We start from the raw sequence: 55,886 nt of genomic DNA on the forward strand, positions 1-55,886 counted from the left end.
GTCCGCAAGCCGAAGGACCAGGTCAACGCCCGCCGTCTCAGCGAGCAGGAGTATCGCACGCTCGGCGACATTCTAAGGAAGGCGGTCGAGGACGGACAATACGAAACAACCGCAGAAATCATCCGGGTGATTGCCCTGACGGGGTGTCGGCGCAGCGAGGTCATCGGCCTGCAGTGCGGTGAAGTCGACATCGAGGGCAGTTGCCTACGCCTGACTGACAGCAAGGAGGGCGCGTCGGTGCGTCCAATCGGTCTGCCGGTCCTCGAATACCTTGAACGCCGCCGCGATAAGGAACAGGAAGCCAAGGACTATGTCTTTCCGGGATGGGAGGATGACACCCCATTCGGCGCCTTCCCCAGACAGTGGACCAAGTTATTCAAGGATACCGACCTAGCCGGCATTACCCCACATGTTCTGCGGCATAGCTTCGCCAGCATCGGAAATGACCTAGGGTTCACCGAAGCAACGATTGCCGCCCTGGTCGGGCATTCTCGAGGCACGATAACCAGCCGATACATTCACACGGTGGACACCGCGCTCATCATGGCGGCCGACAGTATTGCCGGCTACATCCAAGGCCTGCTGGACGGCGTGGCATTCACTCACACCGCATATGCGTTGGATCGGAACTCGCGGAAGTCAGCGCTTGCACATTTCCTGGGAAAGCCGTACCACTTGGGGACCTAAATCCGCACGCAATATTAGTGGCGGTCGGCCAGAAAACTTGACTGAAGGGCTGGACCCTTTCAGTCTTTGAGAGCCTTGACCTTCGGTACTATTGCCGCGGTTTTGAACCGCCCGGGTTCGATCTTGCACACCTCTCATTATTTGATGCTGTCGGCCGCGCCGTCACGGATGTCGACGTCGTGCAGTTGCACGCTTTGAGCGTTGCTCTCAAGGAGGGTGCGGGCGACGAGTTGTTCTTCGTCCAGCGTTTGCAGATAAACCCGCAGGACGACGGTCCTGCAAGGATCGGCAGTAGCTTGGTCGGTGGAAGCCGGCAGGCGTTCGAAACGGGTGATGCCGAGCGCCGCAAGCCCTAGTACCACACTTTCGACATCGCCTTGCGTGGCAAAGACACCGATGGCCATTCGTCGACGAGTCCGATCCATGGCATGATTCCGCTTAGTGTATATTGCCTTCGCACTGCGCCAGAAGGCGCAAACGATCGATGTCACGCACGACGAAACTGCCGCGATTGGGCAGGTCGATGACCCGCATGGCCTTGAGCCGTGTCATGTTGCGGCTGACCGTTTCGATGGTGAGGCCGAGATAGTCGGCGATATCGGCCCGGCACATGGGCAGCGGCAATTGCCGCCCCACAAGCGGGCCGGTGCTCTTGCCAGCCATGGTCAGAAGGAAGCTGGCAATGCGCTCGATGGCGGTCTTGCGGCAGAGCAGGATGGAGAGGTCCTGCATGTTGGCCACTTCCCCGCCGGCCACTTCGAGCAGCTTCTCGCCCAGTTCGGGCCGCTCGCGCATGGCGCGCAGCAGCGAGGCCTTGGGGATCATCCGCACGCGGGTCGTGGTCAGCGCGTCGCAATCGAAGCGATAGGTGTCGCCATGGCCGAAGCCGACAATGTCGCCGGCAAAGGCAAAGGCCACGATCTGGCGGCGCCCATCGGGGAAAATCTTGTAGGCGCGGACGGCGCCACTCAGGATTTCGTAGAAGCCGGTGGTCTCGTCGCCTTCCCGGAACAGCGGGTCATAGGCCGAGAGCAGCCGCACGCCGCCCGTGCCGATAGCGCCCATGGCGGGCGTTTGAGTCTCGACTGCCAATGCGATAGTGGAAAGCTGCATGATATCTACCCTGGACCCTCAACGTCCTGTCGTCGTTGTGGCCATATAGACACCGGTCTGTAAGCGCCGTGCGGGCGCTTCGTACTGAATTGTAACGCTTTGTAACGGGACGATTTATGCCGGAAGCGCAACATCACATTCTGGTCGTTGATGACGATGACCAGGTGCGGCGCATGCTGCGGCGCTGTTTCGAGGACGAGGGCTATCGCGTGTCCGAAGCCGTGGACCAGGCCGGGGTAACCCTGGCGCTGGGCGATGGCATCGACCTCATCACGCTCGACCTCAATCTCGGCGGCACCGACGGGCTGACCATTGCCCGCGCGGTGCGGCAGCGCTGGGACCTGCCCATCATCATGATCACGGGCAAGGGCGACATGATCGACCGCATCGTCGGCCTCGAAATCGGCGCTGACGACTATATCGCCAAACCCTTCCACCTGCGCGAAGTGCTGGCCCGCGTCCGCTCCGTGCTACGCCGCGCCGGTCCGCGCAGCCAGCCGGCAGCCGCGCCTGCCGCCTCAGGTGGTACGCAGATCCGTTTCGACGGCTTCGTGCTCGATCTCGATCGGCGCGAACTCAATGGACCGGCTGGCGACATCCGCATCACCAGCGGCGAATTCGACCTGCTGGCGCTCTTCGCCCGCCACCCGCATCGCGTCTTGAGCCGCGACCAGATCATGGACCTGCTCAAGGGCCATGACTGGGCGCCCAATGACCGCAGCATCGATAACCAGATCGCCCGGCTGCGCAAGCTGATCGAAACCGACGGCAACCAGCCGCGCCTGCTCAAGACCGTGCGCGGCGCCGGCTACAGCTTCACGCCGAAGACCCTTTCGCCTTGAGCGCATCGTCGATGGCCGACGCCAGGTCGGCCATGCGATAGGGCTTGCGCAGGATCTTGAGGTCCGCATCGGGCTTGACCTGGTTGCCCGCCAGCTCCTCGGCATAGCCCGAGGTGAGCAGCACCGGCATCTGCGGATAGAGCGCGCGTACCTGCTGGCGCAGCTCATAGCCCGACATGCCGCCCGGCATGACCACATCGGTGAACAGCAGGTCGACCGCCTTGCTCTTGAGCAGTTCCAGCGCCTCGGCGCCGCTGGCCGCCGCCAGCACCGTATAGCCGAGCTGGGTCAGGCGCGTGACCGTGAGCTTGCGCACCCGCTCGTCATCCTCCACCGCCAGGATCACCTGCCCCCCGCCGGGCAGGGCAGCATCGGCATCGACCTCGCCCAGCCGCACCGGCTCGACGCGGTGGCGCGGCAGGTAGATGGTGACCGTGGTGCCCTTGCCCTCGACGCTGTCGATCGTGGCCTGGCCTCCCGACTGCTTGGCAAAGCCATAGATCATGGAGAGGCCGAGCCCCGTGCCGCGGCCCTGCTCCTTGGTGGTGAAGAAGGGCTCGAAGGCCCGCTCGCGCACCGAAGCGGGCATGCCCGTGCCGGTATCGGACACGGCGAGCCGCACATAATCGCCGGGCGGCAGCCCATCGAGCCTTTCCGACATGTCCATGTCGATCGCGGCATTGCCCGTCTCGATCAGCAGGCGCCCGCCCTCGGGCATGGCATCGCGCGCATTGACCGCCAGGTTGACTATGGCGCTTTCCACCTGCGACGGATCGACCCGCGCCGACCACAGGTTCGGCGTCAGCGCATTGGAGAGATAGATGGTCGCTCCCAGAGTGCGATGCAGCATATCGGTGAGGCCGACGACGAAATTGTTGAGATTGACGCTTTCCGGCTCGAGATGCGAACGCCGGGCAAAGGCCAGCAGCCGCGCCGTAAGGCGCGCGCCCAGGTCGGCGGCCTCCAGCGCCTCGGTGGTCAATTCGCGCTGCAGGGGTGTCGTCAGCTTGCCCTCGAGCATTTCGAGATTGCCGATGATGACGGTCAGCAGATTGTTGAAGTCATGCGCGATGCCGCCGGTGAGCTGACCCATGGCCTCCATCTTCTGCGCCTGGCGCAGGGCCATTTCGGTCGCCTTGTGGGCCGAGAGGTCATGGATGATGCCGGTGAAATGCACCCGCCCGTCCATTTCGAATTCGCTCACCGCCAGATGCATGGGAAAGAGCGTGCCGTCGCGCCGCCTGCCGGTCACCTCGCGGCCGATGCCGATGATCTTGCGCCGGCCCGTGGTGCGGTAGTTGCGGATATAGCCGTCATGCTCGGAGTGATAGGGCTCGGGCATGAGAAAATGCACGTTGCGGCCCAGAAACTCGTGCTGCTCATAGCCGAAGAGCCGCGCCGCCGCCGGATTGACCGTGGTGATGATGCCCTGCCCGTCGATGGTGATGATGGCATCGACCGCCGATTCCAGCATGGCCTGGAGCTTGCGGGCTTGGCCGAGCAGGGAGGAATTGAGTTCGTCTGTATCTGCCACGATGCGCCCGCCGTTCTGGATCGATGCCGAATCTAGCGAGGCGCGGCGCCAGGCACAACAAAAAGCCCCGCAGGCGAACCTGCGGGGCCGGGGCGTGAGCGTTGAGTTCTCAGAGCCCCAATGCGGCGTAGATTTCGTCAAAGCGTTCGCCCACCTTCTTGGGCACCTTCACTTCCTTGACGGCATCGAGGTTGGCATTCTCGTCACCGACGAAGATCAGACCGACCATGCCCATGGCGAAATGCGGCGTGCACTTGACGCCATAGACGCCGGGGACATCGAACGTGACCGTGAAGGTCTCGTTGATCTTGCTCTTAAAGGTCTCGGCGCCCTCGGGGAGCATGTCCTTGATGGTCTCGACATTGTGCCCCTTGTCGGTGGGGATGAAGGTGACCGTATCGCCCGGCTGCACCTGCACATAGGCCGGCTCGAACACCATGGCGCCGGCAGCGCCCTTGTTGAGCATGTGGACTTCGTAGTCGGCGGCGAAGGCGGGGGCCATGGCCAGCCCGGCAAAGGCGATGGCCGCGACGATGGGGGTGAGGGCGTTGCGCATGATTGGTACTCCTTCAATGCGGGTCCATTCGCGGGCCCGTTTCGGCTCTGCTCTATGCCTGGGGTGACGCTGCTTCTTTGATACGTGTCAAACTTGTTCGAATTTTCGGTGCGGCAAAAATCGATCGATTATTTGCTTCAGATCAAAGAAAATGGACGAACTCTGCAATATTCCTGATCATACGGGCAAAGAGAAGTTCTCGCCCAAGAACAGGATAATAAAATGGCAAATCGTCAGGGACTTTCGCGCCGCGCGTTGCTTGCTGGTGCCACAGCTATTGGTGCCGCAGTACAATTGTCGGCAATATTACCGGCTGCCGCACAGGAAGCCGCTGCCACGGCCGCGGCCGTCGACCTGAGCACTTTGGAACGCGTCAAGGTCGAGCTGGTTCCCCCGCCTTTCGTCCATGCCCATGAGCAGGTGGCGACCGGCGCGCCGAAGATCGTCGAGTTCACGCTGACGATCGAGGAAAAGCTGCATGAAGTGGACAATGACGGCACGACGCTGTGGGCCATGACCTTCAACGGCTCGGTGCCCGGCCCGCTGATGGTGGTGCATGAAGGCGACTATGTTGAGCTGACCCTGGTCAATCCCGACACCAACATGATGCAGCACAATATCGACTTCCACTCGGCAACCGGCGCCCTGGGCGGCGCGGGCCTGACCATCGTCAATCCGGGTGAAAAGGCGGTGTTGCGCTTCAAGGCCACCAAGGCCGGCGTCTTCGTCTATCACTGCGCCCCCGAGGGCATGGTGCCCTGGCACGTCACCGCCGGCATGAATGGCGCCATCATGGTGCTGCCGCGCGAAGGCCTGACCGATGGCAAGGGCAATGCCCTGCCCTATGACCGGGTCTACTATGTGGGCGAGCAGGACTTCTATGTGCCCAGGGATGCCGACGGCAACTACATGACCTACGAGAGCATCGGCGACGGCTATGCCGATACGCTCGAAGTGATGCGCAAGCTGACCCCCAGCCATGTCGTGTTCAACGGCAAGGTGGGCGCGCTGACCGGCGACAACGCCATGACCGCTGCCGTAGGCGAACGCGTGCTGATCGTCCATTCGCAGGCCAACCGCGACACGCGGCCCCACCTGATCGGCGGCCATGGCGACTATGTCTGGCAGACCGGCAAGTTCCACAACGTGCCCGATGTCGACCAGGAAACCTGGTTCATCCCAGGCGGTGCGGCAGGCGCGGCGCTCTACACCTTCCTGCAGCCGGGCGTCTATGCCTATGTCAACCACAACCTGATCGAGGCCTTCGAGCTGGGTGCTGCCGCCCACTTCAAGGTGACCGGCGAGTGGAATGACGACCTGATGACCAGCGTGCTGGCCCCCAGCCCGATCTGATCGGGGTCCGGTGCGCGCGACACCCCCACCCTCATCCCCACAAGGGGGAGGGAGGCGATGAACACTGGTCTCTGAGCTAGCGCCTCCCTCCCCTCGATGGGGAGGGATCGAGGGTGGGGTGGGGCCACACGCACAGGAATAGAAACCTCCCTCCGCGGAGACTCGACATGACCGCCCTCGCCCACCCCATCGACAGATTGCGCAATTCGGTTGCCCTGCCGGCCATGCTGCTGGTGGCGGGCGCGCTGCTGATCGGCGCCCAGCTCGACCTGCCCGGCCTCATCCCGGCCCCGGCCGCCAATGCGCCCGAAACCGTGACGCTGGCCCCGGCTGGCTTCACCTATCGCGCCGAGGGGCACTTCCTGCGCAACGGCAATCCCATCGATGCGCCCATGGTCACCGCCCGGCTCGATGCGCCGCTGGTCATCATGAAATATCAGGTCAGCGCTGCCGATTATGCCGCCTGCGTGGCCGACGGCGCCTGCGCCCCGGCCGAGCCGCGCAATATCGGCGTGGGCGATGTGCCGGTGACCGGCGTCAACTATGACGACGCCACCGACTATGCCGCCTGGCTCGCGGCAGAGACCGGCCAGGACTGGGCCCTGCCGACCGACCGGCAATGGGCCTTCGCCGCCGGCAAGGGCTTTGCCGATGATGCGCTGGGTATCGACGACGACAATACCAACCCCGCCGAACGCTGGCTGGCCAATTACGAAAAGGAAGCCGCCCGCGAAAGCGATGCCGGCCGCCTGCCGCTGGCGCTGGGCAGCTTCGGCATCAACGAGAACGGTATTGCCGATATGGGCGGCAATGTGTGGGAATGGACGCAGACCTGCCACCGCCGCGTGCATGTCGATGCCGCCGGCGCTGTGCTGAGCGAAGTCCCCGCCTGCACTATCAAGGTGCTCGATGGCCAGCATCGCACGCCGATGAGCTTCTTCATCCGCGACGCCAAGAGCGGCGGCTGCTCGGTCGGCATCCCCCCGGACAATCTGGGCTTCCGCCTGGTGCGGCAGCAGGCCTGGTACGAACCGCTGCTGGCCCTGTTCGGTCGCTGAGGTCTTCGTCTGGACTGCGGCCGATTGCCGAATACCGGCGCCCCGGACTATCGTGTATGGCAAGGCCGTCAACACGATAGGACCCCGATCTTGGCAGCAATTGACCGCAGCCTCGTGCGCGCCTTGCCGATGTTCGAGAAGCTCAGTGACGCCGAACTCGATCGGATGCTGGCTCGCGCCACCTTGCGCCGCGTACCGATCGGGCAAGCCGTGTTCGAGCAGGGGCAGAAGGCCACCCAGTTTTTCCTGCTGCTGCATGGCCGGCTCAAGGTGACCCAGGTCACCGCGGACGGCCAGCAGATCATCGTGCGCGTGGTTCATCCCGGCGACATTTTCGGCTTTGCCAAGGCGCTGATGCGCGACGACTATCCCGGCACCCCCACCGCGGCGGCCGAAAGCCTCGTCCTGTGCTGGCCCACCGAAGTCTGGGGCCTCTTCGTCGAGCAGAATCCGCATCTGGCCGTCAACGCCATGCAGACCATCGGCCAGCGCCTGCAGGAGGCCCATACCCGCATCCGCGAAATGGCCACCGAGGAGGTCGAGCGCCGCGTGGCCCATGCCGTGCTGCGCCTGATCGACCAGGCCGGCCGCAAGGAGGGCGAGGGCATCCGTATCGACTTCCCCATTTCCCGGCAGGACATTGCCGAAATGACCGGCACCACGCTCCACACCGTCTCGCGTATCCTGAGCGCCTGGGAGGCCAAGGGGCTGGTGGAAGGCGGGCGGCAGAAACTGCTGGTGCGTGATGCGGCCGGGCTTGCCACATTGGCCGAGGGTGAGAGCTGACTTCTGTGGCTCCCGCCACCCCACCCTCAGTCCCTCCCCATCAAGGGGAGGGAGGCGCATGGGCGATGTCAGCGGTCCAATAGACCCCTCACCCACTGAACGGGCTTCCCTCCCCCTTGTGGGGAGGGAATGAGGGTGGGGCTGAGTCACGCATACCAGCCCTCGAGGAACCGCCAACCTGCTTGCGCGAGCGCAAAGACACTGGCGTCTGACTGACATAAAGCGCCTGCTGAACCACCCTGTTCAGCCGGAGCCACGATGAACCACACAACCAAGCGCATCCCCGTGCCGCGCGGCATTGCCCGCAGCGGCCCGGTGATCTTTTCCTATGGCTTCCGGCCCTTCTTCCTCGCCGCCGGGCTGTGGGGGATTGCCGCCATGGCGCTGTGGATCGGCGCACTGGCCGCTGGCTGGGAAATCGGCGGCAGCTATGGCGGGCCCTACTGGCATGCCCATGAAATGCTGTTCGGCTACAGCTCGGCCGCTTTGGCCGGGTTCCTGCTCACCGCCGTGCCCAACTGGACCGGCCGGCTGCCGGTTTCGGGCACGCCGCTTGTCGTGCTCTTCGCCGTCTGGTGTGCCGGGCGGCTGGCGCTGCTGGCGCCCGATGTTCTGGGCCTCGTGCCGTCCATCGTGATCGACGCCGCCTTCCTGCCACTGCTGCTGGCCACCTGTGCCCGCGAAATCATCGCCGGCCGCAAGTGGAAGGACCTCAAGATACTCGCCGGCATCCTGGCGCTGGCCATTGCCAATATCGGCTTCCACCTGCTCATCGCCTCGGGCGGCGATGCCGGTTTCGCCAACCGGCTGGGGGTGGGCGCCTTCGTCATGCTGGTTTCCATCATGGGCGGGCGCGTCGTGCCCAGCTTCACGCGCAACTGGCTGGTCAAGCGCCACGCCATCGACCTGCCCATCCCCTATAACCGCTTCGATACCGTGGCCTTGCTGGCGGGACTGGCGGCCCTGGCGCTCTGGGTCGCGCTGCCCGGCACGATTTGGACGGCTTTAGCCTGCCTCGTGGCCGGAGCCCTGCATCTGGTGCGGCTGTGGCGCTGGCGCGGCTGGCAGAGCTGGGACGAAAAGCTCGTCCTTGTGCTGCACGTGGGCTACGCCTTCGTGCCGCTGGGGTTCCTCGCCATCGCCGCTGCGCAACTGGGCTGGACCGAGCCGGTCGCATCGCTCCATGTCTTTACCGTGGGCGCCATCGGCGTCATGACCCTGGCCATCATGAGCCGGGCCACGCGCGGCCATACCGGCCTGCCGCTGGCCGCCTCGCGCGTCACCGCATCGAGCTATGCCGCGCTGATCCTCGCCGTCCTGCTGCGCCCGCTCGCCAGCGTCTGGCCGGATTACTATACCGAACTGCTCTCGGCCACGGGCCTGTGCTGGATCGTGGCCTTCACCCTCTATGTGGCCGAATATGGCCCCGTGCTGGTGCGGAAGCGCCGCGACCGGCCGGAATGATTAGCGCGCGCCGAGCAGACCCGCGATCTCAGGCGCGATGAAGCTGGGCGACCAGGGTGGATCATAGGTCAGTTCGACATCGGCGAATTCCACGCCCGGCACCGCCCAGGCCACATCCTGCACCGCCTGCTTGAGATAGCCTGTGGCCGGGCAGCCCCGCGTCGTCGTGGTCATGCTGATGCGGACCACGCAATTGTCGATCACCTCGATCTCGTAGATCAGGCCCAGGTCGACGACATTCTGCCCCAGTTCGGGATCGATCACCGCCTTGAGCGCTTCGCGGATTTCGTCGACCTTCTCCGTGCTCACTTCTGCCCTCCGGACCGGATCATCAGCCGATAGGCCTCCCCGGTCTCGTCGAAATCGCCGGCCCAGGCGTGGCCGCGACTCTTGAGCTCGGGGAAGAGGAAGATCGGCTCGCGGCCCAATAGCGCGAACAGCACCTCGCCCTCCGGCATGGTTTCGAGCTGGGCCAGGATGCGCACCATGGGCTCGGGCGGATCGAGTTCGGTGCAATCGAGATAATGCGCCGGGTCGGGCCAGCTCTCGGGCGAATCCGGGCTGGATTCGACCACGGCGACCCGCTCGCCATCCATGGGCGTGAAGATCACCATCCACTCGCCATCCGCGAGCGGGCTCGCCTCGTTGGAAAAGCCCTGGCTCGCCATGACATGGAACAGCGGCTCGGGCTTGAACGTGGCATAGAGCTTGAGGCGCTGGCCCTTGGCCAGCCGGTTCACCGCACCCATGATGGCGCCGAACGGCTCCCCGCCATGGCGCAGGATGGGGCGGACATCGAGTTCGAGATCGTTCATGGCAGTTTCCTCGCAATGGGTTGAGGCCAGAAGGGATGGGGTCGCGCGAAGCCGCGCCGCAGGTCCGCCGGCACATTGAGCAATTCGCGCGAGCGATAGAGGTGGCGGGTGATCGCCAGCGAGGCGACGAGCTGGATGAAGGCAAAGAGCCGGAAGGCCAGCGGCAGCTCCACCAGCAGGGTCAGTGTACCCATGCCCACCGCCAGGTAATAGGCGCCGAACCACGGCGCGGCATGGCGCTCATCGACCAGGTCCTGCACCCGCGGCGTCTGCCTTTTGCCCAGCACCGGCGCGAAGCATTCGAGCCAGGTGAGGAAGGCGACGATCTTGTAGAGCTTGGCCAGGCCCAGCCCGCCGAGCCAGCCGAAAGCGAAAAGATAGGTCAGCGCCCCGGCATGGTCAGGCAAGCTGCCGGAAAACAGCAGGAAAACCAGCAGCAGGCCAGCGGCCAGCAAGGCGGCAAACGCCCCGATTGCCGCCACGGCATTGAGCTCGATATTGCGCCTTTTGCGCTGCCGGTAGAGCGCCAGCATGTCGCTGCCATAGACGCCCAGCGCACAAAGCCCGGTCACCGCCGCCGCCAGCAGCATGCCGGCCAGTCCGGATTCGGCGGCGAGGGCAAAGGGTGTCGCGGCGGCGATGAGCACCAGTGTCAGGGTTCCGGTGGCAAGGACGACGCTGGTCGGGAACCGCTCGGTCTCCGGCGCCAGCATGAACATGGCGAGCAGCCGATAGCTGACCCCCATGGCGGTGAAACTCATCCACCCGCCCAGCCCCAGCAGCGCATGCAGCGGCACGCCATTGAGCAGCAATGACAGGGCCGCTTCCCCGCCCACCAGCCCGGACAGGATGAGCGCGAAACTTTCGCCGAACAGCGCCGTGGCGGCCAAAGCCGCCAGCCCCACCACGACGAAGCGGGCCGGCATGGCCAGGGGTCGCGCGGCCCAGAGGGTGCGGCCCAGCGAGACAATGACGAGCCCGAAGCCGATGATGAGCAGGGACCCACCCAGTGGCATAACCTCAAGCGGGGTCACAATAATTCCCGCCATGCCGGCAAAGCCGGACAGTAGAACCGCTAGGCCGAGAAGGATGAAAGCCAGCGCCACCGGCGGCAGTTCTTCGCCCAGCAGCGGCCGTGCCACCAGCACGGGCACGAACTGAAACAGCGCCCCGCAGAGCAACAGGCTCAACCAGCCGATGGCGACGAGGTGCACCAGGATCAGCGTTTCGGGCGCTTCGATCGCCGCGCCCGGATAGCCGAAGCCCATGACCATCAGAACTTCTGCGGCGACCAGGCAGGCCAGGGCGCAGGCGAAATAGGTGAGGGTCCAACGGCTGAGGCTTGCTCCGGGCATGGCGATCGTCCGTCAGGCTTCAGCCTGCCGGCCCAGCTCGACGCGCCAGACTTCCGGGCCGCTTTCCAGATAGGTCCAGGAGAACTGGCCGGGATATTCGGCCTGCAACTGGTAGTGCAGCGGCTTGGGGTCGTGGTCGTTGATGATGGTAAAGGATTCCCCGATCTCGAGGGCATGGGCCATGGCGAAGATGCGGGGATGGCGCTGGCCGGGCGGCACGATGCGAACATCGATGAAGGAGGGGAAAGCCTCGGTTTCGGACATGACGGTCACTACTCCATTCGGCCGCAAACAGGAGGAGCGCCGGGCAGCGGCCAGAACCCGGGCTGAACCATGGCTTAGCGCCATAAGGACCGCGCCACTTTGTCGTCGGACAAACAAAACCATTGGGACAAGGCGGCCCCGCACACACGCAGGCGCGATAAGGCGCGGTCTTTGTCCTGGATCAAAGACCGCAGCGGTTTTTCCGCTACGGCTCGGCGGGAAAGCAGGCTTCGCGCCTGACGTTGAGGCAGGGCTAGAACATGATTGCAGATCTGACGCGGGCCGAGCGGCTTTGGGCCATGCTGATCCTGGGAGCGCTGGGGCTGATCGGGCTGGCCATGGCCATTGGCGGGCGCAATGACCTGCTGGGCATCCATGGCTGGATCGTCCTGGCGGCGGGGCTGGCCGGCTTCATCGCCGTCATGCGCGGCCGGGACGCGCCCGAGCCCAGCGCGGAACGGCTCAACGAATATTACGACGCGCCCACCCGGGTCGGCCTCATCCTCACTCTGCTCTGGGCCGTTGTGGGCATGGGCGTCGGCTTCTGGGTTGCGGCCCTTTTGGCTTGGCCCGACATGACGTTCGACGTGCCCTGGCTGAGCTTCGGGCGCCTGCGCCCGGTCCATACGTCAGGCGTCATTTTCGGCTTCGGCGGCAATGCGCTGATCGCCACTTCCTTCCATGTACTTCAGCGCACCACCCGCGCCCGCCTGCCCGACCAGATCAGCCCCTGGTTCGTGCTGCTCGGCTACAACCTCTTCTGCGTTATCGCCGCCAGCGGCTACCTCATGGGCCTGACGCAATCCAAGGAATACGCCGAGCCCGAATGGTATGCCGACATCTGGCTCGTCGTGGTCTGGGTGGTCTATTTCGCCATCTACATGCGCACCCTCGCCCGCCGGAAGGAGCCGCATATCTATGTGGCCAACTGGTATTACATGGCCTTCATCCTGGTCGTGGCGATCCTCCATATCGTCAACAACCTGGCCGTGCCGATCTCGCTGGACAGCGCCAAGTCCTATTCGCTGTTCTCGGGCGTGCAGGATGCCATGACCCAGTGGTGGTATGGCCACAACGCGGTGGCCTTCTTCCTGACCGCGGGCTTCCTGGGCATGATGTATTACTACCTGCCCAAGCGTGCCGGCCGGCCGATCTTCTCCTACCGGATGTCGATCATCAGCTTCTGGGGCATCACCTTCATGTATATGTGGGCCGGCTCGCACCACCTGCATTACACCGCCCTGCCCCATTGGGTGCAGACGCTGGGCATGGCCTTCTCGGTCGTGCTGCTGGTGCCGAGCTGGGCCTCGGCGGGCAATGCCCTGCTGACGCTGAACGGCGCCTGGCACAAGGTGCGCGACGACGCGGTGCTCCGCTTCATGGCCCTGGCCGCGATCTTCTACGGCATCACCACGTTCGAAGGCTCGTTCATGGCCATTCGCGCGGTGAATTCGCTCAGCCACTATACCGACTGGACCATCGGCCACGTGCATGCCGGGGCGCTGGGCTGGGTGGCCATGATCACCTTCGGCTCGCTCTATTCGATCGTGCCATCCATGTTCAAGCGCGAGCGGATTTATTCGCAGAAGCTGGTCGAGGTCCACTTCTGGCTCGCCCTGTCCGGCACCGTCATTTACGTCTTCGCCATGTGGAATTCGGGCGTCACCCAGGGCCTGATGTGGCGCACCTATACCGAGAGCGGGGGCCTGACCTACTCGTTCATCGATAGCCTCGTGGCCATGCACCCCTATTACATCGCCCGCGCCTTCGGGGGCCTGCTGTTCCTGCTCGGCGCGCTGACCGCCCTCTACAATGTCGTGATGACCATCCGCATGCCGGCTCCGGCCTCGGACGACCCGGCGCTCGACATCCCCGCCAAGCCCGCCTTGCAAGCCGGAGAATAGATCCATGTTCGGCCTACACTACAATCTCGAACGCAGCGCGGTCGGCCTTGTCGCCTTCATCGTGATCGTCGCCTCGATCGGCGGCCTGATCGAGATCGCGCCGCTCTTCACCATCGACGAAACGGTGGAGGAGGCGCCCGACATGCGCGTCTATACCCCGCTCGAAGTGGCCGGGCGCAACATCTATATCCGCGAAGGATGCTATGCCTGCCACAGCCAGATGATCCGCACGCTGCGCGATGAAGTCGAGCGCTACGGGCCCTATTCGCTGGCGGTGGAGAGTAGCTACGACCATCCCCAGCTCTGGGGCTCCAAGCGCACCGGGCCGGACCTGGCGCGGCTGGGCAACAAATATTCCGACGCCTGGCACACCATCCACCTCAACAACCCGCGCGACGTCGTGCCCGAATCCAAGATGCCGGCCTATCGCTGGCTGCTGCGCGAGCAACTCCATACCGATGACCTGGGCGAACACCTGGCGGCCCTGCGCGCCGTTGGCGTGCCCTATACCGACGAGCAGATCGCCAATGCGCCGCTCGACGCCTATGGCCAGGCCAACCCCGACAGTGCCGCTGCCGGTGGCGTGGCCGAGCGCTATGGCGACGCCACCAATATCCGCCTGTTCGACGGCGAGGCGACGCGCCTCACCGACATGGATGCGCTGGTCGCCTATCTCCAGGTGCTCGGCAACCTGACCGACGCCGCCCATCAACCCCAGCCGGAGGCCGAATAATGCCATTCGACCACGACACCGTCGTCGGCTTTTCCAAGTCGTTCGGCCTGTTCTATCTCGTCGCGCTCAGCGTAATCGCTTTGGTGTGGACCTATTGGCCCTCCAACAAGAAGGGCTTTGACGAAGCGGCGAAGCGCCCCGTACTCGAAGAGGAGGACCGGCCATGGCGGGGTTGATCGAACGCGACAAAGTCTCGGGGCAGACCACGACCGGGCACGAATGGAACGGCATCAAGGAACTCAATACGCCGGTTCCGCGCCTGCTCTGGGCCTTCCTCATCACCGCGACCATCTTTTCCGTCACCTGGACGGTGCTCATGCCGAGCTGGCCGGGCATCAACGGCTACTTCCGCGGCCTCTTGGGCGTGGACCAGCGCGTGGCCGTGACGCAGAGCGTGGAAGAGGCGGCGGTCGAGCGGGAAAGCTGGACCAGCCGTATCGACAGCGAGGATTTCGCCGCCATCCAGGCCGATGACGCGCTGATGGCCATCGTGCGGGAAACCGGCGCGGCCCTCTTCGGCGACAATTGCGCCGCCTGCCACGGCACCAATGCCCGCGGCACGCCGGGCTTCCCCAATCTCGTCGCCGCTCCGACCATGTGGGGCGACGATCCCGAAACCGTGGCCGAGACCATCCGCGTCGGCATCAACGGCACGAGCCCGGAAACGCGCTATGCCCAGATGCTGGCCTTTGGCCGCGACCATATGCTGGAACGTGCCGATATCGACGCCGTGGTGAGCTATGTCGAAACCCTGTCTCGGCCCGAACTGGCCGCGGGCATGGACGCCGACACCCTGGCCTATGGCGCCGAAGTCTTCGCCGCCAATTGCGCCGGCTGCCATGGCGAGGATGCCAGGGGCATGACCGACACCGGCGCGCCGAACCTGACCGACCAGTACTGGACCTATGGCGGCGATCGCGCCAGCATCCGCCAGTCAGTCTATCACGGCCGGGCCGGCACCATGCCCTCCTGGGAAGGGCGGCTCTCGCCCACTCATATCAAGCTGCTGACGCTCTACGTTCTCGACCTCAGGGCCCATGAGCAATGAGCGCGCCAGCGGCCACGCATGACAATGACGACCGGCGCCGGCGCGGCACGCGCCGCATGCTGGCCATCGCCGCCATCGTGATCGTCGGCGTGCTGCTGGCCGCCAATGCCCACCTCGTCTATGTCGCCTTCTCCTCGCAGCCCGACTGCGTGGCCCATCTCAAGGGCGAGGGCGACCACGGCACTTATCGCGCCGCCAAATCGGCCTGCTGACCAAAAAAGGGACCTCGCCCATGGCCAAGACGCTGCATCCCATTCCCGCCCATGTGGCGCCCCTGCCCAAGGCGGTCGACCATAACCGGCACCTGCCCGCCAGCGCCGCTTTCCGCTGGCTGGCCCTGGGCTGGCGCGACCTGTGGACCAGGCCGCTGCCCAGCCTGCTCTATGGCCTGGGCGTGGCGCTGCTCTCGCTGCTGGTCATCGCCGCCATGGTTAATTTCGGTTGGACGCAGATCCTGTTCCCGGCTCTGTCCGGCTTCCTCGTGGTCGGGCCGCTGCTGGCGAACGGGCTCTATGAAAAGAGCCGGCGGCTGGAAGCGGGCGAGCCGGTCTCGCTCTGGCGCATGCTGTTTCCCGGCCGCGGCGCGGGTGGCCATCTGCTCTTTGTCGGGGCGATCCTCTTGACACTCATGCTGGTCTGGATGCGCGCCGCCGTACTGCTCTATGCGCTGTTCTTCGGCTGGCGGCCTTTCCCCGGCTTCGATCACATCGTCACCATGCTGTTCACCACGCCGGTCGGCATGACCATGCTGGTGACGGGCACGGCGATCGGCGGGCTCTTCGCCGCCTTCTCCTTCGCCATCAGCGCCTTTTCCATTCCCATGCTGCTCGACAGGAAGCTCGATGCCTTCTCAGCGATGGCCATGTCCATGTCGCTGGTGTGGAACAACCTGCCCGCCGCTTTGCTCTGGGGCGCCATCATCCTGCTGCTGACCCTGCTGAGCCTGGGGACGGCGCTGATCGGACTCATCATCATCTTCCCGCTGCTCGGCCACGCCACCTGGCATGCCTATGCCGCGGTGCGCGACGAGAAATGAGCTGCTGCCTGCCCCCGCCCGATTTCATCGAGGCCGCTGCCGGCCCGATCCGGCGCGGCCCGTCGGATGACGAAATCCGCCTGGCCAGCCGCGACCTCGGCAAGGGCATGCGCCAGACCGACCTGGCCGTGCCGGCAGTGCATTGCGGCGGCTGCATTCAGACCATCGAAAAGGCGTTGAATGCGCTCGAGGGCGTGGACTCGGCGCGGGTGAACCTTTCGACCAAGCGCGTCGCTATTCGCTGGCCCGACGGGAGCACGCTGCCGCCCATGGTCGAGACATTGGTCGGGCTGGGCTATGAGCCCCATCTCTACGAGACCGAGGACAGCCAGAAGGACCGCACCCTGCCCGGCCTGCTCCGCGCGCTGGCCGTGGCCGCTTTTGCCTCGATGAATATCATGATGCTTTCCGGCTCGGTCTGGTCCGGCGCCGATGGCGCGACGCGCGATATCCTCCACTGGATCTGCGCCGGGCTGACCCTGCCGGCTTTGCTCTATTCGGGCCGCGTCTTCTATCAGTCGGCCTGGAATGCCGTCCGCCATGGCCGCACCAATATGGATGTGCCGATCACCATCGGCATCGCGCTGGCCTTTGCGGTCAGCCTCTACGACACGATCCATTCGGGGCAGGAGGTCTATTACGACGCGACCGTGTCGCTGATCTTTTTTCTCTTGATCGGGCGGACGCTGGATCATGTGATGCGCGAACGCGCCCGCACCGCCGTCAAGGGACTGGCAAGGCTCGCCCCGCGAGGTGCGCTGGTGCTGGGCGACAATGGCAGCCCCGAATATCTGCCGCTGCGCGAGATCGTGCCCGGCATGACGATCCTGTTGGCGGCCGGCGAACGCGTGCCGGTGGATGCGGTGGTGCTGAGCGGCGCATCGGATCTTGACCGGAGCCTGATCAGCGGCGAAAGCCTGCCGGTGGCGGCCGAGCCCGGCACGCGGCTCGAAGCTGGGGTGTTGAACCTCACCGGGCCGCTGACCATTCGCGCCGAGGCGAGCGAGCAGAATTCGACCCTGGCGCAGATGGTGCGGCTGATGGAAGTGGCTGAAAGCGGCCGCAACCGCTATCGCCGTATCGCCGACCGAGCCGCAGAACTCTACTCGCCCGTCGTGCATCTGGCGGCCTTTGCCGCCTTTCTGGGCTGGATGGGTTTCAATGGCGACCTGCATGACGCCATCACCGTGGCCATCGCCGTCCTCATCATCACCTGCCCCTGCGCGCTGGGCCTGGCCGTACCCATGGTACAGGTCGTGGCCGCGCGGCGTCTGTTCGATGCCGGCATCATGGTCAAGGACGGTTCGGCGCTGGAGCGGCTGGCCGAAGTGGATAGCGTGGTCTTCGACAAGACGGGCACGCTGACTTTGGGCTCGCCCCAACTGCTGGACCTGGGCGATATCGCGCCTGAAGCACTGGCGCAGGCCGCGGCGCTTGCGGCCCATTCGCGCCATCCCTATTCTCGCGCCATCACCAAAGCCGGCGCGGGTCTCGGCGCCATGCCCGGTTTCACCGAGATCAGCGAATTGCCCGGCTTCGGCGTCGAGGCAAGGCGGGGCGCGGATCGCTATCGGCTCGGTCGTGCCGACTGGGCCTTGTCGGATACCGACAGCGCTGGCGGCACGGTGTTGAGCCGCAATGGCGTGGAGCTGGCCCGCTTCGCCTTTGCCGACGGCCTGCGCTCCGGCGCGCGCGGCGCCACCTCCGCCTTGCGCGATGCCGGCCTCACGGTCGAGATCATCTCGGGGGACACCAGCGCCGCCGTCGATGCGGTGGCCGACGAACTGAATATCGCGGACAGTGCCGGCGGCGTATTGCCGGGCGGGAAGGCCGACCGTATCGCCACCCTGACTGCGCAAGGCCGCAAGGTGCTCATGGTGGGCGACGGGCTCAACGACGCCCCGGCCTTGATGGCGGCCCATGTCTCCATGGCGCCGTCAGGCGCCGCCGATGTAGGGCGCAGCGCCGCCGATTTCGTCTTCCTGCATGACGACCTCGGCGCCGTGCCGCTGGCTTCGGCCGTGGCCCGTGATGCCGGGCGGCTGGTGCGGCAGAATTTTGCGCTCTCGGCACTCTACAATGCCATTGCCCTGCCCATCGCCATTGCCGGCTATGTCAACCCGTTCATCGCCGCCATCGCCATGTCGCTGTCGTCCATCGTCGTCGTGCTGAACGCGCTGCGGCTGGGTTGGGGCGGCTACCGCTTCTATCGCTGGCCACTGCACCAGCGGGCCGTGGTGGCACAGCCATGAGCGATTTTTTCTACCTGATCCCGATTTCGATCGTGCTGGGCGCCATCGGCCTCGTCGTCTTCCTCTGGACCTTGCGCGACGGGCAGTATGACGACCTCGACGGCGCCGCCGAACGCATCCTCTACGACGAAGACGAACCGCGCCGAGACAAGGACTAGACCGAGCTCATCAGCGCCCCCGCCGCCAGCCGCGACTGGACCTTGAACAGGAGCCGCTGGCGCATCACGCCATCATGGGCCAGCACATCCTTGAGCAGACGCGCCAGCGCATCGCTGACTTCGGCCACGACGGCGGCGCTGTGCAGCGGCAGCACCACCAGGGCACAATCGAGCAGGATATCGGCCAGTTGGTCGATGCTCGTGGCGTCGAGCGTACGGATGGATTTGGCCAGCCAGTCGCCATCCACGTCGGGGCGCCGTTCGAGGAACAGCGTCGCCCGCAGGAAGGCCGTTGTCGCCGCCTCCGCCTCTTCCCATTGATTGCCTACCAGCCGATCCATGGCGGGGCGCAAGGCCGGGCTGCGCCGAACCCGCTCGCTGAACTCGGCCACCAGGGCGGCAAGATCGGCTTCTTCGAAATAGACTGATGGTGCGAAGGGTGGAAAGGGCATGAAATTATGGCGTCTCCACTGGCATCCGGCATCGCATACCCTAGCCGGACAAACCACAATGAAGTTGATCCCGGTCAAACGCGGCACGGTTTGTCCTGCTATGGTGGGGCGATGATAGCGGCCGGGAGCGCTCGATCATGGTGCCGCAGAGCCGGACGGAACAACTTGAGCAGAATTATCGAACCCTGCTCGCGCTTTGCGACGCGCTGGAGGTCATTGCCGACAGCTTGCCGCATGCCGACACGCGCCTGTGCCTGTCCACTGCCGACGCGCTCGAACGGCTGGTCGAGGACACGCACGAGTTCGAGGAACGGGCGCTCTTTCCTGTGCTGCTGGCCTCGGGTCGCCTGGAGCTGGAACAGACCGTGGTTCGCCTCAGGCAGGAACACGTATCCGACAGCGATACGGCCGGTGAGGTGAGCGAAGCGCTGCATGCGCTGGTTGCCGGCCGCTCGCCACTATCGCCCGATGCCGTGGGCTATCTGCTCCGCGCCTTCTTCGACAGCATGCGCCGGCATGTGCATGGCGAAATCGAATTGCTCCGGCTGTTCCTGCCCGATGTCGGAAGGACGATCAATTGACCCAGTTCCTGCTCGCTTTGGCGCTGTTCCTGGCACTGCATATGGTGCCGGCCATTCCCGCCCTGCGGGCAAAACTGGTGGCCACGATGGGGCGCCGGGCCTATCTCGTGGTCTATTCGCTGGTCTCGCTGCTGACGCTGGCCTGGCTGTTCCACGCCGCCCTGCAGCTCGATTTCGTGCCGCTCTGGGACCCGGCACCCTGGCAGGCCTGGTTCCCGCTCGTGCTGACGCCGATCGCACTGGTCCTGCTGCTGGCGGGCCTCACCAGTCCCAACCCGGCCTCGATCACCCTGCGCAAGCCCGACCTCAAGCCGGGCGCCATCACCACCGTGACCCGCCATCCGGTACTCTGGGGCTTTGCCCTCTGGGCCGGCAGCCACCTCGTACCCAATGGCGACCTGCGCAGCCTGTTGCTGTTCGGCGCTCTCCTGGCCTTTGCCCTGCTCGGCATGGTCATCACGGATCGGCGCAGCCGCAGGCTGGGCGCGCAATGGGCCGAAATTGCCCGCACCACCTCCATCCTGCCGCTTGCAGCGGTGCTGGCCGGCCGGACGAAGCTGCGCTTTGATGGGACGCTGGGCATGGCCATTTTCATCGCCGCCGCACTTACCGCCTGGCTGCTGCTAGGCGGGCACGAAGTGCTGTTCGGCGCCGACCCACTGACCATGGCCGCTGCATGAACCCCGACCTCATCGACCGCTATTCGACCCCGGTACCGCGCTATACCAGCTACCCCACGGCACCACATTTTCATGCCGGCATCACACCCGAAACCTATGCGCGCTGGCTGGGCGAGGTGCCTGAAGCGGCGACCATCTCGCTCTATCTCCACATTCCCTATTGCGACCGGCTATGCTGGTTCTGCGGCTGCCACACCAAGCACACTTTGCGCTATGAGCCGATCGCGCAATATCTGCTGGCGCTCTATGCCGAGATCGATTGGGTATCGGCGCAACTAGCGGGGCACGGCAGGGTAACGGCGATCCATCTCGGCGGCGGTTCGCCCACCATGCTCTCGGCCGATGATATGGCGGCGCTCAAGGCGCGGCTTGTGAAACGCTTCGCTATCGCCGACGATGCCGAAATCAGCATCGAGATCGACCCCAATGACCTGGGTGAAGACCGCTTCGATGCCATGGCCGATTTCGGGCTGACGCGGGCCAGCGTCGGCGTGCAGGATTTCGATCCACGCGTGCAGAAAGCCATCAACCGCATCCAGACTTTCGCGCAGACCAAGCACGTCATCGACCAGGTGCGGGCGCGGGGCGTGCATTCGGTCAATGTCGATGTGCTCTATGGCCTGCCCTACCAGACGCTCGAAAGCATCGAGGCGACAATAGGTCAGGTCCTGTCGCTGCGGCCCGACCGCACGGCGCTGTTCGGCTATGCCCATGTGCCATGGATGAAGAAGCACCAGCAGATGATCGCCGACGCAGCCTTGCCTGACATTAATGCGCGTTTTGCCCAGTCGCAGCTGGCGGCAAGCCTGCTCGCTTCTGGTGGTTTGCATCCTGTTGGCTTCGACCATTTCGCACGGGAGAACGACAGCCTGGCCATTGCGGCGCGAGCCGGCAGGCTGCGGCGCAATTTCCAGGGCTACACCGATGACCGCGCCGACCTGCTGATCGGACTCGGTGCTTCGGCCATCGGGCAATTGCCGCAGGGCTATGTGCAGAACATTACCCCCACAGGCGAATACCAGAAGACTGTGTTGGCCGGTGGTGGCGCTACGGCGCGCGGCTTCGCCCTCAAGCCAGCCGATCGGCTGCATGGCTTTGCCATCGAGGCCTTGCTATGCCGCTTCGCGCTGAGGCGAGACGAGCTATCGGGCTTCGGTGCCGCGGGCGCGGCGCTGTTCGAGACGGCGCGCGCTATCGCGGCGGCGGACGAGGACGGCTTGACCACTGCCGATGCGGGCTGCTTCAGCGTGACCCCGCTCGGCCGGCCCTTCGTGCGAGCCATCGCGGCGAAGTTCGACACCTACTTGGCGCAGGGCGCGGCACGGCATTCGCTGGCGGTCTAGCCCTGCCACTCCCGCGCCAGGGGCGCATAGGGCAGGCCCAGCAGGTCTATGGCCCGCGCCGCGAGCTGGTCGACGATCTCGGCCACACTTTGCGGGTGATGGTAGAAGGCCGGCACCGGCGGCATGACCACGGCGCCCATTTCGGTGACGGCAACCATGTTGCGCAGATGGCCTAGATGCAGCGGCGTCTCGCGCGCCACCAGCACCAGCCGGCGCCGCTCCTTGAGGTGCACGTCGGCCGCTCGAATGATGAGATTGTCGGCAATGCCGGAGGCAATGGCGGCCAGCGAGTGCATCGAGCAAGGCACGACCAGCATGCCGGCCGAACCGAAGGAGCCGCTGGCTATCGTCGCGCCGATATTCTCGATCGGATGCACCACATGCGCCAGGGCGCGGGTCTGGTGACGGCATCGGGACCCACTTCATGCGCCAGGGTCCGCTCGGCCGCCTGCGACAGCACGAGATGGGTTTCCACATCCGGCAGCGCCCGCAGAAGCTGGGCGGCCCGCATCCCGATGGCGGCGCCGGACGCCCCGGTCATGGCAAGCACTATGCGCGTCATGGCAGACCCAACTCGTGCCAGATGGCATCGACCCGCGCCGTCACGTCGGGCGTCATGGCGAGCACCCTGCCCCAGTCGCGGCTGGTTTCGGGGCCGAGCTTGTTGGTGGCATCGAGCCCCAGCTTGCCGCCCAGACCCGGGCTGGGCGAGGCGAAATCGAGATAGTCGATGGGCGTATCGGGCACGACGACCAGGTCGCGCGGCGCATCGAACCGCGTGGCCAGCGCCCAGATGACATCGTCCCATTTGCGGATATCGATATCGCCATCCACCACGATGATGAGCTTGGTATAGCTGAACTGCGGCAGCATGGACCACAGGCCCAGCATCAGCCGCCGCGCCTGGCCGGGATAGCGCTTGTCGATGGAGACGGCCATGGCGCGATAGGAACAGGTCTCGGGCGGCAGGTGCAGGTCGATGATCTCCGGGAATTGCCGGCGCGCCAGCGGCGCGAAAAGCGGCGTCATCGCCTCGCCCAGCCGGGACGGCTCGTCGGGCGGTCGGCCGGTATAGGTCGAGAGGTAGATGGGCTTGTCGCGCATGGTGATGGCGCTGAGCGTCATCACCGGGAAGGGCTCGACGCTGTTGTAATAGCCGGTGTGATCGCCATACGGCCCTTCGGGCGCGGTCTCGCTGGCCGAGACATGCCCTTCGAGCACGATTTCGGCATGGGCGGGCACCGGGAGAGGCACGGTCCTGCCCGTGGCGACTTCGGTGCGGCGGCGGCGCAGCAGACCGGCAAAACCCAGTTCGCTCATGCCCTCGGGCAGCGGCATGACGGCGGCGATAATCGTGGCCGGATCGGCGCCGATGGCCACGGCCACCGGCATGTCGCGCCCCAGCTTCTGCCACATGCGATGGTGCCGCGCCCCGCCGCGATGCGCCAGCCAGCGCATGATGACGCGATTAGGCCCCAGCACCTGCATGCGATAGATGCCGACATTGATATCGTCCGGGTCATCGGGCGCGCAGGTGATGACCAGGGGCCAGGTGATGAGCGGCGCGGGCTCGCCCGGCCAGCACCACTGAATGGGCAGGCGCCCGAGATCGATGGCCTCGCCCGTCAGCACCCGGCTCTGGCTGGGCGCGCGATCGACCTGACGCAGCCGCATGTTGAGAGCGCCCGACAGCATGTCGCGTTGCGCCCAGGCCTGCCTGAACCCGCGCGGCGGACGCGGATGGCGCAGGTCGGCCAGCGCTTCGCCCAAAGCCGGCATGGCATCGGGCGCAATGCCCATTCCCCAGGCGATGCGCTCCTGCGTGCCGAAGAGATTGACCAGCATGGGCATCTCGCTCGCGCGCCCCTCTGCGTCCACCGGATGCTCAATCAGCAAAGCCGGGCCATCGGCCAGCAGCACGCGGCGGTGGATTTCGGTGACGTCATGCACGAGGCTCACCGGCCTCTTGATCCGGTGCAACCGTCCGCGCCGCTCGAGCGCATCGAGGAAGCCGCGTAGGTCCATGGCGGGCGGGAAGGCGCTTTCGGGCAGGAGGGCTTCTTTGCTCATGCGCGCGACGATAGGGATGCCGCGCGCCCAGTCCTTGCGCCAGCGCAAAGTATTGGTGGCCGGGCCGGCCTAGCTTGAGCGTGTCGCAACGTGCCGGAGGCCCCCGGATGATACTGCCCAAAGCCATTTCGCAGCCGATCAATCGCTTGCCTCTGCCTGTCATCCAGCAGGGCGCGAAACTGGTGTTCAACCAGATGCTGCGCCGGCATCCGACCCTGTTCGACCGGCTCGGCAACTACGCGACCAAGAGCTTCCGCTTTACCCCGGCCGATCTGAACCTGAGCTTCCTTATCGTGCCGGCGCGGCGGAGTATCACTGTGTCGCGCAAATCGGCCCGCATGCCGGCCGATGCCTCGGCGGGCGGACCGCTGCTGACCCTGCTGGCGCTACTGGAAGGGCGGATCGACGGCGACGCCATGTTCTTTGCCCGCAGCCTTTCCATATCAGGCGACATGGAGGCCATGCTGGCTTTGCGCAACGCGCTTGATGACAGCGGGTTCGACCTGCCGCGCGACCTGGGCAAGGCCGCCGGGCCGTTCGCGCCACTGGTCACGCGGCTGGCCGAGATGGTGCGGCAGCGCGCCCTGGTCGGGCTGGTCTAGTCCCATGGAACTGATCTGCCCCGCCGGCACGCCCGCCGCCTATCGCGAAGCTGTCGATGCCGGCGCCGACGCCGTCTATTGCGGCTTCCGCGACGAGACCAATGCGCGCAACTTCCCCGGCCTCAATTTCACGCGCGAGGAACTCGCCGCCTCCATCGCCTATGGCAAGGCCAAGGGGGTGCAGACCTATGTGGCGCTCAACACCTTCATGCGGGCCGGCGCGGAACAGCTCTGGTACAAGGCCGCCGACGATGCCGTGCTTCTGGGCGCCGATGCGCTGATCGTCGCCGACCTGGCGCTGATGGCCTATATTGCCGAGACGCACCCCAATCAGCGCCTGCATGTCTCGGTGCAAGCCTCGGCCTCCAATGCCGATGCCATCAATTTCCTGGTGCAGAGCTTTGGCGCCAAGCGCCTGGTGCTGCCCCGCGTGCTGACCGTGGCCGATATTGCGGCTCTGGCGCCCAAGGTGGCTTGCGAGCTGGAGGTCTTTGCCTTTGGCGGGCTCTGCGTCATGGCCGAGGGGACGCTGCTCGCTCTCCTCCTATGCTACGGGATTGTCGCCCAATATGCAGGGCGTCTGCTCGCCGGCCAGCCATGTGCGCTACCGCGAGGACGGCGACGAGATGGTGTCCGAACTGGGCGGCTATACGATCAACCGCTTCGGCGCCGACGAGCCGGCTGGCTATCCCACCTTGTGCAAGGGGCGCTTCCACATTGCCGACGACGAGGGCTATGCCTTCGAAGACCCGGTCAGCCTCGACGTCATGGAGCATCTCGATGCCCTGCGCGACGCCGGGGTCACCGCACTCAAGATCGAGGGGCGCCAGCGCGGCAAGGCCTATGTCGCCGAAGTGGTCTCGCGTCTGCGGCAGGCGCTTGCCGCCACGCCCGAACAGCGGCCAGCTCTGCTCGCCCACCTCCGCCGCCTCAGCGAAGGCCAGCGGACCACGGCGGGCGCCTATGAAAAGAAGTGGCGGTGATCTGATGGCTGGGAGGAACCTCCGGATCACCCTCGGTCCCATCCCCTATCTGTGGGACGGCGAGGCATGGCGCGACTTCTACTTCCGCATCGCCGACTGCGCATGGATTGATGCGGTAACTCTGGGTGAAGTGGTCTGCTCCAAGCGCCTCCACTTCACCCAGCCTTTTATCGACGCCGTGGCAAGCCGGCTTGCCGACGCCGGCAAGGACGTGGCCCTGGCCTCCATGGCCATGGTGACGCTGGAACGTGAGGCCATGCTGACCCGGAAGCTGGTCGAAGCCAGCCCATGGCCGGTGGAAGCCAATGATCTCTCAGCGCTGGGCCTCCTTTCGGGACGCCCGCATCTCATCGGCCCCTTCGTCAATGTCTATAACGGCGCCACCGCCCGCATGCTGGCCAGCCGCGGCGCCACGCGCATCTGCCTGGGGCCGGAATTGCCGCTGGCGTCCGTGACTGAGATCGTGGGCGCTGCGCCCGGCACGGATTTCGAAGTCTTCGCCTTCGGGCGCCTGCCTTTGGCCATTTCGGCGCGCTGCGCCCATGCCCGCGCCAAGGGCAACAGCAAGGACAATTGCCAGTTCGTCTGCCAGGACGATCCCGACGGGCTGGCGGTGGATACACTCGATGGCCAAGCCTTCCTGACGCTCAATGGCGTCCAGACCATGTCCCATACCTGCCAGGTGCTGCTGGCCGAACTGCCGGCCCTGCAGCAGGCGGGGTGAGCCATGTCCGCCTATCCCCGCAGCATTGCGACATGGCTGATGTGGCCGAGGTCTTCGCCGCGGTGCGCGACGGACGGATCGATGCGGCAGAGGGCGAGGCAAGGCTGCGCGCCATCTATCCCGAGGTGCCCTTCTCCAATGGCTTCCACCACGGCACGACCGGGGCCGCCTGGATTCCTGCCGCAACAGAACAGGTGCCAGCATGATGTATTATGGCCCACCTTTGGCCATCGAGCACGACGAGGACGCGTCGGGCCTGACACGGCGCATCCGCAACCTCATCGGCACGGTGGCGCTCGATTGCGATTGCCGGCAACGGGTCAATGACGCCCTGCAGCGCTTCGCCGCGCAGGAACAGCATCGCCACGACCGGCAATGCCTGATGGATGCGCGCCAGCAACGCGCCTCAATCGCCGCCCTGGTGGACCTGCTCGGCGAGCTGGAGGACGTGACCTGGCAGGAGGGCGACCGCAGCGTCTTTGCCGAACTGGCCCATATCTTCGACGACATAGCCCGCATGGCGGCGCAGGGCTCAGCCGCCATGCAGATGATCTCGCGCGAGACGACGCCGTGACCCGGTTCCGCGTATTCTATTTCGTGGCGGGCTGGGCCACGCTCGGCCTCGGTGCCGCCGGAACTGTGCTGCCGCTGCTACCCACCACGCCATTCCTGCTGGCTGCGGCATGGTGCTTCTGCCGCTCGTCGCCGCGCATGGCCGGCTGGCTGCTGGACCATCCCGTACTGGGAAAGCCGCTGCGGGCATGGCAGCGCGAAGGCGCCATTTCCACGCCGACCAAACTGGTGGCCGTAGCCAGTATGGCCATCGGCTATGGCTTCGCGATGCGTTTTAGCGAACTCGGATCGGTTCCGGCCAGCGGACTGGCTTTGCTCCTGCTGAGTGTCGCCGTCTTCATCGTGACCCGCCCCCGTCCGCTCCTGCCCAAGTCAATGGTCAATGTCAGTCGAGGCCGGAGTTAACTTCTGAATCATAGACGGTTGAAGTTTGAGCAGACCACAAGGACGCCGCCTTGGCGCCAGACACGCATTTTTGCGTCTTGAGCCACACTTGGGCGGACCAACGTCCGATTATGTCTGGAGGACACCCCAAGCTGTCGGTCCGCAGTCGGCCCCTAATGGCCCCTGGTGGACCGCTGCCCTTGTGGGCAGCGGTCGCCCACACGAACTTCAAAGAAGCGAAGTTTTGGACCTGAGTTGGCCAATGGCGGTCCATGGCGGCCGAAATGGCAGCCATATAGCCGCGTGAACCATGCCCTGACGCTTACGCGTAGCTTGCGCCTCAACTGGAAAGGCGGCCCCAAGCCAAGACATAAACCATTGCAATTATTCATGAAATTGGCGCACCCGACAGGATTCGAACCTGTGACCTCTGCCTTCGGAGAATGGATAATGGCTTTCGCCGAACCTATCCGTTTCTATCCGATTGCGCGCTATGCCACTGAAACCACAAAACAAATTTGAAATATACCAGCGCCAACGGTACGACGGAACGGCTCAAACCCCTCCCCCAGGTGCTTACGCATTGCTTACGCGGGGATTCTGCCAAGGAACCGTCCTCAAATGACCAAGCTGAACAAGCGAACCGTGGATGCCACCGATGTCAGAGCCTCTGACTATGTTCTATGGGACGACGATCTTCCAGGCTTTGGACTGCGCGTCTTCAAATCGGGAAAGCGAAGCTATGTGGTGCAGTACCGTGCTGCCGGCCGCTCGCGTCGGGTCACGATTGGCCTGCACGGTGTCTGGACTCCAGAAGAGGCGAGGCGCGAGGCGAAAGCTTTGCTCGGCGCCGTCGCGCGGGGAGGAAACCCCGCCGAGGAGCGCAAACTCGACCGCGAGGCGATCACCGTCAAGGAACTCTGCACCCGCTACCTAGAAGATCTGAAAGACGGGCTCGTGCTCGGGAAGAGAGGCCGCCCGAAGAAAGCCACGACAATCTCCACCGACGTGGGGCGCATCGAGAGGCACATCGTTCCTCTGCTGGGCAGCCGGCGCGTTAGAGATTTAGCCAAGTCTGACATTACCCAGGCCATGAAGGACATCATGGCGGGGAAGACACGCGCGGACGTCAAGACTGACAAATTGCGAGGGCGCGCAATTGTCCGCGGTGGTGCCGGCACGGCAGCCCGGACGATCGGTCTCTTCGGCGGCATTCTTACCTATGCGGTCGAACTCGGTATCATCGATAAGAATCCCGTGCACGGCGTTCGCAAGCCGAAGGATCAGGTCAACGCTCGCCGTCTCAGCGAGCAGGAGTATCGTACGCTCGGCGATATCCTGCGGAAGGCCACCGAGGACGGGCAATACGACACCACCGCAGAAATCATCCGGGTGATCGCTCTGACCGGGTGCCGGCGCAGCGAGGTCATCGGTCTACAGTGCGGCGAAGTCGATGCTGAAGGCAGTTGCTTGCGCTTGACAGACAGCAAGGAGGGCGCATCGGTGCGTCCAATCGGTCTGCCGGTACTGGAGTATCTCGAGAGCCGCCGCAATGAGGAACAAGGTGCCGAGGATTATGTGTTTCCCGGCTGGCAGGATGACACCCCATTCGGAGCCTTCCCTAGACAGTGGACGAAGCTGTTCAAGGATACCGATCTGGCCGGCATTACGCCGCATGTTCTGCGGCACAGCTTTGCCAGTATCGGCAATGATCTGGGGTTCACCGAGGCGACGATCGCGGCCCTGGTCGGACATTCTCGAGGCACCATAACAAGCCGATACATTCACACGGTGGACACCGCACTCATCATGGCGGCCGACAGTATCGCTGGCTACATCCAAGGCCTGCTGGACGGCGTGGCATTCACTCACACTGCATATGCGTTGGATCGGAACTCCCGGAAGTCGGCACTTGCTCATTTCCTAGGAAAACCGACACAGAAAGTAAGGAATGCTGAGCGATCCGCAGCGTGATCGAACGTCGGCTTCGCGTGTTCAAAGCCGCCGAGCAGCTACGCGCCCCAAAACGGCCGTTGCGGCAACGTTTTCGGTTTCCCGTTAGCTGCCACTCCGGTGGCGGTCGACCGGTGTCGTCTCGGGGGTGGTTTTCAGACAGTCAGCTTCTGGACCAGCCGATCTGAAAGCTGACATGCTCTAGCTGGCGAGCGCAATGGCGGGTCAACAGGATCGCAACTGTTGGACGTAGCGCCATCTCTCATCAGGACGTACCCCCACTGGCCTCAAGGCTCCAATGTCTTGAGGTAAGCAACGATAGCTGCAGCCTGGTCAGGGTCAAACTCGAACTGCGGCATTTCGGGATGGGCTGTAACGATCCCTTCGACAAGCGCTTCGCTCAGGAACTCCACGTCGTAGCGCAGATGAAGGTCACGAAACCGTGGCGCGATATTCAGGGGGCTTTCGCCATTGGTTCCGATCGCATGACAATCGGCACAGTACATCGTCACCAACGCCCGGCCGTCTTCAACTCGATCGAATGCCTGTGCGACGACGCAACCGGCAAAGAACAGCCAAAGCGGGACAAAAACACGCAGTGCGGTGTCGGTAGTCGCACGTCCTCTATCGGTCATGCCGCGCTCCAGCCCATATCCACCGGCAGCACCGCGCCATTGAGGTGACGGGCCTCGTCGGAGGCGAGAAACAGAACGGCATTGGCGATGTCGGCCGGTTCAAGCATACCCGGATTGCTGGCCTGATAAGCACCCAATCGCCCGAGCCCAGCCTGGTCGAGCGCGTGCCCCTCGACGCTATCCATGATGTTGGTGCTGACGCCGCCCACTGCTAGCGCATTGCAGCGCAGTCCAAGCTTAGCATATTGAAACGCTGTACTCTTGGTCAGGCCGATAAGCGCGTGCTTGGAGGCGGTATAGGCCGCGCCCGCTGCGCCGCCACCTGTAGCGGCCACGGATGCGATATTGACGATTGAGCCGCCTCCCAGTTCCAGCATCAGCGGAACCGCTCGTCGCATGGCATACATAGGCCCGTCGACATTGACCGCCATGCAGCGGCGCCATGTCGCGTTGTCGACGTCGGCAACGGACTGGAACAGGTCCATCACGCCGGCATTGTTGACCAGAATGTCGACGCGCCCAAATTCGGCTGCTGCACGATCGATCATCGCAACGCAGTCTGCCTCCTTGGACACATCACCCGTCATGCCAATGATGGCGCCTCCGATGTCGCTCACTGCCGCCGCGATGGCGTCGGCATGCCAGTCTAGGGCAACAACCTTTGCCCCTTCCGCCACGAACCGGCGGGCAATGGCCAAACCGATGCCTGAGCCAGCTCCCGTGACGACCGCAACCTTGTCCTGTATACGCATGACCACCTCCGTTTAAGCCTCAGTCTACGCCTGTTCAACCGTCACGCGTTGATCGAGATCAACCGACCTCCGCGCTATCCGGCGCTAACCCCGAAGATCCGACACATGCTGTGGACTTCAGGATGCGAAAAGCGGCTCATCACTATCCTCCTAGGACGCGGTAGCAATATCTGGCGTGGGAAGCGCATGTGGTTTGATCCGCAACGCTCGCAGGGCATTGAGAATGACGGCGACGTCTATGGCCTCCTGCAGCAGCGCCCCCTGGACTGGCGTCAGGTAGCCAAGCGCCGCAGCGATCATGCCTGCGACCGACAGGCCGATGCCGACAGCAACGCTCTGCAGCGCAATCCGCCGCGCGCCTTGCGCTATTTCGATCCCGGGCAGCAGGCGATCGAGGTGATCGACCAGCAGGACGACATCGGCTGCCTCTGCAGAGGCGGCAGCGCCACGCGCGCCCATCGCCACCCCGACATCCGCCGCGGCCAGCGCCGGCGCATCATTGACGCCGTCACCCACCATCATCACAGGAGCATGGCCTTCCCTTTCGGTCAGGATCAGCTGCACTTTCTGGTCAGGCGTCATCTGGGCGTGGACTGCATCGAGGTTCAATCCAGCCGTGATGGCGTCGGCCACAGCGCGCCGATCGCCGGTCGCCAGCATGATCCGGGATATGCCCAAGCGCCGTAGGCCTGCCAGCAGCCCTTGCGTTCCCGAGCGCAATGCATCGGCCATAGTGATGTGTCCGGCGAGCTTTCCGTCAATTGCCACTGCGACAAGAGCGGCGCCAGCATCGAGAATGCGGCTTTCGGGTACGGCGCTGCCAATGCGATGCGCGACAAAGCTTGCGCCGCCAACCACAACCTTGCGGCCATCAACCGTACCCTCAAGGCCTTCTCCTGGGACCTCCACAACCTCCCCGGGAATGCGCAGGACGCTTCCGCGCTCGCGCGCCGATGTCACGATGGCTTGCGCCATCGGATGTTTGGACGCCTGTTCAAGCGAAGCGGCCAGGAACAGCAGTTCTTCCTCGCGCACGCTCTCAATCGTATCGATCGAAACGATCTGGGGGCGTCCATCCGTCAGGGTGCCGGTCTTGTCCAATACCAGCGTCCGGATGCTGGCGAGCGCTTCAAGCGGCCTGGCGCCCTTGATCAGCACGCCAAACTGCGCTGCCCGCGACAGCCCTGCCACAAGCGCCACCGGAACAGCCAAGATCAACGGGCAAGGTGTTGCGACCACAAGGACCGCCACGGCGCGTATGGGGTCGCCGGTGAACCACCACGCCAACGTTGCAAGGATCACGGTGATGAGCAGGAACAGCAGGGAATAGCGGTCGGCGAGTCTAGCCATCGGCGCCTTTGATGCCTGGGCCGCCTCGACCAGCCGCACGATCCCGGCATAAGTGCTTTCCGAGGCGCGTCGCGTAACCCGAAGATCGAACGCCTCGCCTGCATTGGTCGAGCCGCTCATCACATTCTGGCCACGGCCAAGCCGCACCGGCATCGACTCGCCTGTCAGTGCTGACTGATCCAACATCGCCGTGCTGCTTTCAACAGCACCATCCACGGCCGCCACGTCGCCCTGTCGGATCAGGAGCAGATCGCTCGGCTCGATAGCGTCGAGCGGCACCTCTTCGAGCTTGCCGTCTCGGTGCCGGGTGGCGGTCCGTGGCACGCGGGACAGCAGCTGGCTCATTTCGCGACGGGCTCTGCCTTCCGCAAAGCTCTCGAGGAACGTGCCGCCTGAATACATCAGGGCAACGACGGCCGCCGCCAGCGTCTCACCAAAAAACAAGGCGGCCGACATTGAAAGTGCGGCCACGATATCCAAGCCCACTTCGCCCTTGGCAAGACTGCGGACGATTTCGACAAGAAGGGCTGCGAGGACAGGAACGACGCCAACGAACCACGCAATCCTGGCAAGCTCGTTGTTGCTGGCCCACATCAGACCCAAGCCTGAAACCAGCCCTGACAGGGCTACGACCAGCAGGGCAACATTCAGGCGGCTTCGCAGTGACGGGGGCATCAGGCGTGTCATTCCGGGTTCGAGTCAGGTCAGGCTTTGCAAGCACTATTCCTATCACGCTCACGCAGCTCCAGCTCGGGAAAGCAGTATCGGTGATATGAGGCACTCAGCCGCGCAAGAGGCTCGCACTGCCCCCAATGACCGCCGCCAAACGACGAAGTGTGCCTCATCTGAATGTCAGCTCTCGGGCGTACATCAGTCATCGTTGATGACCGATATGGGGTCGAGACCTGCCGATCCCCAACGCGCCCCATTCCCGCCGTTCAGAGCGCGTTTTGGGTTTCCCGAAACCTGTAGGTCCGCTTCAGCCTCCGCTAAGGCAACAGTTGAGCTTATCTGCGCAAAGGCAAGAGCGGCGGATGCGCGCCCAATCCATCGCGTTACGGCTTTACCCAGTCGTAGAACTCGTCCGCGTAGCCGCCCAAAGCGCGCTCAAGGCATACTGCGATCATTCGCTTGCCGTCACTACGTCGAAGCTCGTCAATTTGCTCGTCCACCACGAGCTTTATGTCGGTTACGCGTCCCAAGACCGCCTCACGTGCCAGCCCCAGTTCGCTCCCAAGCCATACAGCTCTGTTGGACAGTGACTCGATGCCATCCCTGAGCGCTGATCGCTTTTCGCGGTCCGTTTCGCTGCCCAGTACCCGCTCAAGACCGGCTATGCACCATGTTGTATCGTAGAATTCGTTGTCCGGCGCGGGCTCTGATGCGGGTGCAGGGTCGGATGCGGGCACCGACCATGAATCCACCATGGCTTGCAGGTTGTCGACATCAAGCATTGCGCCCACATCGACTGCCGCTTGCGCGCAGGATTGATAGTCATAAGACAGTCGCGACTCCCCGCATTCGTAAGGGGTCGCGAGAATTCGTAGGCGGCCTGATGGTAGGACTCCACCTCCACTTCCGCCAGCGCATCGTCGCTGAGGCCCAGCCCCTTTGCTTCGCGCAACATCCGGAAATGCAGGTCCCCGATGAGACCCTCTGCTCCCGAAACACTCAGCTTGCTGTACGCCGGCATATTGCCGTCCGTGATGTAGTGCATGGCCCCATAGCACCAGGCGTTGAAACGGAAATCGGCACTCAACGGATAGTCCCAGCCCGCTGCCGCGAGGGCGGGACGGTCCGGCGTCGACTGCGCCGGATCGGGTATATTATCGCCGATATCAGTCGGTGCCAGGCTAAGGCAGCTGATCGGATCAGCTTCGAACTTGCCCCGGTCCCCGGACTGGGTGAAGGCTTCAACCTGGGCAAGCGCCAAGTAAAGATAGCCCATCCGCAGCATGTCATTGTCGTTGGCCGGAACGCCGAAAAACTCGAAAATCTCCGTTCGCATAAGTTCCGCCGCGCCCATTGCCACTTTCGCGTCTGCAATTTGCTCGGCGGTGCCCTCCAATTTGCCGCGCTGATCCAGAATAGTCAGCGTGTCGCCACACCACAGCCGCCGGTGCATGTTCTCGTATGGGTCGACATAAAGCGCCTTGTTGCGCATACCGCTTAGCCCTTTGGCCATACATGCGTCATAAAGCATTCGTTCTGCGCCGGTCAGTGTGCCACCGTTCGCTCGCTCCGCGGCAGATGCAGTCTTGACCACCATGGCCTGGTCATAGGCAATGAGCGCTGCGCCCTCGATTCCCCTCGCTTCGCCCAAGCGCTTGTAACGGGCCGCCGCATCAGCCATTGCGAACGCTGCCTGCATGCGGGCCGCATCGTCTGGATAGCCAAACCGAGACCCTTGATTGGCCATGAGATTGAAACACCAGGAATTGAATGCCAGCGGGTCGAAACCGATCTGCTCGACTGGTGGAATAGCAAGAGCGAGGTCCGTGGGCGGATTATCTGGGCCAGACATAGTCTGGCTTTCAGCCTGCGATACCTCGCTCCGGATTGGACCGGACATTTGCTGCCCCAATGCAAATCCTTCGGGAGAGACATATCCTGCACCGGATGACGGCTGGGACGGCAAAACATCGCCGGGTCCCGGCGAGGCTTCCACCCCTGCCAGCACTGCTACAGAAAGAATGACGATCCAGGTCCACCGCTGCATAACTGTTCTCAACCCCGCGAGCTTGGCAGTTACCGCTGCCCATCTCCCATGCTATCTGGCCGCTACCCTACCAACAGTACCATCCCCCGTTCGGGGGGCAGGCGAACATGGCTTCGGCAGCTTTCCGGCCACATAATCGGGACGGCGCTGGAAGAGCGTCCGGCTAGAGATTGGTGGCCGTCTGTGCCGACATTTTCCAGGATCCGCCTGCATCCCGGGTGAAGCAGATGCCGCTGGCATATGGCTTGCTGATCGCCACGTTTTCAAAATTGAGAAAACCCGAGCCACCGTCCGGCAGATGCACGGCGATCCAGCCTCCCGGCGCGTCGGTGGCATAATCCAGTCCGTACAGCAGGTCGGCTTTCAACATGCCTGCCGCACGCGCACCATGACTGGGCTGCACGAGCACCGCGACCGGCGCTTCGACGTAGAACAGGTTCGAGGTCTGTATATCGAGATGCTCGCCCAGGGCTATCACGGCAGCACGGTCAAACCCCCGATAGGCATAGGTGCAGATCGCACCCTCGAGCAAAGGATCGCGGCCCCATGCCTGCCCATCGATAATCGCGGCAATGATGAAGTCCCGCTCCGCCGCGACTGCGAAGGGCGTGACGTCGCTGCCATCGAAGGGCTGCTCATAGATGCCGCCAATGTTGTCGGCCAGGGCCGTCAGGGCGAGATCAATTGTCTCGAAGGGACCGATTTGTTCCATACGCCGCGGCAGGCCCAGTTCTAGGGCGCCATCAATGAGGGTGAGGCGTGGCGCGAGCATGGCGCCGATTGCCGGGCGGTCATCGCTGCGCGATGCCTGCAGCAAAGTCGCTGCTGCTTCGACAAGGTCGGCGGGCGGCAACACCGCTTCCTTGGGCGCCAGCGGCACGGGTGCATAGGGCTCGCCACCGAGCGCCACCATTATGAACGAGGCGGCCGCCAGGACAGTCACACCCACGAGGAGGCGAAGTCTGGATGTGGACCGCTCTAGCATCTGCGAAACACCATTGGGCTCCCCCAACGAGCCTTTCCCGTTGCCAGGTCAACGGAATAGACAAAGAACTCATCCTTGCTGACCCAGACGGCGATGCTGCTCTCGCCCCATTCGGGTAGCCAGGTCGTCCGCCCCGAAAAGGACATGAGCTCGAACTCGGTCTCAATGCCGGATGAGGACTTGTATGAAAGCTTGTCGGCTCCATTAGCCGTCAACTCAACCGCCGAGGAGCAATCGACAACTGGCTCTCCGTTTATGGTGCCGGTGCCTTCGGGAAAACCCAGCCACCAGCGACCGGAAAAAGGCTCTGCGACCCCATTGGGGATCTCCGGCACGCCCTCTCGAGGGAACTCCATCGCTTCAGGCGCCGGCGCCAGAATGATGATGGCAAGACAACTCAACAACAAACCAAAAAGAAATTTCCTGGACAACTTCGCTATTGTTCGCACGTAACAATCTCCCGAGACGTCCTGACTTCGATTGATTACCGACAAGGTTCTATACAGTTCGCCCGCTGCGTGGCATCCCCGGTTCAGAGGATTACGGAGGGGCAACGGGAATGGCAGGATCGCTCTGAAAATGTCGTCATTCGATGCACAATTGCAGCTGCCGCCCATGGCGCGGCTTCTGGCCGCCCTTACGATTTTTGTCGTTTCAGCGCTGGCCGCGCTTTGGCTCGCCACGGCGCAACCATGGCTGGGCCTGGTCCTGCAGGCCGGTGATGACGGGCTGGTGGTTCTGGTCGATGTGCAGCGCGAAGATTTGCCGAACGGCTTGCGGCCGGGCTCGCGCATTGCTCGCATCGGCGCGGTCAATCTGCATGCCATGGATGTCATGGAGGAGCCCGACACACTCAACAGCTATGCGCTGCTCAATGAATTTCGGGCACGGCAGGCAGAGCTGTCAGTAACGCTGAACCAGCCTCAGGTGCTTGTTGGCTTCGCCGGGGAAAACCAGTCCATACAGACCGTCGTGGTTGCCCCTTATGCCGGACGCCCGGCATGGTCGCTTCCATTCGAATTCTGGCTGCAACTGTTTGTGGGTGGCGCCGGCGCACTCGTCGGCGGCTGGATTTGGGCCCTCAAGCGTGACCGGCCAAGTGTGTTCCTGGCCATTTCCGGCTTTGGCCTGATGGCATCAGCCCTGAGCGCATCTGTTTACAGCACCCGCGAACTGGCGCTGGATGCCGAGCTGTTTCGTATGCTTAACGCCGGCAACTTCGTCGGCACCAATATCTTCGGGCTCGCATTGATCAGCCTCCTGCTGTCCTATCCGAAGCGGATCGGCGGTTCCCTGGTGATCCTGGCGGTTTGGACAATCGGCCTTGGCGCGGTTGTCGCGCAATTGATGCAGCTCATGCCTTCTCAGTCCATCGGCTCCTATGGGCCGATGCTGGCTCAATTCTGCATCATCCTGGCGCTGGTTGCCATCCAGTTCATCGCCTCCCGCCGTGCGCCACTCGCGCGTGCAGCGCTCGGCTGGTTTGGCCTGTCCATCCTTTTGGGCACCAGCGTCTTCGTTTTCACCATTGCCGTGCCCGCAATGCTGGGCGTGGAACCGCAAACCCGCCAGGCGCATGCCTTCGGCATCATCCTGATCATCTATTGCGGCATTGCCATCGCGGTGGCGCGCTACCGGCTTTTCGACTTGGGCATATGGTCTTTTCGGCTGACGTCGTACCTGCTGGGTGGGATGCTGCTGATCGCACTGGATGCGGTGCTGATCTATGGCATCGCAATCGAGCGCATCCCCGCATTCGGATTGGCGCTCCTGGCCGTTGCGATGCTTTACCTGCCGCTACGCAATTTTCTGGGAAACATGCTGGCGCGCCGCACCGGCGTCGATCCGCTTCGGGTGCGCGAAGTAGTCGACATTGCGCTGACCTCAAATGCGACGCTGAGGCAGGAGAAGTGGCGCGGTCTGCTCGATAGCGCCTTCGCCCCACTCAGCATCGACCTGGCGGCACCGACAGACCATGCGCGACTTGTCGATGGCGGGCAGAAAATGCTTGTGCCCTTCACCAAAGGCACGCCGGCAATGTGCCTGCATTATGCTCATGGCGGCAGGAAGCTGTTTTCGCAGACCGATGCCGACCGTGTGCAACAACTTGTTGAACTGATGGACCATGCGCTGGCCAGCCGCGATGCGCAGGAGCATGGCGCGCGGCAGGAGCGTACGCGAATGGCAAGGGACCTCCACGACAATATCGGCGCCCAGTTGCTGCGAACTCTGCACAGCCGGGACCCGGAACGCAAGGACGCCATCATTTCCGAAACGCTGACCGACCTGCGCGACATCATTAACAACGCTCAGGGAACTGGTCTGGTCCTGTCGGAAGTCCTGGCTGATCTCAGGTTTGAAACCGACGAACGGCTGGCCGCCATTGACATGGAATTGCGCTGGGACATGGAGATCGACGAGACACAGGCGGTCGATGCGCGACTGGCGCACACCCTGCGCTCGATTATCCGCGAAGCTGCCAGCAACACGATCCGCCATGCCCGGGCCCGCAACTTTGCGGTGAGCATGCGCGTGTCGGCTGGTGAGCTTCATGTTCACATCAGCGATGATGGCGTGGGCCTGAGCGACCACGTTGGCTCGCATGATGGCGGGCTGGTCAATATGGCGGCGCGAGCGGAGGGGCATGGCGGCGCTTTGACCATTTCGTCCGACAGCGGCACCCATGTCTTTGCACGCCTTCCGCTGGAGACGCCATCGCCATGAATGTTGAAACATTGCTCATCGTCGAAGATGTGCCCGAGGCCCTGGCCTGGCTTGCGGATCTCGCACAGAAAGCCTTTACCGATGTTAGGGTGGGCAAGGCCCGGTCCGTGCGCGAGGCGGCGTGCCGGATAGAGGAGGACCAATGGGACATGGCGCTGGTCGATCTGGGCCTGCCCGATGGTTCGGGGCTGGACATCATTCGCCGGCTCAAGATGGTCTCTCCAGACACGATATGCATTGTCAGCACAGTTCTGGGAGACGACGCGCATGTGGTGGCCGCCCTCTCGGCAGGGGCACAGGGCTATATCCTCAAGGGGCAACCCGACGCGGTGGTACACCGGCAATTGCTTCAACTGCGTCATGGCATTCCAGCCTTGTCGCCTGCCATAGCCCGACGGATCATGGAGCACTTTCAGCGCACCGGTCCGGTAGATGGCGAAAGCCAGGCACTGACAGCGCGCGAGACCGATGTGCTGAGCATGGTCTCGAAGGGCTTCCGCAATGCCGAAGTGGCGCAAGCGCTGGGCCTGGCAGAATCCACCATCGCCACCCATGTCAAAAGCATCTACCGAAAGCTGGGCATTTCCTCGCGCGCCGAGGCGGCCCTCCATGCCGCCCGGATGGGCCTGACCTGAGGCGGCCTCAGGGCCAGGCCCGCTCCGGCAGTTCATCGCGGCAAAGGTCTGGCTGGAACACGCCACGCGGCATCGGATCACGATCGGCAGTGGCATCATCGGTCAACTGGCCGGCGCCATACCACAGGCTCAGGCCTATTTCAGGCACCATGACATAGGCCGGCGCCGGCTCGCCCTCATTGGGCGGCTCGAACCAGAACGTCATATCCTCGTCGAGCGCGTAGAACCGCAGCGAGCGCAGGACATCGAGGTCTGGTGGATCATCACTGCCCAGCGCGAGCAGTTCGCGAGGCCCGTCCGGCGCAGCATCGGCGCGAGTGGGATCGGTCACCGGGACCAGGGTCATGCCGCTATAGCCGTTGGATACCGAAAAGGTGAACCAATAGGTGCGCTGGGGCGTGGTGAGGTACATATAGAGGTCGGACGCGATCGAGGCGTAATTGTGCGAAGGCTGGAAGCCGATCTCGAAACGGTCTTCGCCATCCAGCAATTCATAGACGGCGCGTTCGGCAGGGCACTCATCCGCAGCGAGTGCGGGGCTGGCCAGACCGAGGAATACGGCCGGGACCAATGCGGAAAGCAGCCAATTGCGCATCACGACACCTCAAGCGGGGGAACAACCGAAACCAATGGCGCACTAACAACAAGCAGCGCGACAGAGCAAAAAATAATCAGGCGCAGGCGCGAATAGCGTGGATGTGTCAGTCCCTCCCTGAAGGCGGCGAGCGAGTTTCTGAGCCCTGGCATTGTGCTGCCCGAGCGCGCAACGGCGAGGCGGCGCAAGGCAGACAGCCACCAGAATGCAGCTATGGCAAAGATCAGAAAGACGAGACCCTGAACGATCAGCAGAAGAACAAGCGCCATTTCCGCCACCGGCCTATTGGCACATCAGGGCGTGGCCCCGAAAGTTGAAACTACAGGCCAGAAAGTCCTGCACTGCGACCGCGGCCTCCAGGTCATCCGGCACAGTCTTGGCCTCGATTTCCACCAGGGCGGCCATCCGCCCTTCATCGTCATAGAGGCTGAACCACAGGAAGGGCCGCCCGGACGGATAGGTGCCGCCATAGACGAAGCCATCAGACGACTCCGAACCGAGGTCATATGTGACGTTTCTGTTTGTCAGGGCGGTCTTGGCGTGTTCGAGCAGCAGATGATTGCCCATCTGCACGACAATGCGATGATTGCCGTGCTCCAGCGTATCGGCCGAATGGGTGGACACTGCGACGGTCATGGATGGGTGGAACTCCGGGCGCGGCATGCCACCGTCGACCAGAAAATTCTTATTGAAATAGTCGAACTTCTGGAACCTCAGATAGTCCAGAACGTCGGTGACCTGATCCCCCATGGTCACGAATGGATGCGTGAACATGGAATTGAAGCCGCCCTTCTTGAACAAGCGTCGGCTCGCGGTTTCGCCCGTCCCCAGGCTGGACCAACCCTGCGGGCGGTGAAAGAGGCTGACGAGGGGCCGCGCGGCGCCGCTGATGCCGGGGGCTGTGTAGAGCGCAAGGTCGACATCGCCCATCAGTCCGGCCTGTTCGGTTGGCAGGCCGCAATAGGTAACACCAAGCGGGTTGTCCGGCCCTATTCTGAAGCCGCTCAGCTTTTGACCAGCCTCGTTGACCGCGAAATCGCTGAGCAGTGTCTCCGAAATCGCTTCGGGCTCCGCATCGATGAAGGCACTGCGGTGATAGGCCAGAAGGCGCAGGCAGGCATTGCGGATCGCCGCGCTTTTATCGCCGATCCAGTGGCCGAGGGGAGATGGTGGCAAATGCGTGCGGGTGACGTAGTAATCTTCGCCCGTCTGCACATCGTAGCTCTCGTCAGGACCCATACTGACGATATGGGAAAGCACGCTGGCATCGATATTCCAGTCGACCAATTGCTTGATCATCAAAGCGATATCGTCCCGGCTCGCGCCCAGAACTGCGCCCATGCCGAAATCGGCGACAAGCGTATCCAGGTCGTCCGGCGCAAAGTATGGCGCGTGGAAGCCCAGGATAGCGTGTGGTTCGACCATGCGGTCGACATAGACTCCGACGCCATCCTGGCTTGAAAATCCCGAACCGCCCAGGAAGGCAAAGGCACAGGCCGAGTAGCAACTTGAACCGGCTTCGACCACCGTGGCCACGGCCCTTTCGCGCAGCAGCAGCGCCAGTTTCAATCCCTCGATGTAATTCCCGCCGGGGCTGCTCAATGTCAGCACGGCACAATTGCCGCCTTCTGCCGGCAGCGCGGGGACGTCGCACTCCAGGACTTTATCAAAAAGGCTCGCCAGCGCCTCGGCGTCCCCTTCCATGACCGCGCCTGCGTAATGGAGATGAGGCACGAAACGCTCGGCAGAAAAATGATTGGAGACCAGCCACATGTCTGCCGCCCAGCCCGACGTGGCGAAGAGTCCCAAGGCTAGAACAGCCAACAATTGCCGCGCAAACAGGATCATGTCGTCTCCTCCCGAGTGCAGCGGACGATAGTGATGATGCCCAGCCTGCAATATACCCCGATCAGGGGAGGGAGATATTGCCGGCACCCCGTTAAGCTGCCGCCGATACTGAAGAATCGAGATATTGAGCAGCAATTGATGTCGAAGTTTACTGTGGTTCTGACCACCGCCGCATTGCTGGCGTTCAACGTGTCCGCGGTCTCTGCACAGGAGGCGGAGATTATCGCACTGGGCGATGGCTCGACGATCACTGTCGAGGACTATCTTCTCGAAACATCGGACACAGGCCCCACCACCATTGTGGTGAGGGCCCGGCCCAACTTCGATCCCGAGCCTTTTGGAGCCGTTCCCTCGGATGACTTTGCCCGCAAGGTCCAGCCCCTATGTTCGGGCCTCGTGCAGTTTAGCCGCGCGGCGATTGAAGAGGAGGATGCAACGGCCGTCCGTATCCGTTGGGACTTCGACCCCACTTATGACACGGGTGCAGAGGGCGGCGTCACGATCAGTCGATTTCACGAGTTTGTCTTCGCGCTCGACGGGAACCTGATGTGCATTCCACAGCCGCTGGGTGTTGGCCCGGACAATCTGGAGCCCGATCTGCCCAGCGGACTGCCCGTGGTGTTGCGGTACATCGAGCCCGGGCCGCGCGCCCGGCAGCTGACGCTGACCTACGAGGTTGCTGCCGAGCTTGCCGATATTTCGACGGAGAAGCTCGAGAACGCGGCCATAGAGCTTTGTATTCTCCATGCCGATCTCGTGCTGGCAGAACAGAACAGGTATTACGGACAACGCGAGACCGAGCTAGTGGCGCTGGCCTTTGCCCAGAGTGATGGACGCGGACAGGAGCTGGAGCGTCGGGTGCTTTTCGGCGTCGAAGGCAATCGCTGCAAGACCGGGCTGAGCCAGCCACTGGCCGATGCCATTCGCGGCATGGCAGGCAGCGAGACCAGTGCCGATCCCACCGAAGCACAGCAATGAGTGCGATCAAGGATGGCGGGCCGTCCTTCCACACGGCGAACGGCTGCTTTGGCATTGCCGCCCCAATGGCGGCGTCCAGATATCTGACTTCTTCACCCCGCGATTGCCCTTCGCGCTGGTGTTCACCGCCTTTGCAATCTTCTGGATGGCGGCGACCTCACAGATGGCTCAAATGGGCCCCGCGAGTGGCGGCGCGCTCGACCTATTCCCGCTGTTAGGCCTATCCTTCATGTTTGTCGGACTATATATGGCCTTCGGCATTCCGTTCTGGGATGCCTATGAGCGCCGGCATTCCTCCTATGCCCTGACAGACGAGGCGGCCTATATCGCCATGGACCTGTTCGGACGGCGCAGCCTGAAGCGCTTTCCCATCAGCGACATGAATGCACTTGAGCTGGAGGACGGGCCGCAAGGCACCGTGTGGTTCAATCGTGACGTGCAGGTGTACCGGAAAACCAGCAGTTACCGAACCACCAATTCGGTTCGCCAGACCTATACCACCACAACCAGAACAGGCTTCAAAGGCATCGACGCTCCCCGGACCATTTACCAGATGATCCTCGGGCAGATGCACAGGTCGCATCATGCCACATCAAGTTGACTGCTGGCAGTGGACGATGGCCAACTCCGAGGCCCTACCAGCGCCACTGTGGAAGTCATAACAAGGGCTCTACCCAAGTCATGCACAAACGGGTTAGTCAGCTTTCCGCTCCAGAAGAACGTGAGGCAGTCCTCCCCGCGCAATGGCCGCTTTCCGTATGCGGTATCTAAAAGCGGACTGACTGCTATCGGCCCCAAAACGGCCGCTTGTGGACTGCTGCCCTTGTGGGCAGCGGTCGACCCTCACCATCGTCAAGAGGCGCAGTTTTCGGGCCGAACCTGGGTAGATGTGGTTTCATGGCGGCCGAAACGGCAGCCATATAGCACACGAAACCTGCCCTGGCGCTTACGCGTGGCTTGCGCCTCATGTGGCGGCGCGGTCTCAGTCAAGACCTAACCCATTGAAGTTTATTATTTAATTGGCGCACCCGTCGCGATTCGAACGCGAGACCTCTGCCTTCGGAGGGCAGCGCTCTATCCAGCTGAGCTACGGGTGCATCCGTCACGCGGGGCGGGGCCCCGGCTGAACAGGGCGCAACCTAACCAAAGAGGGTGATGCGCGCAACGGGCGTTTTGCGGCAATCCCCGCGCTTGCATCGGCGGCGCGCATGGCTGCGTCACGAGCCGCGCCGTGACCGCATAATGCTCCCATTCTCAACTGGCCTCCTTCCGCGACACCCATTCCGGCCTGTCAGCGTGCGGAGCGGCCGGAAGCGCGGAAACGCAACAAAGCGCAACACAATCGCGGCCGGGCACGGGCCATGCCACCAAATTGCCTTTCTGCTGCCGCGATTGGGCCCTATCGCGCGGAAGGCGAAAATCGGCTAGAGCAACGGCATGGCAAGAGCGACGATGATCGGGGATGGCGCAAGACTGGCGGGCGCGGCGGCAATGCTGGCGCTGCTGGTGTCGGGCTGCTCGATGAGCGCGCTCAAGCCGGCGCCCGGTCCGGCCACGGCGGCGCTGGCCAATTTCGCTACGCCGGAAGGCCACGTGCCCGATGCCGATGTGGTGCCCGAGGCGCCCACCGCACTCGGCTATGCCGATAGCTCGCTCGATCCGCTGATCGCCCATTATGCCCAGCAATATGCGGTGCCCGAGGCGCTGGTGCGCCGCGTCATCGTACGCGAGAGCAATTACAATCCCGCCGCCCGCAACGGCCCCTATTACGGCCTGATGCAGATCAGCCATGCCACCGCCACCGGCATGGGCTATCGCGGCTCCCCCGCCGGCCTGCTCGACGCCGAGACCAACCTGCGCTATGCCGTGCGTTACCTGGCCGGTGCCTATGTCACCGCCGGTGGCAATCAGGACCAGGCGGTGCGCTTCTATGCCCGCGGCTATTATTACGACGCCAAGCGCGCCGGCCTGCTCGAAGAATCCGGCCTGCGCTAGAGCAAGCCGCTCCCGGACGCGGCGCGGCTGGCGCCAGCAATCTCAACGGGATCGCCATTGCCCACCCGGTCACCACCGGTAGCCAGTGCCCGCTGCAGGCAGGCGAGCAGTTCGGCCTGCTGGAAGGGCTTACCGAGGCGCGGCAGGTCGCTCACCTCACCGCCCGGCAGTTCGTCATAGCCGGTGGCCAGCAAAACCGGCAGGGACGGCCGCAACTGGCGCGCCCTGGCCGCCAGCTCCACCCCGGTCATACCAGGCATGGAATAATCGGTGATCAGCAGGTCGATGGCGTCGCCGCGTTCCAGGATATCGAGCGCCTCGCGACCCGAATAGGCCTCCAGCGCCCGCAGGCCCATATCCTCGATCATGTCGGCCGTGCCGATATTGATCAGCGCGTCGTCATCGACGATGAGGATGGTGGCGGGGATCTCGGCGCCCGGCATGGCTGGACCTTCTGTTGCGCAATAGCGGTACGCTATTCGCCGATCGTGGTGCAAGTGAGGCCCATGGGCAAAACCCGGCCGCCGGCCCTTTGCCCGCCCCGCCATCTGCCGTAAAGTCCGACGCTCTCGCCACTGGAATCGGTTTCATGCATCTGCTGCTCGTCGATGGCTCGGGCTATATCTTCCGCGCCTTTCACGCCCTGCCCCCGCTCAACCGCAAGTCCGACGGGCTGCCGGTCGGCTCCGTGCAGGGCTTCTGCAACATGCTGTGGAAGCTGATGGAAGACCTCAAGGGCGAGGACGAGCCGACCCATATGGCCGTTATCTTCGACCATTCCGGCAAGACCTTCCGCGATGATTTCTATGCCGAGTACAAGGCCCAGCGGCCGCCGGCGCCGCCCGAGCTGGTGCCGCAATTCCCGCTGACCCGCGCCGCCACGCGCGCCTACAATATTCCCTCCATCGAGATGGAGGGCTGGGAGGCCGACGACATCATCGCCACCTATGCCTGCCAGGCGCGCAATGCCGGCGGCAAGGTCACCATCGTCTCCTCCGACAAGGACCTGATGCAACTGGTCGAGCCCGATGGCTCCATCCGCCTGCTCGACACCATTCCCCGCCCCGGCCAGCCGCCCTTGCGCTGGATCGGCGTCGAGGAAGTATTCAACAAGTTCGGCGTCACGCCCGACAAGGTCATCGACGTGCAGGCTTTGTGCGGCGACAGCGTCGACAATGTCCCCGGCGTGCCGGGCATCGGCGTCAAGACCGCCGCCGAGCTGATCAATACCTATGGGGACCTCGAAACCCTGCTCGAGCGCGCCGGCGAGATCAAGCAGAATGCCCGCCGCGAAAAGCTCATCGCCAATGCCGAGCTGGCCCGCATTTCCAAGCGCCTCGTAACCCTGGAGCAGAAGGTTCCGGTCGAGATCGGCCTCGATGGCCTTGCCCGCCAGCCCATCGAGCCGGGCAAGCTCTTCCCCTTCCTCAAGGCGATGGAATTCCTCACCATCACCAAGCGGCTGGGCGGGCTGATCGGGGCCGATCCCGACGCCTGGGAGGCCGATCCCGCGCTTGCCGCCGTGCCCGCCTCCCCGGTCGGCTTCAACAACGAGGCCCGCGCCGAAGCCCGCGCGGCGCGGCAGGAGGCCGAGGGCCGCGCCGGCTCGCCCGTCGTGCTCCATGCCGCCGCCGCGCACGAGGCCACCCGCGCCATTCCGTGGAACAAGGACGCCTACGAAATCATCCGCGATGCGGCCCACCTGCAACGCTGGATCGACGCCGCCTATCGCGAAGGGCTCGTCGCCGTGGATGCCGAAAGCACCGGGCTCGACAACCAGACGGCCGATCTCGTCGGCCTCTCCTTCGCCACCCAGCCCGGCAATGGCGCCTATCTGCCGCTCGGGCATACGACCGGGGAAGGCGACATGTTCGGCGGCGGCCATGCCGAAGGCCAGATGGATATCCGCCAGGCGCTCGACATGCTGCGGCCCCTGCTGGCCGACAAGGCGATCCTCAAGATCTTCCACAATGCCAAATACGATCTGGGCCTGCTCGCCCGCTACGACATCGCCGTCAACAGCCTCGATGACACGCTCCTGCTGAGCTATTCGCTGGACGGCCCGCAATTCAACACCATGTCCGAACTGGCCGATCACTGGCTCGGCGTGCCCGGCCAGTCGATCAAGGACCTGATCGGGTCCGGCAAGGGCCAGATCACCTTCGCCCAGGTGCCGATCGACAAGGCCGCGCTCTATGCCGCCGAGGACAGCGACATGACGCTCCGCCTCTGGCGCATCCTCAAGCCGCGCCTCGCCGCCGAAGGCATGACCACGCTTTACGAGACCATCGAGCGGCCGCTGGCCCCGGTGCTGGCCCGTATGGAAGGCCGCGGCATTTCCGTCGATCGGCAGATTCTCGCCCGCCTCTCGGGCGATTTCGCCCAGCGCGCCGCTGCGCTCGAAGCGCAGGCCTATGAACTGGCGGGCAGTAATTTCAATCTCGGCTCCCCCAAGCAGCTCGGCGAAATCCTCTTCGACCGCATGGGGCTCGAAGGGGGCACCAAGACCAAGACCGGCGCCTGGTCCACCGGCGCCGATGTGCTGGAAGACCTCGCCCTCAAGGGCGTGCCCCTCGCCCGCACCATTGTCGACTGGCGGCAGCTCACCAAGCTCATGGGCACCTATACCAATGCCCTGCCCGAATACATGAATGCCCGCACCGGCCGCGTCCACACCACCTATAGCCAGCACTCCGTGCTGACCGGGCGCCTGTCCTCCAACGATCCCAACCTGCAGAATATCCCGGTGCGCACCGAGGACGGCCGCAAGATCCGCACCGCCTTCGTCGCCGCGCCGGGCAAGCTGCTGATTTCAGCCGACTACAGCCAGATCGAGCTGCGGGTCCTGGCCCATATTGCCGATATCCAGGCCCTCAAGGACGCCTTCGAGGAAGGGCTCGACATTCACGCCATGACGGCATCGGAAATGTTCGGCGTGCCGGTCGAAGGCATGCCGTCCGACGTGCGCCGCCGCGCCAAGGCCATCAATTTCGGCATCATCTACGGCATTTCCGCCTTCGGTCTCGCCAACCAGCTCGGCATCGAGCGCTCGGTGGCCGGCGACTATATCAAGACCTATTTCGAGCGCTTCCCCGGCATCAAGGACTATATGGACGAGCAGCGCCGCCGGGTAAAAGTGGACGGCTATGTCTCGACCATTTTCGGCCGCAAGATCAACTTCCCCAACGCCAATTCCAGCCACGCCGCCGAACGCAGCTTCGTCGAACGCGCCTCCATCAACGCCCCCATCCAGGGCTCGGCCGCCGACATCATCCGCCGCGCCATGATCCGCATGGAACCGGAACTGAAACAGGCCGGCATCGAAGCCGACATGCTGCTGCAAGTGCATGACGAACTGATCTTCGAAGTCCCCGAGGGCACGGAAGACACGGCCATGCCGGTGATCAAGCGGGTGATGGAGGGGGCGGCGGAACCGGCGGTGAGGCTAACCGTGCCGATCCAGGTGGACGCCCATGCCGCACGGGATTGGGATGGGGCGCACTAACGTATGGCGGACGTAAATCGCTGCAGTGAGCGATTTTAGCAGATCAGGTCCAGAGAGCTATGCTCTTTGGGCGATTACTTGTCGTCAAAAAGAGTGGGGTCGCTAGTACGGGTGTCCTCACCAGCCTCGTCGGAAGCCCTATCAGCCGCGACTTTCTCAGCGGCAAGTATCGCCCTAGCCTCCTCGCGTGCTGCGAGGTACAGCATAACTTGGTCATTCAGTTCGCTTTCAGGCAAGAGGTCGTAGTCTCCTCTGGACCAAACCTCAGATTCTCGGATGCCTTCGGAATTCTTAGGAAAGAACAGGAACTCGGCCGGGGAGTTCAGATAGTCAGTCAGCGACAGAAATGCGTCTTCGCACACCGTGGCCAGAAGACGGCGCTGAGATATGCTCAGCTGGATTTGACTCCACCCGCATAAAAAAAGCGGTACGAATCGTTCGTGCTCACGAATTACAGATAGTGGAGCGACTGGAACTAAGATGTCCCTTGAGACCCTAAACCATTGCCTCTCGAAGCTCACTGCGGCAAATTTAGGGTACTTTCGGTTCACATCATATTCAAAGAAGGCATCAACCAATGCCCTGTTCTGACCCCTCCCTGCCGGCGCGCCCGAACGTTGAGTAATCGCAACCGCTGTATCGTAGTCGATACCCAAAGCTAGACGATCTCGTATAGCAGACGATCCAGTTTGATACGTAAATCGAGGCATCCCGCGCACGAATGACAAAATGGACTTTGTCGTTTCCGGTTGCGTGCTTCGCACGAAACGAACCCAATTATGACTAGAAGGAGGGCGATCCAACTTCGAAATTGCCTTACTCAAGTCTACTGGCATCAGTGTCTCCAGCCTTCTTTAAGCCACGCCAATATAGATTCATTTGAGATACGCATTGAGGCGTTAGTCATGGTGTCATGATTCCAAGCACGATCCCAAGGGCCACCTTCGACGTGGGATTCAGCTCTCATAGCGCTAGCGGACAACGCGGAATATTTATGCACTAGCGGCCGAAGCACCGCGAGCATTTCAAGTGGCAGATCAGCATTGGCCACTTCTTCTTTGCCTGTCCGCGGGCTCAGCGCGGTTGCTCGACCCAAGATCGGCGCATCGCCAAATGCTTTGAATTGAGAATAGAGTTCACGAAAAACTGGCCCATGTTCCCACGCTTCGATCTTTGCGGTCACAAGTGGCCGCTCAGTTAAAGCGAGCATGTCAACGTGCAAGAAATAAACGAGCTTGTTGATTTGCATATTGGAGAGGGGGCGCCCCTCTTCCTCTGCTAAATCAAGCGCCAAATTAGCGATAGCTCGTACATCGTAAACCACGATCTACCATATCTGTTTTCTATTTGTTCTACAACAGATGAGCTGCCAGTGGGCACGGAAATCCACAACGAAAAACCCTCACGACCCTGGGGGGTCATACCGGCGCAGGCCGGGATGCATGTCCGTGATGCCCGAAACCACCAGCTTGAGGATAACGCCGCGAATGGATCCCGGCCTCCGCTAGAATGACATCGCGGTTGGGCAGGTTTAGCGCTCGTCGGTTCCTGATGAATCCTTCTATACGTCCCACCTGACCACACCCACGGTGTCACCCCGGCCTTGAGCCGGGGCCCATCCCGAGATCGCCCCACATCCGCAAGGTGGGACGAATGACCACCGCGTCCATCCAGCCATCTCAGGATGGATCCCGGCTCAAGGCCGGGATGACATCGCGTGTGGGGCAGGTTTGGTGTCCTACTCCCCATACGCGCCACCGCCGGGCGCAAGCCCCTCTACTTGATGATCTCCCACCACAAGTCCCGCCAATCGGGGTTCGTTTCCTCGATCAGCGCGTCCTTCCACGGCCGCAGCCATTTCTTGAGGCGTTTCTCGTGCCGGATGGCCGCTTCGATATCCTCATGCACCGCGAACCAGACCAGATGCTTGCAGTCATGCGTCTTGCTGAAGCCATCAACCAGCCCCTCGCGGTGCTCATGCACGCGGCGCAGGAGATCATTGGTGACGCCGGTATAGAGCACCCCATGCTTGCGATTGGTGACGATGTAAACGAAGTAGTTCTGCCCCATCCCATCACAAAAGCATGGCACCACTGAGCCATCAACCCACCTTGCCGCCGCGAACTGAGCCGCCTTCCGGGCAGGGGCCACTTGTCCCCACGTCCGGCCGCCATGCCATACTCAGGCCGTTTGCGCGCAGCGCCCCGCCGCGCCTATCATGGAGCCATGCCCGAGACACCGCGCCAGCCGCTTATCCCCGATGCCTATGCCGCCATGGTAATTGCCGGCGTGCTGTTGCTCGATTTCGTCGTGCCCCTGCCGCTGCTGCCGCCGGCCGGGCTGACCGCGCCGCTCACCTGGGCCGGCATTGTCCTCGCCCTTTGCGGTTTCGTGCTCGAAATGCGGGCGGCGCAGGCGCTCACCGCGGCGGGCACGACCACCAGGCCCAACGCATCGCCGCAGGCGCTGGTGACGTCAGGGCCCTATCGTTGGAGCCGCAATCCCTTCTATTGCGGGCTGCTGCTGGTACTGGCCGGGGCGTGCCTCGCCGTCAGTCTCGAATGGGCGCTGCTCGGCCTGCCGCTGCTCTGGCTACTGCTCGACCGGCTGGTCGTGCCGCATGAGGAGGCCAGGCTGGCGCAGGGTTTCGGCGCCGAATGGTTCACCTATGCCGGCGCCACGCGCCGCTGGCTCTAGAAGCGAAAATCCCAATGGATCATGCGGGTTCCCGCCCACCGGCAGGCGCATTTTGCCGCGCCAGATGCGCCGATCGGTGGTGCTCGATGCTAACAGTCCGTTAACACTAAGGCCGCAGTGCTAACGCGTCACCGTCACCACGCGCCCCACCCCGTCAGGCGGGATGGCGAGGCTGACCGTGAGCGTCGCCGCCGCCACGATTTCGGGCGACCGCGCCGCCCATTCGACCAGCACGATGGCATCGGGGTTGTCCAGCAGCCCCAGTTCGTCCACCTCGCGTGGGTCGCCCAGCCGATAGAGATCGGCATGCAGCACCGGGCCCTTTGCCGTGTCATAGGGCTGCACCAGAGCAAAGGTGGGCGAGGGCACATCGAGCGCGGGATCGCCGGCCAGATGGCGGATGATGGCCCGGGCGAGCGCCGTCTTGCCTGCGCCAAGATCACCCTCCAGCACCACCAGATCGCCCGGTTTCAGGGCGTTTGCGAGCTCCACCCCCAGGGCTGCGGTCGCGGCATCGTCGGCCAGCAGCCGCTCCATTACTCGGCCACGCCGGCCATGGCGCTGTCGCGCGGCAGGTTGACGATGATGCGCGAGCCGCGCGGCTCACGCTTCTCGGCGCTGATTGTGCCGCCATGCAGATTGACGAAGGTCTTGACGATGGCCAGCCCCAGTCCGGCGCCGCGCTGGCGCCCGGTCGGCGTATCGATGCGGGTCTGGATGGCAGCGCGCATTTCGTCAGTGATTCCAGGGCCTTCGTCCTCGATGACGAAGAGCATCCGGTCGGCCCGCTGGCTCACCGACAGCCTGATTTCTCCGCCCGGCGGCGAGAAGCGGGCAGCGTTGGATAAGAGGTTATAGAGCACCTGCACGATGCGCGTGCCGTCGGCGATGAAGGGCGGCATGCCGTCCTCGATATCGACCACGAGATTGATCGGCTTTTCGCCCGAAATCTCCGGGAAGGTGGCCGACAGGCCAGCCCGCGCCTTGTCGATAAGTGTTGGAATATCAAGCAGTTCCGGCCGCAGTTCGGCAATGCCGGCATCGACCGAAGCCAGGTCGAGAATATTGTCGATGAGCACGCCCAGCGTCACCGAGCTGGCGCGGATATAGTCAATATAGGCCCGCTGCCGTTCGTTCAGGCTCCCGCCCTCGCTGCCCGCCAGCAGGTCGGCAAAGCCGATGATATTGGTCAGCGGTGAGCGCAATTCGTAGGAGACATTCTCGACGAAGGCGTCCTTGAGCAGGTCGGCCGCCACCAGCGCATCGTTGCGCTCCTTCAACACCTTGGAATAGCTGGCGCTTTCGGTGACATCGAGGAAGGTCATCATGGTCTGCCCGTCGGGCAGGCGGGTGATGGCATAGTCGAGCAACCGCCCATCGGAGCGGTTGAGCCTTCCGGTCTGGTCGGAGCGGGTGGGGTTGAGGTCGATGATGCCGCGCTTGAGATCGCGCCAGATGCTGGCGCCATCCTCGGGGATGGCCCGGCCGGTCACTTCGGCGATCTGGTCGATATGGGGGTTCTGCCCCAGTTCGTTGACCGGCAGTTTCCACAGCGCAGAAAGCCGCGGATTGCTGAGGGTCAGCCGCCCATTGGTGCCGAACACCGCCACGGCCTCGCTGAGCGCATTGATGGTTTCGCGCTGCACGTTGGAGAAGGCCTTGTTGGTGCTTTCGAGCTTGAGCCTTTCAGTAATGTCTTCAAAGACATAGATGACGCCGCCTTGCGGGCCCGACGGCGCCGAAATCACCTTGATGGTGCGGCCGTCAGGCAGGTGCCAGGGCTCGTTTTCATGCGGCGTCTTGCGCGTGTAGCTCTGCAGATGCTGGCTGCGCCAGGTCTGGTAATCGACCTGGTTGGGCAGCATGCCATCGGTGCGCAGCTTGTCGAGAATGGCCCGCTCGTCGAGGCCGGGCACCAGGAATTTGCGGCTCAGATTCCACAGTTGGGCGTAGGCTTCGTTGAACTGGATCAGCTCGCGCCGGGCATTGAAAATGGCGATGGGCGTGGTCAGCGCGCCGATGATGCCGCCGATATGAGCGAGGCCCGTCTCGGCAGGTCGGGTCTCGGACCGGGGACGCAGATAGCCGGCGCGGCCGCCGGCAATGGCGCATTCGATCAGATCGAACGCGCCCTGCCCCGGCCAGGCGATGGTCATGGCTTCCGGCTCGTCCGCCCCGGCACAATCGAGCAGGTGCTGGCGCAGTTGGGCAGTATCGAGCAGCTCGGGCGGCGCCGCCTCGGTGCCGGTCTTGCCCAGCGCCCGGGCCAGCAGCAGATAGGGCTGGTTGGCATAGACCAGCCGGTCGTCGCGATTGCGGATGAAGGCGGGGTCGGCGAGCGTGGAAAGCACGGCGCGGATACTGGCGAGATCGCCGGTGGCCGGTGGCGGCGCCAAAGCCGGCTCGGTTTGCGGTTGCAGGAAGGCGGGCCGCAGCCGCATGGCCGCGCCGCCGCCCAGCACCCAGCCATCGGCGCGGATCAGCCTTCCATCGAGCGCATTGAGGCTGACGGCAAAGGCATGGCCATGCACGCGCAGGTCCTCGAGCAGGCGGGCCAGCTTGTCGGCGTCGCCATGCGACAGCCAGCTTGGGAAATTGAGCACGCTTTCGGGCTGGCGGCCGGGCGGCAGCACCGAGGCGGCCTGGCCGAGCAGGCGCGGCGCGCCCTCGCTGTTTTCGGTCCACAGCACGGTGACTTCGCGCGTGCCAGACAGCAGCGCCTCATATTCGTCCACCATGGCCCGCAGCCCGGCAATCTGCCCGGCGGCGCGGCGGCGGGCGGCCTTGCCGTCGGCCAGCATGGTGCGGATGACCGCCATGGCCATGAGGGCGAAGGCCCCGGCGCCCACGGCAATGGCAAGCGGCGCGGCGCCGACGAAACTCGCCGCATTGAGGCCCTGTGCGAGGGCGGGGACCGCCGTCATCAGGGTAAGAGGGGCCGCTGCCAGTGCTGCGAATCCCCAATGCTTCCGGAATCGATCCGGCGCCATGCGCTGCCCTCTAGGTCAAATTCATTGTTGCCAGCCCGGCTGCGGAGCAACCGGTACGCTTCAACTCGAGCGAAGGGACCAAACGCGGAGTCCGCACGGAATCCGGTCCTCTTCGAACCAGCCGCATGTCCCCCAGCGGCCGAATCACTATGACCATACCGGCCCAGGGAATCGGCTAAAAGAGTCTTAATGACTGTGCATTGGGGGCAAAGTATCGATATCAGGGATTGACGGAGAACGAAGCAGCAACGCGCAACGACCGCAGAAACGTGGTCCGCCAAACGCACATCCTGCCCAAACAACCCCCACCCTCAATCCCTCCCCGCAAGGGGGAGGGAGGCGCCAGATCGACCCTCAAGGGTCATCCCGAATATCTTCGCAACTACGGAGCAGGCTTCCCCCTTGTGGGGAGGGAATGAGGGTGGGGGTGAGTCACAGCACCGGGCAAACAAAAACGCCCGCAGCCAAAAAGCCACGGGCGCTCCCATTCATACGCAGCCGATCAATACCGGTATTCGCCCGACTTGAAGGGCCCGTTCTGGCTCACGCCGATATAGTCGGCCTGGTCCTTGGTCAGCTTGGTCAGCTTGGCGCCCAGCTTGGCCAGGTGCAGTTCGGCGACCTTTTCGTCGAGATGCTTGGGCAGCACATGCACCTTCTTTTCCAGCTTCTCGCCATTGGTCCAGAGTTCGATCTGGGCCAGGGTCTGGTTGCTGAACGACGCCGACATGACAAAGCTGGGGTGACCCGTGGCATTGCCCAGGTTCACCAGGCGCCCCTCGGAGAGCAGGATCAGGCGCTTGCCATCGGGCTTTTCCACCAGGTCGACCTGCGGCTTCACATTGGTCCACTTGAAGTTGCGCAGGGCGGCGACCTGAATTTCGTTATCGAAATGGCCGATATTGGCGACGATGGCCATGTCCTTGAGATTGCGCATGTCGTCCAGCGTCAGCACGTCGCGGTTGCCGGTGGCGGTCACCACGATATCGGCGCGCGGGGCGGCCTCTTCCAGCGTCACGACCTCGAAGCCTTCCATGGCCGCCTGCAGGGCGCAGATCGGGTCGACCTCGGTCACCAGCACACGGGCGCCGGCGCCGCGCAGGCTCTCGGCCGAGCCCTTGCCCACGTCGCCATAGCCGCAGACCACGGCGACCTTGCCGGCCAGCATGACGTCGGTGCCGCGCCTGATGGCGTCGACCAGCGATTCACGCGTGCCGTACTTGTTGTCGAACTTGGACTTGGTCACCGAGTCATTGACGTTGATGGCCGGGAAAGGCAGCTCGCCGCGGGCATGGAGCTGGTAGAGCCGCATCACGCCCGTGGTGGTCTCCTCGGAAACGCCACGGATGGCAGCGCGAATGGTGGAGAAGAAATTTGGCGACGTGGCCAGGCGCTTCTTGATGGTGGCGAAGAAGATTTCCTCTTCCTCATTGCCGGGCTTGTCGAGGATGGAGGCATCCTTCTCAGCCTTGGCGCCGGTGAGGATATACATGGTGGCGTCGCCGCCATCGTCGAGGATCATGTTGGGGGTCTGACCATTGCCCCAATCCATCATGCGATCGGTGAAGGCCCAATATTCCTCGAGGCTCTCGCCCTTATGAGCAAAGACCGGAATGCCGGCGGCGGCGATGGCCGCGGCGGCGTGATCCTGGGTCGAGAAGATATTGCAGGAGACCCAGCGCACTTCGGCGCCGAGTGCTACCAGCGTCTCGATGAGCACGGCGGTCTGGATGGTCATGTGCAGCGAGCCGGCAATGCGGGCACCCTTGAGCGGCTGGGAAGCGGCATATTCCTCGCGGATGGCCATCAGGCCGGGCATTTCGATCTCGGCGATCTCGATTTCCTTGCGCCCGAAGGCAGCGAGGGAAATATCCTTGACCGCGTAGTCGGTCGATTGGCTCATCAGAAGGCTCCGGCAATGACAATTGGGCTGTGCCTCCTGCTATACGCAAGGGCGCGCTCTGGATCAACCAGGATATAAAGGAATGTTTATATCTCGTGGGCCTGCCATCCCGCATAAATCACAGCTTGACTCTCTACCTATCAATAGGTAGATGAACGCTATGAGCAATTCTTCCTCGACAGCCGACGACATCCTTGTCTGTGCCCGCGCCCTTATCACTGCGGGAGGGTATAACGGCTTCAGCTATGCCGACATTGCCGAGGTCGTCGGCA

At 63.5% G+C, this 55,886-nt stretch carries 54 protein-coding genes, 1 tRNA gene and 4 pseudogenes (2 of these 59 running past the window's edge); 31 read left to right on the plus strand and 28 right to left on the minus strand.

What is annotated here, in order from left to right:
- A protein-coding gene (locus NVV79_RS04210; protein ID WP_303986612.1) for a site-specific integrase crosses the window boundary here: on the plus strand, positions 1 to 687 show its 3' portion. Its footprint begins 645 nt before the window's first position; the window shows 687 of its 1,332 coding nt (coding positions 646-1,332); the start codon falls outside the window, past its left edge; it ends in the stop codon at positions 685 to 687.
- Between the two features lie 137 nt (positions 688 to 824).
- On the opposite strand, the gene NVV79_RS04215 is transcribed toward NVV79_RS04210, so the two are convergent.
- A complete protein-coding gene (locus tag NVV79_RS04215; protein ID WP_303986613.1) occupies positions 825 to 1,091 on the minus strand; it encodes a hypothetical protein in 267 nt (88 codons plus the stop codon).
- A 34-nt stretch (positions 1,092 to 1,125) separates the two neighbouring features.
- A complete protein-coding gene (locus NVV79_RS04220; RefSeq protein WP_303986615.1) occupies positions 1,126 to 1,800 on the minus strand; it encodes a helix-turn-helix domain-containing protein in 675 nt (224 codons plus the stop codon).
- A gap of 116 nt (positions 1,801 to 1,916) precedes the next feature.
- Here NVV79_RS04220 and NVV79_RS04225 point away from each other — a divergent pair, with 116 nt between their 5' ends.
- Positions 1,917 to 2,642 carry a response regulator gene (locus tag NVV79_RS04225; protein ID WP_303986617.1) on the plus strand — a complete coding sequence of 242 codons (726 nt, stop codon included), beginning with the start codon at positions 1,917 to 1,919 and terminating at the stop codon, positions 2,640 to 2,642.
- Here the strand turns inward: NVV79_RS04225 and NVV79_RS04230 are convergent.
- Positions 2,617 to 4,176, minus strand: coding sequence for a PAS domain S-box protein (locus NVV79_RS04230; protein ID WP_303986619.1), 1,560 nt, complete (start codon positions 4,174 to 4,176; stop codon positions 2,617 to 2,619). The two genes, NVV79_RS04225 and NVV79_RS04230, sit on opposite strands and share 26 nt — an antisense overlap.
- A gap of 109 nt (positions 4,177 to 4,285) precedes the next feature.
- Positions 4,286 to 4,732 carry a pseudoazurin gene (locus NVV79_RS04235; protein ID WP_303986621.1) on the minus strand — a complete coding sequence of 149 codons (447 nt, stop codon included), beginning with the start codon at positions 4,730 to 4,732 and terminating at the stop codon, positions 4,286 to 4,288.
- Between the two features lie 222 nt (positions 4,733 to 4,954).
- On the opposite strand from NVV79_RS04235, the gene nirK reads away from it, so the two are divergent.
- The 4 genes from nirK to NVV79_RS04255 all read left to right on the plus strand — a co-directional run bounded on the left by nirK (position 4,955) and on the right by NVV79_RS04255 (position 9,393).
- The gene (nirK, locus tag NVV79_RS04240; protein ID WP_303986622.1) at positions 4,955 to 6,085 is read left to right on the plus strand and encodes a copper-containing nitrite reductase; all 1,131 of its coding nucleotides are present in this window, start codon (positions 4,955 to 4,957) and stop codon (positions 6,083 to 6,085) included.
- Between the two features lie 167 nt (positions 6,086 to 6,252).
- A complete protein-coding gene (locus tag NVV79_RS04245; RefSeq protein WP_303986625.1) occupies positions 6,253 to 7,143 on the plus strand; it encodes an SUMF1/EgtB/PvdO family nonheme iron enzyme in 891 nt (296 codons plus the stop codon).
- 129 nt (positions 7,144 to 7,272) lie between these two features.
- Entirely contained in the window at positions 7,273 to 7,929 is a 657-nt protein-coding gene (locus NVV79_RS04250; RefSeq protein WP_303988314.1) for a Crp/Fnr family transcriptional regulator, read from the plus strand.
- 258 nt (positions 7,930 to 8,187) lie between these two features.
- Positions 8,188 to 9,393 (plus strand): NnrS family protein, encoded by a 1,206-nt coding sequence (locus tag NVV79_RS04255; RefSeq protein ID WP_303986627.1) that lies wholly within the window; start codon positions 8,188 to 8,190, stop codon positions 9,391 to 9,393.
- Here NVV79_RS04255 and NVV79_RS04260 read toward each other — a convergent pair whose 3' ends face one another.
- From NVV79_RS04260 to NVV79_RS04275, 4 genes are read right to left on the minus strand one after another with little or no spacing between them, the layout of a single operon-like run.
- A complete protein-coding gene (locus NVV79_RS04260; protein WP_303986628.1) occupies positions 9,394 to 9,702 on the minus strand; it encodes a metal-sulfur cluster assembly factor in 309 nt (102 codons plus the stop codon).
- The gene (locus NVV79_RS04265) at positions 9,699 to 10,208 is read right to left on the minus strand and encodes a DUF2249 domain-containing protein (protein ID WP_303986630.1); all 510 of its coding nucleotides are present in this window, start codon (positions 10,206 to 10,208) and stop codon (positions 9,699 to 9,701) included. Before NVV79_RS04265 ends, NVV79_RS04260 begins: the two co-directional genes overlap by 4 nt.
- Positions 10,205 to 11,563: a hypothetical protein gene (locus tag NVV79_RS04270; RefSeq protein WP_303986632.1), complete on the minus strand. Its 1,359-nt coding sequence runs from the start codon at positions 11,561 to 11,563 to the stop codon at positions 10,205 to 10,207. Before NVV79_RS04270 ends, NVV79_RS04265 begins: the two co-directional genes overlap by 4 nt.
- 12 nt (positions 11,564 to 11,575) lie before the next feature.
- A complete protein-coding gene (locus NVV79_RS04275) occupies positions 11,576 to 11,827 on the minus strand; it encodes a DUF2249 domain-containing protein (protein ID WP_082555304.1) in 252 nt (83 codons plus the stop codon).
- Positions 11,828 to 12,087: 260 nt separating this feature from the next.
- Between NVV79_RS04275 and ccoN the strand changes: the two genes are divergently transcribed.
- From ccoN to ccoS, 8 genes are read left to right on the plus strand one after another with little or no spacing between them, the layout of a single operon-like run.
- On the plus strand, positions 12,088 to 13,731 hold the full coding sequence (gene ccoN, locus NVV79_RS04280) for a cytochrome-c oxidase, cbb3-type subunit I (protein WP_303986633.1): 1,644 nt from the start codon (positions 12,088 to 12,090) through the stop codon (positions 13,729 to 13,731).
- Between the two features lie 4 nt (positions 13,732 to 13,735).
- Entirely contained in the window at positions 13,736 to 14,464 is a 729-nt protein-coding gene (gene ccoO, locus NVV79_RS04285) for a cytochrome-c oxidase, cbb3-type subunit II (RefSeq protein WP_303986634.1), read from the plus strand.
- Positions 14,464 to 14,640 (plus strand): cbb3-type cytochrome c oxidase subunit 3, encoded by a 177-nt coding sequence (locus tag NVV79_RS04290; protein WP_082555284.1) that lies wholly within the window; start codon positions 14,464 to 14,466, stop codon positions 14,638 to 14,640. The genes ccoO and NVV79_RS04290 overlap by 1 nt, the downstream gene beginning before the upstream one ends.
- A complete protein-coding gene (gene ccoP, locus NVV79_RS04295; RefSeq protein ID WP_303986635.1) occupies positions 14,628 to 15,512 on the plus strand; it encodes a cytochrome-c oxidase, cbb3-type subunit III in 885 nt (294 codons plus the stop codon). The genes NVV79_RS04290 and ccoP overlap by 13 nt, the downstream gene beginning before the upstream one ends.
- Positions 15,509 to 15,724 (plus strand): hypothetical protein, encoded by a 216-nt coding sequence (locus NVV79_RS04300; protein ID WP_303986636.1) that lies wholly within the window; start codon positions 15,509 to 15,511, stop codon positions 15,722 to 15,724. The genes ccoP and NVV79_RS04300 overlap by 4 nt, the downstream gene beginning before the upstream one ends.
- 20 nt (positions 15,725 to 15,744) lie before the next feature.
- Entirely contained in the window at positions 15,745 to 16,548 is an 804-nt protein-coding gene (locus NVV79_RS04305; RefSeq protein ID WP_303986637.1) for a DUF2189 domain-containing protein, read from the plus strand.
- Positions 16,545 to 18,800 (plus strand): cation-translocating P-type ATPase, encoded by a 2,256-nt coding sequence (locus tag NVV79_RS04310; RefSeq protein WP_303986638.1) that lies wholly within the window; start codon positions 16,545 to 16,547, stop codon positions 18,798 to 18,800. Before NVV79_RS04305 ends, NVV79_RS04310 begins: the two co-directional genes overlap by 4 nt.
- Positions 18,797 to 18,958, plus strand: a complete 162-nt coding sequence (ccoS, locus tag NVV79_RS04315) for a cbb3-type cytochrome oxidase assembly protein CcoS (protein WP_303986639.1) — start codon at positions 18,797 to 18,799, stop codon at positions 18,956 to 18,958. Before NVV79_RS04310 ends, ccoS begins: the two co-directional genes overlap by 4 nt.
- On the opposite strand, the gene NVV79_RS04320 is transcribed toward ccoS, so the two are convergent.
- Positions 18,955 to 19,410, minus strand: a complete 456-nt coding sequence (locus NVV79_RS04320; RefSeq protein WP_303986640.1) for a hypothetical protein — start codon at positions 19,408 to 19,410, stop codon at positions 18,955 to 18,957. The genes ccoS and NVV79_RS04320 overlap by 4 nt on opposite strands.
- A gap of 137 nt (positions 19,411 to 19,547) precedes the next feature.
- Here NVV79_RS04320 and NVV79_RS04325 point away from each other — a divergent pair, with 137 nt between their 5' ends.
- Genes NVV79_RS04325 through hemN form a run of 3 tightly spaced genes read left to right on the plus strand, consistent with a single transcriptional unit; the run spans position 19,548 to position 22,014 of the window.
- Positions 19,548 to 19,991 carry a hemerythrin domain-containing protein gene (locus tag NVV79_RS04325; protein WP_303986641.1) on the plus strand — a complete coding sequence of 148 codons (444 nt, stop codon included), beginning with the start codon at positions 19,548 to 19,550 and terminating at the stop codon, positions 19,989 to 19,991.
- Positions 19,988 to 20,671: an NnrU family protein gene (locus tag NVV79_RS04330; protein WP_303986642.1), complete on the plus strand. Its 684-nt coding sequence runs from the start codon at positions 19,988 to 19,990 to the stop codon at positions 20,669 to 20,671. The genes NVV79_RS04325 and NVV79_RS04330 overlap by 4 nt, the downstream gene beginning before the upstream one ends.
- Positions 20,668 to 22,014 carry an oxygen-independent coproporphyrinogen III oxidase gene (hemN, locus tag NVV79_RS04335; protein ID WP_303986643.1) on the plus strand — a complete coding sequence of 449 codons (1,347 nt, stop codon included), beginning with the start codon at positions 20,668 to 20,670 and terminating at the stop codon, positions 22,012 to 22,014. The genes NVV79_RS04330 and hemN overlap by 4 nt, the downstream gene beginning before the upstream one ends.
- Here hemN and NVV79_RS04340 read toward each other — a convergent pair.
- Together NVV79_RS04340 and NVV79_RS04345 are read right to left on the minus strand one after the other, a co-directional pair.
- A pseudogene (locus NVV79_RS04340) lies at positions 22,011 to 22,576 on the minus strand (UbiX family flavin prenyltransferase). The gene hemN and the pseudogene NVV79_RS04340 overlap by 4 nt on opposite strands.
- Complete coding sequence (locus tag NVV79_RS04345) at positions 22,573 to 24,039, minus strand: UbiD family decarboxylase (protein WP_303988316.1); 1,467 nt, start codon at positions 24,037 to 24,039, stop codon at positions 22,573 to 22,575. The pseudogene NVV79_RS04340 and the gene NVV79_RS04345 overlap by 4 nt, the downstream one beginning before the upstream one ends.
- A gap of 152 nt (positions 24,040 to 24,191) precedes the next feature.
- On the opposite strand from NVV79_RS04345, the gene NVV79_RS04350 reads away from it, so the two are divergent.
- From NVV79_RS04350 to NVV79_RS04375, 6 genes and pseudogenes are all read left to right on the plus strand, one after another.
- Complete coding sequence (locus NVV79_RS04350; RefSeq protein WP_303986644.1) at positions 24,192 to 24,686, plus strand: SCP2 domain-containing protein; 495 nt, start codon at positions 24,192 to 24,194, stop codon at positions 24,684 to 24,686.
- Between the two features lie 4 nt (positions 24,687 to 24,690).
- Positions 24,691 to 25,669 (plus strand): annotated as a pseudogene (locus NVV79_RS04355) (peptidase U32 family protein).
- Positions 25,670 to 25,673: 4 nt separating this feature from the next.
- Positions 25,674 to 26,599 (plus strand): annotated as a pseudogene (locus NVV79_RS04360) (U32 family peptidase).
- Positions 26,596 to 26,967: a hypothetical protein gene (locus NVV79_RS04365; protein WP_303986645.1), complete on the plus strand. Its 372-nt coding sequence runs from the start codon at positions 26,596 to 26,598 to the stop codon at positions 26,965 to 26,967. Before NVV79_RS04360 ends, NVV79_RS04365 begins: the two are co-directional and overlap by 4 nt.
- Entirely contained in the window at positions 26,964 to 27,371 is a 408-nt protein-coding gene (locus NVV79_RS04370) for a YbaN family protein (protein ID WP_303986646.1), read from the plus strand. Before NVV79_RS04365 ends, NVV79_RS04370 begins: the two co-directional genes overlap by 4 nt.
- Positions 27,372 to 27,971: 600 nt before the next feature.
- Positions 27,972 to 29,324 carry a tyrosine-type recombinase/integrase gene (locus NVV79_RS04375; protein ID WP_303986647.1) on the plus strand — a complete coding sequence of 451 codons (1,353 nt, stop codon included), beginning with the start codon at positions 27,972 to 27,974 and terminating at the stop codon, positions 29,322 to 29,324.
- 266 nt (positions 29,325 to 29,590) lie between these two features.
- Here NVV79_RS04375 and NVV79_RS04380 read toward each other — a convergent pair whose 3' ends face one another.
- The 6 genes from NVV79_RS04380 to NVV79_RS04405 form a co-directional block, all read right to left on the minus strand.
- Entirely contained in the window at positions 29,591 to 29,938 is a 348-nt protein-coding gene (locus NVV79_RS04380) for a cytochrome c (RefSeq protein WP_193731056.1), read from the minus strand.
- Complete coding sequence (locus tag NVV79_RS04385; protein WP_146291693.1) at positions 29,935 to 30,690, minus strand: SDR family NAD(P)-dependent oxidoreductase; 756 nt, start codon at positions 30,688 to 30,690, stop codon at positions 29,935 to 29,937. The genes NVV79_RS04380 and NVV79_RS04385 overlap by 4 nt, the downstream gene beginning before the upstream one ends.
- Positions 30,691 to 30,840: 150 nt before the next feature.
- Positions 30,841 to 32,727 (minus strand): heavy metal translocating P-type ATPase, encoded by a 1,887-nt coding sequence (locus NVV79_RS04390; protein WP_303986648.1) that lies wholly within the window; start codon positions 32,725 to 32,727, stop codon positions 30,841 to 30,843.
- Positions 32,728 to 33,373: 646 nt separating this feature from the next.
- Positions 33,374 to 34,759: a hypothetical protein gene (locus NVV79_RS04395; protein ID WP_303986649.1), complete on the minus strand. Its 1,386-nt coding sequence runs from the start codon at positions 34,757 to 34,759 to the stop codon at positions 33,374 to 33,376.
- A gap of 163 nt (positions 34,760 to 34,922) precedes the next feature.
- Positions 34,923 to 35,672 carry a hypothetical protein gene (locus tag NVV79_RS04400; RefSeq protein ID WP_303986651.1) on the minus strand — a complete coding sequence of 250 codons (750 nt, stop codon included), beginning with the start codon at positions 35,670 to 35,672 and terminating at the stop codon, positions 34,923 to 34,925.
- Positions 35,673 to 35,737: 65 nt separating this feature from the next.
- A complete protein-coding gene (locus NVV79_RS04405) occupies positions 35,738 to 36,193 on the minus strand; it encodes a hypothetical protein (protein ID WP_303986654.1) in 456 nt (151 codons plus the stop codon).
- A 166-nt stretch (positions 36,194 to 36,359) separates the two neighbouring features.
- Here NVV79_RS04405 and NVV79_RS04410 point away from each other — a divergent pair, with 166 nt between their 5' ends.
- Both NVV79_RS04410 and NVV79_RS04415 read left to right on the plus strand, forming a co-directional pair.
- The gene (locus NVV79_RS04410; RefSeq protein WP_303986655.1) at positions 36,360 to 38,468 is read left to right on the plus strand and encodes an ATP-binding protein; all 2,109 of its coding nucleotides are present in this window, start codon (positions 36,360 to 36,362) and stop codon (positions 38,466 to 38,468) included.
- Positions 38,465 to 39,103, plus strand: a complete 639-nt coding sequence (locus NVV79_RS04415) for a response regulator transcription factor (RefSeq protein WP_303986657.1) — start codon at positions 38,465 to 38,467, stop codon at positions 39,101 to 39,103. The genes NVV79_RS04410 and NVV79_RS04415 overlap by 4 nt, the downstream gene beginning before the upstream one ends.
- A 7-nt stretch (positions 39,104 to 39,110) precedes the next feature.
- Here NVV79_RS04415 and NVV79_RS04420 read toward each other — a convergent pair whose 3' ends face one another.
- Genes NVV79_RS04420 through NVV79_RS04430 form a run of 3 tightly spaced genes read right to left on the minus strand, consistent with a single transcriptional unit; the run spans position 39,111 to position 41,546 of the window.
- A complete protein-coding gene (locus NVV79_RS04420) occupies positions 39,111 to 39,698 on the minus strand; it encodes a hypothetical protein (protein ID WP_303986659.1) in 588 nt (195 codons plus the stop codon).
- On the minus strand, positions 39,698 to 39,967 hold the full coding sequence (locus NVV79_RS04425) for a hypothetical protein (protein WP_303986661.1): 270 nt from the start codon (positions 39,965 to 39,967) through the stop codon (positions 39,698 to 39,700). Before NVV79_RS04425 ends, NVV79_RS04420 begins: the two co-directional genes overlap by 1 nt.
- Before the next feature lie 13 nt (positions 39,968 to 39,980).
- Complete coding sequence (locus NVV79_RS04430) at positions 39,981 to 41,546, minus strand: hypothetical protein (RefSeq protein WP_303986663.1); 1,566 nt, start codon at positions 41,544 to 41,546, stop codon at positions 39,981 to 39,983.
- Between the two features lie 33 nt (positions 41,547 to 41,579).
- On the opposite strand from NVV79_RS04430, the gene NVV79_RS04435 reads away from it, so the two are divergent.
- Together NVV79_RS04435 and NVV79_RS04440 are read left to right on the plus strand one after the other, a co-directional pair.
- Positions 41,580 to 42,524, plus strand: a complete 945-nt coding sequence (locus NVV79_RS04435; protein ID WP_303986665.1) for a hypothetical protein — start codon at positions 41,580 to 41,582, stop codon at positions 42,522 to 42,524.
- Positions 42,496 to 43,125 (plus strand): hypothetical protein, encoded by a 630-nt coding sequence (locus NVV79_RS04440; protein WP_303986667.1) that lies wholly within the window; start codon positions 42,496 to 42,498, stop codon positions 43,123 to 43,125. The genes NVV79_RS04435 and NVV79_RS04440 overlap by 29 nt, the downstream gene beginning before the upstream one ends.
- 419 nt (positions 43,126 to 43,544) lie before the next feature.
- Here NVV79_RS04440 and NVV79_RS04445 read toward each other — a convergent pair.
- A tRNA-Arg gene (locus NVV79_RS04445) sits at positions 43,545 to 43,621 on the minus strand.
- 556 nt (positions 43,622 to 44,177) lie between these two features.
- On the opposite strand from NVV79_RS04445, the pseudogene NVV79_RS04450 reads away from it, so the two are divergent.
- Positions 44,178 to 44,513, plus strand: a pseudogene (locus tag NVV79_RS04450) (transglycosylase SLT domain-containing protein); the annotation flags it as partial.
- A gap of 2 nt (positions 44,514 to 44,515) precedes the next feature.
- Here the strand turns inward: NVV79_RS04450 and NVV79_RS04455 are convergent.
- A complete protein-coding gene (locus NVV79_RS04455; protein ID WP_303986670.1) occupies positions 44,516 to 44,962 on the minus strand; it encodes a response regulator in 447 nt (148 codons plus the stop codon).
- 146 nt (positions 44,963 to 45,108) lie between these two features.
- Between NVV79_RS04455 and polA the strand changes: the two genes are divergently transcribed.
- Positions 45,109 to 48,024, plus strand: coding sequence for a DNA polymerase I (gene polA, locus NVV79_RS04460; protein WP_303986671.1), 2,916 nt, complete (start codon positions 45,109 to 45,111; stop codon positions 48,022 to 48,024).
- Positions 48,025 to 48,098: 74 nt separating this feature from the next.
- Here the strand turns inward: polA and NVV79_RS04465 are convergent, their stop codons facing one another.
- The 3 genes from NVV79_RS04465 to NVV79_RS04475 form a co-directional block, all read right to left on the minus strand.
- Positions 48,099 to 48,680 (minus strand): hypothetical protein, encoded by a 582-nt coding sequence (locus NVV79_RS04465; protein WP_303986672.1) that lies wholly within the window; start codon positions 48,678 to 48,680, stop codon positions 48,099 to 48,101.
- Positions 48,681 to 48,859: 179 nt separating this feature from the next.
- Entirely contained in the window at positions 48,860 to 49,348 is a 489-nt protein-coding gene (locus NVV79_RS04470) for a Panacea domain-containing protein (RefSeq protein WP_303986673.1), read from the minus strand.
- Positions 49,349 to 49,800: 452 nt separating this feature from the next.
- Positions 49,801 to 50,094: a GIY-YIG nuclease family protein gene (locus tag NVV79_RS04475; protein ID WP_303986675.1), complete on the minus strand. Its 294-nt coding sequence runs from the start codon at positions 50,092 to 50,094 to the stop codon at positions 49,801 to 49,803.
- Positions 50,095 to 50,250: 156 nt separating this feature from the next.
- On the opposite strand from NVV79_RS04475, the gene NVV79_RS04480 reads away from it, so the two are divergent.
- On the plus strand, positions 50,251 to 50,721 hold the full coding sequence (locus tag NVV79_RS04480) for an isoprenylcysteine carboxylmethyltransferase family protein (RefSeq protein WP_303986677.1): 471 nt from the start codon (positions 50,251 to 50,253) through the stop codon (positions 50,719 to 50,721).
- A 120-nt stretch (positions 50,722 to 50,841) separates the two neighbouring features.
- Here the strand turns inward: NVV79_RS04480 and tsaE are convergent, their stop codons facing one another.
- The 3 genes from tsaE to ahcY form a co-directional block, all read right to left on the minus strand.
- Positions 50,842 to 51,258, minus strand: a complete 417-nt coding sequence (tsaE, locus tag NVV79_RS04485; protein ID WP_303986679.1) for a tRNA (adenosine(37)-N6)-threonylcarbamoyltransferase complex ATPase subunit type 1 TsaE — start codon at positions 51,256 to 51,258, stop codon at positions 50,842 to 50,844.
- On the minus strand, positions 51,258 to 53,645 hold the full coding sequence (locus NVV79_RS04490) for a PAS domain-containing sensor histidine kinase (RefSeq protein WP_303986680.1): 2,388 nt from the start codon (positions 53,643 to 53,645) through the stop codon (positions 51,258 to 51,260). Before NVV79_RS04490 ends, tsaE begins: the two co-directional genes overlap by 1 nt.
- Positions 53,646 to 54,213: 568 nt before the next feature.
- Positions 54,214 to 55,614, minus strand: a complete 1,401-nt coding sequence (gene ahcY / locus NVV79_RS04495; protein WP_303986682.1) for an adenosylhomocysteinase — start codon at positions 55,612 to 55,614, stop codon at positions 54,214 to 54,216.
- 160 nt (positions 55,615 to 55,774) lie between these two features.
- On the opposite strand from ahcY, the gene NVV79_RS04500 reads away from it, so the two are divergent.
- A protein-coding gene (locus tag NVV79_RS04500) for a TetR/AcrR family transcriptional regulator (RefSeq protein WP_303986683.1) crosses the window boundary here: on the plus strand, positions 55,775 to 55,886 show its beginning. 467 nt of this gene lie beyond the right edge of the window; 112 of the gene's 579 nt are visible here — the first part of the coding sequence; its start codon is at positions 55,775 to 55,777; its stop codon lies off the right edge, out of view.

Origin of the sequence: Devosia ginsengisoli (assembly GCF_024707105.1) — a bacterium.
Taxonomy (GTDB): Bacteria; Pseudomonadota; Alphaproteobacteria; order Rhizobiales; family Devosiaceae; genus Devosia; species Devosia ginsengisoli_A.

Coding starts and splice junctions, on each gene's coding strand:
- nirK (WP_303986622.1), top strand. CDS start 4,955: ATGGCAAATCGTCAGGGACTTTCGCGCCGCGCGTTGCTTGCTGGTGCC.
- NVV79_RS04225 (WP_303986617.1), top strand. CDS start 1,917: ATGCCGGAAGCGCAACATCACATTCTGGTCGTTGATGACGATGACCAG.
- NVV79_RS04455 (WP_303986670.1), bottom strand. CDS start 44,962: ATGCCGGGCGCCGAGATCCCCGCCACCATCCTCATCGTCGATGACGAC.
- NVV79_RS04390 (WP_303986648.1), bottom strand. CDS start 32,727: ATGACACGCCTGATGCCCCCGTCACTGCGAAGCCGCCTGAATGTTGCC.
- NVV79_RS04250 (WP_303988314.1), top strand. CDS start 7,273: ATGTTCGAGAAGCTCAGTGACGCCGAACTCGATCGGATGCTGGCTCGC.
- NVV79_RS04365 (WP_303986645.1), top strand. CDS start 26,596: ATGATGTATTATGGCCCACCTTTGGCCATCGAGCACGACGAGGACGCG.
- ccoO (WP_303986634.1), top strand. CDS start 13,736: ATGTTCGGCCTACACTACAATCTCGAACGCAGCGCGGTCGGCCTTGTC.
- ccoS (WP_303986639.1), top strand. CDS start 18,797: ATGAGCGATTTTTTCTACCTGATCCCGATTTCGATCGTGCTGGGCGCC.
- NVV79_RS04310 (WP_303986638.1), top strand. CDS start 16,545: ATGAGCTGCTGCCTGCCCCCGCCCGATTTCATCGAGGCCGCTGCCGGC.
- NVV79_RS04430 (WP_303986663.1), bottom strand. CDS start 41,546: ATGATCCTGTTTGCGCGGCAATTGTTGGCTGTTCTAGCCTTGGGACTC.
- NVV79_RS04325 (WP_303986641.1), top strand. CDS start 19,548: ATGGTGCCGCAGAGCCGGACGGAACAACTTGAGCAGAATTATCGAACC.
- NVV79_RS04380 (WP_193731056.1), bottom strand. CDS start 29,938: ATGACCGATAGAGGACGTGCGACTACCGACACCGCACTGCGTGTTTTT.
- NVV79_RS04415 (WP_303986657.1), top strand. CDS start 38,465: ATGAATGTTGAAACATTGCTCATCGTCGAAGATGTGCCCGAGGCCCTG.
- NVV79_RS04400 (WP_303986651.1), bottom strand. CDS start 35,672: ATGGTGGCGCTCGGTGGCGAGCCCTATGCACCCGTGCCGCTGGCGCCC.
- NVV79_RS04215 (WP_303986613.1), bottom strand. CDS start 1,091: ATGGCCATCGGTGTCTTTGCCACGCAAGGCGATGTCGAAAGTGTGGTA.
- ahcY (WP_303986682.1), bottom strand. CDS start 55,614: ATGAGCCAATCGACCGACTACGCGGTCAAGGATATTTCCCTCGCTGCC.
- NVV79_RS04480 (WP_303986677.1), top strand. CDS start 50,251: ATGCCCGAGACACCGCGCCAGCCGCTTATCCCCGATGCCTATGCCGCC.
- NVV79_RS04290 (WP_082555284.1), top strand. CDS start 14,464: ATGCCATTCGACCACGACACCGTCGTCGGCTTTTCCAAGTCGTTCGGC.
- NVV79_RS04420 (WP_303986659.1), bottom strand. CDS start 39,698: ATGCGCAATTGGCTGCTTTCCGCATTGGTCCCGGCCGTATTCCTCGGT.
- NVV79_RS04375 (WP_303986647.1), top strand. CDS start 27,972: ATGACCAAGCTGAACAAGCGAACCGTGGATGCCACCGATGTCAGAGCC.
- NVV79_RS04350 (WP_303986644.1), top strand. CDS start 24,192: ATGATACTGCCCAAAGCCATTTCGCAGCCGATCAATCGCTTGCCTCTG.
- NVV79_RS04265 (WP_303986630.1), bottom strand. CDS start 10,208: ATGAACGATCTCGAACTCGATGTCCGCCCCATCCTGCGCCATGGCGGG.
- NVV79_RS04395 (WP_303986649.1), bottom strand. CDS start 34,759: ATGCAGCGGTGGACCTGGATCGTCATTCTTTCTGTAGCAGTGCTGGCA.
- NVV79_RS04305 (WP_303986637.1), top strand. CDS start 15,745: ATGGCCAAGACGCTGCATCCCATTCCCGCCCATGTGGCGCCCCTGCCC.
- NVV79_RS04270 (WP_303986632.1), bottom strand. CDS start 11,563: ATGCCCGGAGCAAGCCTCAGCCGTTGGACCCTCACCTATTTCGCCTGC.
- NVV79_RS04220 (WP_303986615.1), bottom strand. CDS start 1,800: ATGCAGCTTTCCACTATCGCATTGGCAGTCGAGACTCAAACGCCCGCC.
- NVV79_RS04410 (WP_303986655.1), top strand. CDS start 36,360: ATGGCGCGGCTTCTGGCCGCCCTTACGATTTTTGTCGTTTCAGCGCTG.
- NVV79_RS04475 (WP_303986675.1), bottom strand. CDS start 50,094: ATGGGGCAGAACTACTTCGTTTACATCGTCACCAATCGCAAGCATGGG.
- ccoP (WP_303986635.1), top strand. CDS start 14,628: ATGGCGGGGTTGATCGAACGCGACAAAGTCTCGGGGCAGACCACGACC.
- NVV79_RS04385 (WP_146291693.1), bottom strand. CDS start 30,690: ATGCGTATACAGGACAAGGTTGCGGTCGTCACGGGAGCTGGCTCAGGC.
- ccoN (WP_303986633.1), top strand. CDS start 12,088: ATGATTGCAGATCTGACGCGGGCCGAGCGGCTTTGGGCCATGCTGATC.
- NVV79_RS04235 (WP_303986621.1), bottom strand. CDS start 4,732: ATGCGCAACGCCCTCACCCCCATCGTCGCGGCCATCGCCTTTGCCGGG.
- NVV79_RS04435 (WP_303986665.1), top strand. CDS start 41,580: ATGATGCCCAGCCTGCAATATACCCCGATCAGGGGAGGGAGATATTGC.
- polA (WP_303986671.1), top strand. CDS start 45,109: ATGCATCTGCTGCTCGTCGATGGCTCGGGCTATATCTTCCGCGCCTTT.
- NVV79_RS04345 (WP_303988316.1), bottom strand. CDS start 24,039: ATGGACCTACGCGGCTTCCTCGATGCGCTCGAGCGGCGCGGACGGTTG.
- NVV79_RS04490 (WP_303986680.1), bottom strand. CDS start 53,645: ATGACGGCGGTCCCCGCCCTCGCACAGGGCCTCAATGCGGCGAGTTTC.
- hemN (WP_303986643.1), top strand. CDS start 20,668: ATGAACCCCGACCTCATCGACCGCTATTCGACCCCGGTACCGCGCTAT.
- NVV79_RS04275 (WP_082555304.1), bottom strand. CDS start 11,827: ATGTCCGAAACCGAGGCTTTCCCCTCCTTCATCGATGTTCGCATCGTG.
- NVV79_RS04245 (WP_303986625.1), top strand. CDS start 6,253: ATGACCGCCCTCGCCCACCCCATCGACAGATTGCGCAATTCGGTTGCC.
- NVV79_RS04425 (WP_303986661.1), bottom strand. CDS start 39,967: ATGGCGCTTGTTCTTCTGCTGATCGTTCAGGGTCTCGTCTTTCTGATC.
- NVV79_RS04320 (WP_303986640.1), bottom strand. CDS start 19,410: ATGCCCTTTCCACCCTTCGCACCATCAGTCTATTTCGAAGAAGCCGAT.
- NVV79_RS04300 (WP_303986636.1), top strand. CDS start 15,509: ATGAGCGCGCCAGCGGCCACGCATGACAATGACGACCGGCGCCGGCGC.
- tsaE (WP_303986679.1), bottom strand. CDS start 51,258: ATGGAGCGGCTGCTGGCCGACGATGCCGCGACCGCAGCCCTGGGGGTG.
- NVV79_RS04255 (WP_303986627.1), top strand. CDS start 8,188: ATGAACCACACAACCAAGCGCATCCCCGTGCCGCGCGGCATTGCCCGC.